Source organism: Streptomyces sp. NPDC002698 (assembly GCF_042888945.1).
Lineage (GTDB): Bacteria > Actinomycetota > Actinomycetes > Streptomycetales > Streptomycetaceae > Streptomyces.
The window spans coordinates 57,672-114,610 of the sequence record NZ_JBIAQM010000024.1 but is presented as its reverse complement, the minus strand read 5'-3'; the positions used below and the strand labels follow the sequence as shown (position 1 = coordinate 114,610).

The window sequence follows — 56,939 nt, the reverse complement described above, 5'->3', positions numbered from 1 at the left end:
GGCGCCCGGCGGTGGTGAACCGCCCGGGGCCTCGGTCCCCACGCGCTGCCGGTGTCAGCGCAGGTAGGGGTTGCCCGCCGCCTGGCCCGGCCAGGGGGCGTGGCCCGCGCCGGTCATGGCGTTCCGCGGAGTGAGTCTGTCGAACAGCGGGCCCACCAGCAGCCATACGGCCATGGCCAGGGAGGCGAGGACGATCAGGCCCAAGGCCGTCTCGCCCTTGCCCGCCGGGAGGCTCGCCAGCGACAGCGACCCCACCTCGTACAGCGCGAACGAGGCGAAGGCGCCCCAGTCGGATCCTCGCCCCCTGCGGATCGCCACGTACAGGAAAGGCACCCACACCAGCAGACCGAACGATCCGACCGCCAGAACCGACCACGCCAGCCGCTGGAACCAGCCGGCTTCCACGCGCTTGTCCATCACACCCCCGAACTACCCCGTGAACCCCCGAGAGGATTCCCGGGCCCCCGAGAAACCACTCGGGGGCGCCATGTTCCCATCCGCCGGGTCACGCGTGCTCGTGTTCGCCCTTCAGGGAGGTCACGATCCGGGCGGTCAGCTTCTTCGCCGTGGCCGCGCCGTTGTCGTGGCCGTCCGTGGACAGCACCGTGACGACGTCCGTTCCGGACTGCGCGGCGATCAGGGTCGATCCGTTCTCCCAGGCGCTGTTGGTCAGGGTGATCGTGTAGGCGGCGTCGCCGAGACCGGCGGTGTCGGCCCCGACGACCTTCACCTTGGTGTGCGTGTCCGCGTCGGGGTAGGTCGCGCAGGCGGCGACGGCCTTCTTCAGGTTCGCCATCACCTTCGTCGCGGTCGTGCCGCGGAAGGTGTCGATCTCCTGGGCGATGTCCTCGGACGTGTTCTTGTTGACGTAGTCGTTCTGGGCGAAGGAGACCCCCGAGTCGCCGGTGATCGCTATCCAGCTGGTGCCACCGAGCAGCGTGCAGTCGGGCTTCGCGGCGGGCGAGGAGCTCGGCGCGGTGTACGTGGTGCCGGAGTCCCGTGCGGCGCTCGGATCCACCGCGAAACCGTCGGCGAAGAAGGAGGCGGGTGCCAGTGCCTTCTTGAGCTGCGCGCCCGTCAGCAGACCGGCGTTGGGATCCTTGGACGGCTTCTTCGCCGTGGCGGACGAGGCCGAGGTGTCGGTCCCGGAGGAGCAGGCGGTCAGGGCGAGCGGGAGCAGGGCGGCGGCGATCAGCGCCTTGGCCGCGCGGGAGGGATGACGCATCGGGATCTGTCCTTCGAAGGTGAGGCCGGACCGGGCCGAGTGCCCGTGCCCGGGTGGGGCTTTCGGATGGCGGGGACTGGAAGAAGCGGGGACTGGAAGGAGACGGGCGGGGCGTACGGCCGCCGGTCAGTCGGGTGGGCGGGGCGTGCGGTGGCCGGTCTTCTTCCAGTCCCCGCAGCCGGACGTCTTGAAGTGGGTGTCCTTGGCGCTGATCGTGACGACGGCCGTGCCGGTGACGTCGCCTTCCGCGATGAGCGAGTCCAGGTCGTGACCGGCGTCCCCGGCGCGTTCCCAGTGACAGGACCCGGCGGTGTTGCCGGTGGTGCGATAGGTGCCGGGCTCGATGTCCGGGCCGACCCGGAAGTCGCCGTTCCCCGCGAACGAGGCCTTTCCCTTCTCGGGCGCATCGGCCGAGCCGGTGTGCTGCCGGGTACCGGGCTGGGGGGTCGTGGAGACCGAAGAGCCCCTGTCGGGACCGCCGGCCGCGCGGCCGTGGCCGCGGCTGTTGCCGTCGGCGTTCGCCGAGACGACACCGATGACGACGAGGCCCACAGTGGCGCTCAGCGCGGCCCTGCTTTTCATGCCCACGACTGCTCCCCTCCCTGCGGCGGACGCCTCGATGGCGGCCGTTCGTTCGCTGGGTCAATAAGACCAGAGCCTGTGAATCGAGTCAACACGGTTCACGCAACCTCTTGCGTTCACGGTGTGAACGGGTAGATCTTGCCTGCGTCGGTATGCTCGACGCCACACAGGGACGAGTCGGGACGAGAGGAGCGGAGCGAGTGCAGGACAACGCGACCGAGGTGACCGCTGCCGGAATCGCACGGCTGGCCGGCGTCGGCCGTGCGGCCGTGAGCAACTGGCGCCGTCGGCACGCCGACTTCCCCAAGCCCGTCGGCGGCACGGAGACCAGCCCGTCGTTCGCCCTCGCCGAGGTCGAGGCCTGGCTGCGTCAGCAGGGAAAACTCGCCGAGGTGCCCCTGCGGGAACGCGTCTGGCAGCACCTCGTCGGCCACCCCGAGGGCCCGGCCGTCGCGCTCACCCACGCCGGCCTCGCGCTGCTGCTCATCCATGACCGGCCGACGGTCTGGCTGGAGGCGGCCGTCGGCTCCGACGAACGCCTCGCAGCGCTGTTGCCGACCGCGCTGGAGCAGGCGGTCACCCCCCGGTTCGGCCGGGTGCGAGGTGAACGGGGTGTTCACGCCGGAGCGGACGAGGTGTCCCCGTCGACTGTGAACCGACCGGCGACCGTGAACACTCCGGAAGCCGATCCTGATCCAGGGGTATCAGCTGCCCCGCACGCCCCGGCCGCCCCGCACGCCCCCGTCGTCCCCCCGGTCTCAGCGATCCCGGCACCCCCAGCAGCCTTTGCCACCCCCGCCGCCTCTGCCACCCCTGCCACCCCCGCCGTGCACCTCCCCACCGGCCCCCAGCTGCTCCCCTCCGTCCCCCTCCTCCGCGGCGTGGCCGAGCTCGCCGCCGAGCTGGGCGCCCGTCAGACCTTCGAGTTCCTGCTCGGGCGGCACCTCGACGCCAACCCGCGCCAGTACACGCCCACCCCCGCCGAGCTCGCCCGCCTCATGGCCGACCTCGCGGGACCCGCCCGCACCGTCCTCGACCCGGCCTGCGGCACCGGCGCCCTGCTGCGCGCCCTCGACACCGGCCCCGGTCAAGAGCTCCACGCCCAGGACAGCGCCCCCGAACTCGCCGCGCTCACCGCGCTCCGGCTCGCCCTGCACGGCCGGGCCACCGTGCGCGCGGCCGTCGGCGACACCCTGCGCGCCGACGCGTTTCCGCGGCTGCGCGCCGACGCCGTCCTGTGTCATCCCCCGTTCAACGAACGCAACTGGGGTCATGACGAACTGGCCTACGACCCCCGCTGGGAGTACGGCTTCCCGGCCCGTGCCGAGTCCGAGCTGGCCTGGGTGCAGCACGCGCTGGCCCGGCTGCGGGACGGCGGCACCGCCGTCCTGCTCATGCCGCCCGCCACCGCCTCCCGCCGTTCCGGCCGCCGTATCCGCGCCGACCTGCTGCGCCGCGGCGCGCTGCGGGCCGTCGTAGCGCTGCCGGTCGGCGCGGCCGCCCCGTACAACATTCCCCTGCACCTGTGGGTGCTGCGCCGGCCCGAGAACGCGCCCGGCCGGCCCGAGGTGCTGCTCGCCGACGCCGGACAGTTCACCGGTGAGGGGCGTGGCGGTCCCGACTGGGGGGCCGTCAGGGACGTCGTGCTCGACGCCTGGCGGGCCCACGACCGGGACGGCACCCTCCAGGAGCGGCCCGGTCTGGCGCGTTCCGTGCCCGTCATCGAACTCCTCGACGACGACGTCGACCTCGCCCCGGCCCGCCACCTCCCGCCCCCGGCGGCGGCCGACGGCGCCGAACAGCTCGCGGCCGTGCGCGAGTGCCTCGACGAGACACTGCGGCTGGCCACCGGTCTCACCCCCTCGCCCGCCGTGACGGGTCAGCCCGCCCGCTGGCCGCTCACCACCGTCGGCGAACTCGCCCGCGGGAGCGCCCTGGTGATGCGTACGGGCGGGAACGGCGGCCCCACGCGGGTGCCCGTCCTCACCGACCACGACGTCCTCGCCGGCACCGGCCCCACGGGGACCCTGCCCGAGAGCGACGAGGAAGCCGTACTGACGGAGGCGGGCGACGTGGTCGTGCCGGTGCTCGGCGGCGGCTCGGTGGTCCGGGTGGTCGACTCCGCGACGGCGGGCGCCGTCCTGGGGCGCAACCTCGTGCTCCTGCACCCCGATCCCGCGGCGCTCGACCCGTGGTTCCTCGCCGGGTTCCTGCGGGGCACCGCCAACAACCGCCAGGCCAGCAGTTACGCGTCCACCGCCACCCGCCTCGACGTGCGCCGGCTGCAACTGCCCCGGCTCCCGCTGGACGAACAGCGGCGCTACGGCGCCCGGTTCCGCGCGCTCGACGAGTTCGAGCGGGCGCTCAGGCACGCGGGCCGGCTGGGGGACCAGCTCGTACGCGGCATGTACGACGGGCTGACGGACGGGACGGTGCCCCCGGGCTGAGGCCCCGCGTGCCCCGGGCGCCCCGGGCGGAGCGCCCCGCGTGCTCCGCCCGGGGTCCCGCCGCCGCGGGGCCGCCTCTCCCGACGTCACCTGCGGCGTCGTGCGAGGTGACCGGCGCGACAACGGTTCCGTACAACCCGGGACCGGTCGTCCGTGTCGGCCTATACGCTCGAACTCCGAAATCGAACCCAGGCCCGGGAGCAGTCATGTACGGCCACGACGGGGCGCCACCCACCCGCAGCGCGGGAACCGTCATCACGTTGCGCGTGCTGTTCGCCGCCGCCGGGCTCCTGTCGTGCGGTCTGCTCGCCTGTGTTCCGCTGTTCCGGGTGGCGATCCAGCGGGGGCGGTGGTTCGACTGGACGGCGGCCTGGGTGTCGCTGCCGGTGTCCATCGGCGCGCTCATGGTCGTCGGTACGGTGCCGGAGAGCGACAGCAGGGGGGATGTCGCGCTGGCCGTGGCACTGATCCTCGGCGCCGGCAGCGTCGCGTACTACCTGGCCAACGACATCCGCTTCCACAACGCGGGCCGGCGGCCCATCGGCTACGTGCCGCTCCACCCGCCGACCGCCCCCGGGCCGTACGGCCATCCGCAGCCCGCGCCGTCCGCCCCGCCGTACCCGGGCTTCCATGTGTCGCAGCCGCAGGCGCAGCCTCCCGTACCGCAGGCGTACCCGCCGAACACGCCGATGCCCCAGCCCCCGCCGCAGCGGGCCACGCCCGCGCGGATCGACCAGGTGCGCGCCGAGCTCGACGAACTCAGCGACTATCTGCGCAGGCACGGGGACCGGCGCGACGGCGACCACGAGGGCGGACGGTGACCGCGGAGGCCGGACGCGTCGTCGCCGGTCGCTACGAACTGGCCACGCTCATCGGGCAGGGAGGCATGGGCCAGGTCTGGACGGCCTACGACCAGCGGCTCGACCGGCGCGTCGCGGTGAAGCTGCTGCGTCCCGACAGGGTCGTCGGCCAGGAGGCCGACGAACTGCGCCGCCGTTTCGCGCGCGAGTGCCGGGTGACCGCCCAGGTCGACCACCCCGGCCTGGTCACCGTGCACGACGCGGGCAGCGAGGGTGAGGAGCTGTTCCTCGTCATGCAGTACGTCGACGGCGCCGACCTCTCCGATCACCTCGCCGAACACGACCCCTACCCGTGGCAGTGGGCGGTCGCGGTCGCCGCGCAACTGTGCGCCGTGCTGAGCGCCGTGCACTCCGTGCCGATCGTCCACCGCGACCTCAAGCCGCGCAACGTGATGGTGAAGCAGGACGGCACGGTGACCGTGCTCGACCTCGGCGTCGCCTCCGTCATGGACACCGACACGACCCGCCTCACGCACACCGGCTCCCCCATCGGCTCGCCCGCCTACATGGCACCCGAGCAGGCGATGGGCGGTGCGGTGGGCCCGTACACCGACCTGTACGCGCTCGGTGTGCTGGTACACGAACTCCTCAGCGGCGACGTGCCGTTCAAGGGCTCGACGGCCCTCGGCGTGCTGCACCGGCACCTGTACGAGCCTCCGCTGCCCGTGCGCCGGCTGCGCCCCGAGATCCCGGAGGCGCTGGAGAACCTGGTCCTGCGCCTGCTCGCGAAGGACCCGCAGCACCGGCCCGCCTCCGCACAGGAGGTGTACGAGCACCTGGTGCCGCTCCTGCCCGCGCGCGGAACCCCCACCGGGGCACCGCTCGACCCCACCCGCCCCTTCCTACGCCCGCACGCCCCCTGGCCGGACCGCGCGCGCACGCCCGCACCCCGGCCCGCCCCCGTGGCGCGGGCCGCCGGGACGACCGATGTCGCCGGCGCCGTCGACGAGGTGAAGCGCCTTCTGGGCGAGGGCCGCATCACGCAGGCCGTCGACGTCCTCGGCGCGATCCTGCCCACCGCCGCACAGCAGCACGGCGAGCACTCCCCGGTCGTACGCACCCTGCGCAAGCAGTACGCGGCCACGCTCATGGACGACGGCCAGTACCGGCGCGCGCTGCCCGAACTGCGCCGCCTCGCCGACGAACGCGCCGCCGAGGCCGGCCCGGCCGACCCCCAGTCCCTGCGCTACCGCTACGAATCCGCCCAGTGCCTGGAGCAGTCGGGCGACCCGGCGGCGGCGCTCGCCGAGTACCGCGCGCTGCTGCCGTACTACGAGAACCAGTACGCGGCCGACGACCCGGAACTCGCCTTCGACGTCCGCCGCCGCATCGGTCACCTGCTGCTGGCGCTCGGCGACCGCGCCGCCGCCCACGACACACTGGCCCGGCTGCTGCACGACGTGGAGCGGCTGCACGGCCCCGGACACCCGCTCGCGGCCGAGATCCGGCGGGCCCTGCAATGGCTGGGTCAGGTACGCGGCTAGGACCGGTCCTGTTTTTTGCCGTGCCCTGAGCGGATCTTGTGACTCCGTAGGGGCTTTCTTTCCCGAACGGGCACGCGCGGCCGCTAGGTTGCGCCTGTTTGGTGCCGTGCGCGCCTCACCGCGCGCCGTGCGCGCTGTCATCGCACAACCGGCCGGTACCACCGGCACAACCAGGGGTGGGTTCACATGTCCGACCATCGTCAGTCGAGGAAGCGCCGGTACATCACCTGGGGGGTGGCCGGGGTCGCCGTCGTCGCCGGCGCCGGCATCGCCGCGCAGACCTCCATGGCCGCCACGACCTGGCCCGCCCAGAAGACCTACACAGGCCGCGCCTTCGACACCTGCGCGGCGCCCTCGCTCACCGCGATGAAGGCCTGGCACACCGGCTTCTACGGAGCGGCCGCCGTGTACATCGGCGGCAAGAACCGCGGATGCAGCCAGCCCAACCTCACCGCGTCCTGGGTCAAGTCGGTCAGCACGCTGGGCTGGAAGCTCATCCCGCTGTACGTCGGCGCCCAGCCGTCCTGCCAGACCGGGAGCAGCCCCGAGAAGATCACCACCGCGACCGCGGCCTCGCTCGGCGCGGCCGACGGAGCGGACGCGGTCGCCAAGGCCTCCGCCCTGGGGATGAAGGCCGGCAGTCCGGTCTACCTCGACATGGAGTCGTACGACATCACGAACAAGGCGTGCAACGACGCCGTGCTGACGTACGTGCGCGCCTTCGACAAGGTCCTGCGCGCCAAGACGTACCGCTCCGGGTACTACGGCTTCACCAGTTCCAGCGCCAAGGCCATCGCGACCGCGACCGACAAGACGGACCTGCCGGGCAACCTCTGGTACGCGCTGTGGGACAAGAAGAACACCACGACCACCGACTGGCCGTGGGGTGCCACCCAGTTCACCGGCCACAGCCGCGCCCACCAGTACATGGTCAACAGCAAGGAGACCATCGGCGGCGTCACGATCACCGTGGACCGCGACGCCTGGGACGCGCCGGTCGCCATCACCGGCTGACGCGCGGACGGCCGCGGGAGGGGACGGACACGGCCCGGCCGGTCGGATCACCGGTCGGCCGTGGTCACTCGTACGGGCGGACCGTGGACGTTCCGCGGGGCGGGGAACCGTCGGCGGTGCCTGAAGTCGTCGTGAATCGTTGGTCGAATGGCTGGCCGGGAGGCGGGCCACTGCCTACCATCGATCACCGCAAGACTTTGTGCACCGTCGCACAATCTCCTCGGGAGGCTTCCTTGCACCGCCGCCGTCGCACCGCGCTCGTCCTCTCCGCCGCGATCATCGCCGCGGCCCCTCTGCTCACCGGGTGCGGCAGCGATGCCCATCCGGGCGCGGCGGCCGTCGTCGGAGACAGCCGGATCACCGTCGCGCAGCTGGAGGGCCGGGTCGACGAGGTGCGCTCGGCGCAGCGGGCCGCCAGCAAGGACGACGCCCAGTACGCGCAGGTCGTCGCGAGCACCGGCACCCTCACCCGCGACACCCTGCACAGCATGGTCCTGGACCGGGTGCTGGACCGGGCGGCCAGGAACGCCGGTGTGAAAGTCACCCGCAAGGACTCGCAGCAGATGCGGTCGGCGCTCGAACAGCAGGCGGGCGGCTCGAAGGCGCTGGAGACGGCCTGGCTGTCGAACTACGGCGTGGCGCCCAAGCGCCTCGACGACAGCCTGCGCACCGAGATCGAGGCCCGCAAGCTCGCCGCCGCACTCGGCGTCGACATGAACACCCCCGACGGCAAGGCCGCCTTCTGGAAGGCGTTGTCCGCCGCCTCGAAGCAGCTCCATGTCGACCTGAACCCGCGCTACGGCACCTGGGACGTCCAGAAGAGCAGCCGCGTCGACGCGAAGACACCGTGGGTGCGTGAGGTCTCCGCGGCGGCGCCCCAGCAGCCCGCGTAACCCGTCGCGGCGGATCGGCGGCGGGGCGGCGGGCCTGTGGACACCTGAGTCCCCGGGGTCTGTGGACAACTCCGGGGGTGCCGGCGGCGTGGGTTACGTTCGAGGGGTGAACGCAATCAGTGAACCGACGGGAGCCGCTCAGGGCGGCGAGCGGACCGCGGCCGATGTGACCGCCGACGGCACGAGCGCCGCCGACCCCGGCCGCATCGTCCTGCTCACCACCAGCCACCGCGTGGCGCCCGGCCTGCTGTCCTGGCCGGCCTGGCAGGTGCTGCACGGCGCGGACCGGGTGCTGTGCTCGGACGGCGCGCACCCGCAGGTGCCGTACCTGCGCGAGGCGGGCATCGGGGTCGACGAGGAGTCACCGACCGCGCGGGAGCTGGTCGACGCGTGCGCCGGCGGCCGCTCGGTGGTCGTCGTCGCCACCGGCGAGGGCGAACCCCGGCTCACCGACGGTCTGGCCCGCCTGGCGGGCTCCGGCCGCATACGGATGCCGGACCTGGAACTGCTGCCCGCCTCCTACGACCTGCCGGGCGCGCGTCTGCTCGACCTCGTCCAGGTGATGGACCGCATCCGCGCCGAGTGCCCCTGGTCGTCCCGGCAGACGCACGAGGGCCTGGCGAAGTACGGCCTGGAGGAGTCGTACGAGCTCGTCGAGGCCATCGAGGAGGGTGACCGGGACGAGCTGCGGGAGGAGCTCGGCGACGTCCTGCTCCAGGTCGTGTTCCACTCCCGGATCGCCGAGGACGACACGGAGGCTCCGTTCTCGATCGACGACGTGGCCGGCGGGATCGTCGCCAAGCTGATCCACCGGCACCCGCATGTCTTCGGCGACGAGACGGCCACGACGCCCGAGGAGGTCAAGGAGCACTGGCTGCGCACCAAGGCCGAGGAGAAGCGGCGCACCTCCGTCACCGAGGGTGTCCCGCTCGGCCAGCCGGGCCTGGCCCTGTCGGCCAAGCTGTCGTCCCGGGCGCGCACGGCGGGACTCGACGTTCCGCTGCCCGCGGGCGAGGGCGTGGGATACGAACTGCTGGCGATGGCCGTCCGTGCCGAGGCCGAGGGCGTCGACCCCGAGGCGGCGCTGCGGGCGGCGGCGCGGACGTACCGGGACGCGATCCGCGGGGCGGAGGAAAACGGCGGGGCGGGCTGACCGGGCCCGGTCGGTCCGGGTGAGGTCCGTGGTGAGGTCCGTCGTTCCGGCTCACGGTCCGAGGTCAGGTCCGGGTTGAGGCCCGTGATGAGGTCTGTCGTTCCGGGTCACGGTCCGAGGGCGCGGCCCGCCGGGTTGTGCCAGGCCGGCGGGGGGCGGTCGAGAAGCCACTGGGCCGCGCCCACCGGGCGGGGACGGCTCTCGCCTGTCGGCGGCAGCGGGTCGTGGAAGACCCGGTCGGCCGGTGTTCCGAGAGCGGAGAGCGCGTCGCCGGTCTCTTCGACGAGATCGGGCGGACCGGCGACATAGACGTCGTGCCGGGGCCAGCCGGCCCGGTTGCCCAGCGCGGTGAGCAGCCGTTCGGTCGCCTGGACCTTGGGGCGGCCGGGCGCGGGGGTGATGTAGGTGACGGCGAGCCGGGGGAGCGCGGCCCGCAGGCGTTCGACGGCCGGCCGGTCGTAGAGGTGCGCGATGTCGCGGGCCACGAGGAACAGACGGGCCTCGTGGGCGGGGTCGAGCTGTTCCAGCAGGGCTTTCACCGGGGCCCAGCCCGTGCCGGCCGCGATGAGGGTGAGGGGCCGGTCGGACGGCGTCCGCAGGGTGAGGCCGCCGCCGGGCGGGCCCAGCCGCAGTACGTCGCCCACCCGGGTCCGCCGGACGAGAGCGGTGGAGAGCGTGCCGCCCTCGACGCGGCTGACGTGCAGGTCGACGGTGCGGTCGGCGCGCGGCGCGTTGGCGAGGGAGTAGGGGCGCCAGACACGAGGCAGATGGGGCACGCAGACACTGACGTACTGACCGGGGGAGTAGGTGAGCCGTTGCCGTGGCCGCAGGGTGAGGACGGCGAGGCCGTCGCCGTGCCGGGTGCGGGAGACGACCTCGGCGTCCCACCAGAGCGGCTCGCCGTGGTGCCGGGCCTCCCCGGCGCCCTCCAGCATGCACCGGGCGATCACCCCGTACGCGGCGGTCCAGGCCTTCTCGGTCTCGGCGTTCCAGGCCGAGCCCGCGACGACCGCGAACGCGGCGATCAGACTCTCCCCCACGGCCGCGTAGTGCCCGGGCCGGGTCAGGTACTTGCGGTGGTCTCGGCCCAGACTCCGCAGGTACCGGGGCAGGTCCGGATCCTCCAGTCTGTCCATGACGAAGGTGAGCGCCGCGAAGAGCCGGTCCCGCTGCCGTTCCATGTCCCGGGCGAGGTCCGCCGGGAACAGCGCGCGGAGCTCCGGGTTGTGGCGGAAGAGGTGCGAGTAGAAGTACTTGACCGCGAACTCGGCCCGTCGTTCCACGACCGCGAAGCTGGATCTGAGTATTTCGGGGTCCACGGCAGGAAAGTAGGAAGGTGCCGGGCGTCGAGGTCAAACAGCCGGCCATGTCCGGACGGTCCGGGGCGAACCGGGCGGGAGAGGCCCCGTCCGCCGCCGCGCGCGACGGGTGTCCCCCGATCGCCGGGCGGCAGGGGGGCGCCGCCGCCTGCGGATACGGTCGAGGAGTGACCGAGTACGAAGCCTCCGCCAGCCCCGCCCCCGAACTCTTCACCTGGGAGTTCGCCACCGACCCCTACCCGGCGTACGCCTGGCTCAGGGAGAACGCGCCCGTGCACCGCACGCGGCTGCCCAGCGGGGTGGAGGCCTGGCTCGTCACGCGGTACGCCGACGCCAAGCAGACGCTCGCCGACCAGCGGCTGTCCAAGAATCCCGCGCACCACGACGAGCCCGCGCACGCGAGGGGCCGGACCGGGATCCCCGGGGAGCGCAAGGCCGAGCTCATGACGCATCTGCTGAACATCGACCCGCCGGACCACACCCGGCTGCGGCGGCTCGTCAGCAAGGCGTTCACGCCGCGGCGCGTGGCCGAATTCGCCCCACGGGTGCAGGAGCTGACGGACCAGCTCATCGCCGGGTTCGCGGCCAGGGGTTCCGCGGACCTCATCCACGAGTTCGCCTTCCCGCTCCCCATCTACGCCATCTGCGACCTGCTCGGCGTCCCGCGCGAGGACCAGGACGACTTCCGGGACTGGGCGGGCATGATGATCCGGCACGGCGGCGGGCCCAGAGGCGGGGTCGCCCGGTCCGTGAAGAAGATGCGCGGGTATCTCGCCGAGCTCATCCACCGCAAGCGCGAGGCGCTGACCGCGGAGCCCGCACCGGGCGAGGACCTCATCTCCGGGCTCATCCGCGCCTCCGACCACGGCGAGCACCTCACCGAGAACGAGGCCGCCGCCATGGCCTTCATCCTGCTCTTCGCCGGGTTCGAGACCACGGTCAACCTCATCGGGAACGGGATGCACGCCCTGCTCACCCACCCCGGGCAGCGGGCGCGTCTCCAGGCCTCCCTCGCGGCCGGGGAGAGCGGACTGCTCGAGACGGGTGTCGAGGAACTCCTGCGCTACGACGGGCCCGTGGAACTGGCCACCTGGCGGTTCGCGACCGAGGCCGTGCGGATCGGCGGGCAGGACATCGCGGCCGGCGACCCCGTGCTCGTGGTGCTCGCGGCCGCGGACCGCGACCCCGAACGTTTCGAACAGCCGGACACGCTCGATCTCGCGCGACGTGACCTTCAGCACTTGGGCTACGGCCACGGCATCCACTACTGCCTGGGCGCGCCGCTCGCCCGGCTGGAGGGGCAGACCGCGCTCGGTACGCTCCTCGGCCGCCTGCCCGACATCCAACTCGCCGGAGAATCGGCCGATTTGCGCTGGCGTGGAGGTCTCATTATGCGTGGATTGCGCACGCTTCCTGTGGAGTTCACCCCGGTCAAATAGGCCTGGACCAGCCCATCGGTGACCCTTCGGTATCCCCGCCGAAGGGGTTCTTCCGCATACCGGAAAGAGCGCCCTCGCGGCTAGCGGAACATGACGCTCCATCAAATCTGTGATCTTCGCGTGATCTGTACTGCATCGACTTGTAACCAGCGTTCGAGTGCGACTACCTTCACCCATCAACGCGGCGCCCACGCTTCTTGGTTCACGGGGGTCGCGGTGCACCCTGCTGTCACTCGAAAGGCTTTCGTATGCTCTCCGGGAACGGCCGTCACCGTCGCCCTCGTCAGGCCCCGGCACTCATGGTCGCCGCAGGGGTGACCGGATCGGCGATCGTCATCCCGCTGCTCGCCGCGGCGAGCGCGAGCGCGGCCGACGGGAACACCTGGGACCGGGTGGCGCAGTGCGAGAGCGGTGGCGCGTGGAGCGCCGACCAGAGCAACGGGTACTACGGCGGCCTTCAGCTCGACCAGGAGAACTGGGAGGCGCACGGCGGCCTCGAGTACGCCCCGAGGGCCGACCAGGCCAGCCGCTCGCAGCAGATAGCCGTCGCCGAGAAGGTGCTCGCCGACAAGGGCCTCGCGGCCTGGCCGACCTGCGGGCCGCTCTCGGGCCTCAGCAAGGACGCGGCGGGCGTCAGCGTCGACACGGGCGTGGCCGGCGATGCCTCGAACGACGAGGACGAGTCCGGTTCGTACGTTTCGTCCGGCCTGGCGACGTCGCCCAGTACGTCACCTTCGGATGGTTCTTCCGCTTCGTCCGGTTCGGATGACTCCTCGGACGCGGCCGGCAGCACCGCGGAGCCCAGCGCCTCGCAGAGCTCCGACGACTCGGGTGCGGCGACCGGCAAGGGTGACGAATCGGCCGAGTCCGGGAAGAAGGAGGCTTCTTCGAGCCCCTCCGACGCCCCGAGCACCGGCACCGGGCGGCACCGCGGCGGGGATGCCGCGGAGAGCGCGACCGGCGACGCCGACAGCACCGCCGGGCGGCATGCCGCGAGCGCCTCGAGCGACACCGCGTACGTCGCGGACGTCATCGACAACCTCTGGAAGGTTTCCGACGAGCTGGGCCTCGGAGGCGGATGGGCCGACCTGCCCACCGCGGACGCGGGCACGGCCGACAGTGGTCCCGGCCTCGTCGTACCTGGTCGGAGCATCGCGGACACTGCCGAAACGGTGCAAAACTAGCGGGAGTTCACGTCCTGGTTCGCTGTGGAATGTCCTATTTGGAGCAAGTGAGACATGGGTCTCAGAAGCCCTGATCGTCTTTGAATTTCCGCCGATCGACTGCTTACGGTCGTGACTGCTCGCCACAGCGGGCCCCGACGGTCGCAACGCCGAATCCTGCCAGCGGCCGTACGGGAACAGTCGTCGCGTCATGCGCCGTAGGCAGGAGCGGGGGACCCAAGGTAAGCGCCGGGACCGGGAGTTGAGAGACACCCGGGAACGGCTTGGGGTGAAGCCGCGCGCCGGACGTCCTGGAGACAGGACCGAAGACAGCGCGGCCGGGCAACTCAACCGGCCCGAACCCGACAGCTCACCTCGCAGGCGTCGGTGAGGGGATCTCTCCATGCTGTTCTCCAGCAAGGGCAAGCACCGCCGCCCGAACAAGGCCACCCGCGTCGCCACGCTCGCCGGTGTCACCGGTGTCGCCATCGCCGCCCCGCTCATGGCGGCCGGCAGCGCCTCCGCCGCCACCGCCTCCGAGTGGGACGCCGTCGCCCAGTGCGAGGCCGGCGGCAACTGGTCGATCAACACCGGCAACGGCTACTACGGCGGACTCCAGTTCTCGTCCTCCACCTGGGCCGCGTACGGCGGTACCGCCTACGCCTCCACCGCCGACCAGGCCTCGAAGTCGCAGCAGATCGCCATCGGCGAGAAGGTCCTCGCCGGTCAGGGCAAGGGTGCCTGGCCGACCTGTGGCGTGGGCCTGTCGAGCACCCCCTACGGCGGCGGCTCGGCCCCGGAGGCCCCGGCGGCCCCGTCCTCCTCGAGCGCCTCGCAGAGCGCCCCGGCCACCCGTACGACGGAGCAGCCCGCCTCCCGTTCCGCGGAGCGCCCCGCCGTCCAGAAGACCGTCACCACCCCGACCGGCAAGAAGGTCAAGAAGGGCGACGGCGAGTACAAGGTCGTCAAGGGCGACACCCTCAGCTCGATCGCCGAGAAGAAGCACGTCAAGGGCGGCTGGCAGAAGCTGTTCAAGCTGAACGAGGACATCGTCGCCGACGCCGACTTCATCTACCCGGGCCAGCAGCTGCACCTGCGCTGAGTACCGCGGCGCGCCGGTGCCGTGTGGTCGCCTTCGGCGGAGGGCGGCCACCTCTCGGCCGGCGCGCGGGTGCTTTCCGGGCCGGATTCCGGCCCGCGTCCGAGCCGGACGACAGCTCCCCTCCCGAACCGGGCCTTTTTGGGAAAGGCCCGGTGAGGGTCCCCGTCCCCACGGGCTCCCCGCTCCGGTGCGTGTTCCCCCGCACGCGCCGGAGCGGGGTTTTTCATTTCTTTTTTTGTTCCGTTCAGGAACAATATGTACGCTCAGTTCCGCTCAAGGGGTGGTCGATCGGCTGGCCGATCCCCGTGAGCCGGTTAGGCTCATCCCGCAGGGCTGCCAAGTCCTGCTTACCCGCGTCACATCCCATAAGGAGATGCTCGTGCCGTCCATCGACGTCGTCGTAGCCCGGGAAATCCTGGACTCCCGAGGCAACCCCACGGTCGAGGTCGAGGTCGGCCTCGACGACGGCAGCACGGGTCGTGCCGCCGTTCCCTCCGGCGCCTCCACCGGAGCCTTCGAGGCCATCGAGCTTCGCGACGGTGACCCCAACCGCTACCACGGCAAGGGTGTCGAGAAGGCCGTCCTCGCCGTCATCGAGCAGATCGGCCCGGAGCTCGTCGGCTACGACGCCACCGAGCAGCGCCTGATCGACCAGGCCATGTTCGACCTGGACGCCACCGACAACAAGGGCTCGCTCGGCGCCAACGCCATCCTCGGCGTCTCGCTCGCCGTCGCGCACGCCGCCTCCGAGGCGTCCGACCTGCCGCTCTTCCGCTACCTGGGCGGCCCGAACGCGCACCTGCTGCCCGTTCCGATGATGAACATCCTGAACGGCGGGTCGCACGCCGACTCCAACGTGGACATCCAGGAGTTCATGATCGCCCCGATCGGCGCGGAGTCCTTCTCCGAGGCCCTGCGCTGGGGCGCCGAGGTCTACCACACCCTCAAGAAGGTGCTGAAGACCAAGGGCCTGTCCACCGGCCTCGGCGACGAGGGCGGCTTCGCCCCGAACCTGGAGTCCAACCGCGCCGCCCTCGACCTCATCATCGAGGCCATCAAGGAGGCCGGCTACACCCCCGGCGAGCAGATCGCCCTCGCCCTCGACGTCGCCGCCTCCGAGTTCTACAAGGACGGCGTCTACACCTTCGAGGGCAAGGAGCGCTCCGCCGCCGAGATGACCGAGTACTACGCCGAGCTCGTCGCGGCGTACCCGCTCGTCTCCATCGAGGACCCGCTGTTCGAGGACGACTGGGCCGGCTGGAAGATCATCACCGACCAGCTGGGCGACAAGGTCCAGATCGTCGGCGACGACCTCTTCGTCACCAACCCGGAGCGCCTGGCCCGCGGCATCGAGGAGGGCTCCGCGAACGCCCTGCTCGTCAAGGTGAACCAGATCGGCTCGCTGACCGAGACCCTGGACGCCGTCGAGCTGGCCCAGCGCAACGGCTTCAAGTGCATGATGTCCCACCGCTCCGGCGAGACCGAGGACGTCACCATCGCCGACCTCGCGGTCGCCGTGAACTGCGGTCAGATCAAGACCGGCGCCCCGGCCCGCTCGGACCGCGTCGCCAAGTACAACCAGCTCCTGCGCATCGAGGAGATCCTCGACGACGCCGCGGTCTACGCCGGCCGCAGCGCCTTCCCGCGCTTCAAGGGCTGAGCCCTCGCACGGCTCAGGCAGCGTCCTCCGTACGTCCCCGTACCCGGTCCCGTACCGTGTGCGGGGACGTACGCACGTGACGGGCCCGCACGGCGGGCCGGAACCGGGGAGGCGGGACTCATGGCCGTGAAGGACCGGGACCGGTTCTCCACCTCGACCAGGCTGAAGCTGCTCGGCGAGCAGACGGCGGCCAGGGTCTACCGCTCCCAGACCAAGCGGCAGGCGCGCCGCTCCCGGCTGACCGGCCGGGCCGCGCTGCTCGCCATGGTCCTGTGCTCCCTGATCGTCGCCCTCGCCTACCCGATGCGGCAGTACGTCTCCCAGCGCGCCCAGATCGGCGACGTGGAGCGGCAGCGGGAGCAGGCCCGGCAGCGGGTCGAGCAGCTGCGCGACCTCAAGGCGCGCTGGCAGGACGACGCGTACGCCGAGCAGCAGATCCGGCAGCGGCTGCACTATGTGATGCCGGGCGAGACCGGGTACGTCGTGATCGACCCGGACGCCGCGAAGCAGTCCCGTGCCGAGCGGGGTGCCTCCGACCGCCCCTGGTACACCGATATGTGGGACGGCGTGGACAGATCCGACGCCGCCGACCGCTGACGCCCCATGAACTGACCAGAAAGACACGTGACTCACGGCATGGAAACGCCACCGCCCACCACCCCGCGCACCGAGCCCACCGACGCCGACGTCGAGGCCTTCAAGCAGCAGCTCGGCCGGCCGCCGCGCGGGCTGCGCGCGATCGTGCACCGCTGCCCCTGCGGCCAGCCGGACGTGGTGGAGACGGCGCCCCGCCTTCCCGACGGGACGCCGTTCCCGACCACGTACTACCTGACGTGCCCGCGGGCCGCGTCCGCGATCGGGACGCTGGAGGCCAACGGGGTCATGAAGGAGATGACCGAACGGCTGGCCACCGACCCCGAACTGGCCGCGGCCTACCGCGCCGCCCACGAGGACTACATCGCGCGCCGTGACGCCATCGAGGTCCTGGAGGGCTTCCCGAGCGCGGGCGGCATGCCCGACCGGGTGAAGTGCCTGCACGTCCTGGTGGGGCACTCGCTGGCCGCGGGGCCCGGCGTCAACCCGCTGGGCGACGAGGCCATCGCGATGCTGCCCGAGTGGTGGCGCAAGGGGGCCTGCGTCACCCTGGCCGGGCCGCAGGCCGGTGAGGGAGCGAAGGCGGAGGGTTCCGCCGGGACCGCCGGGACCGCCGGGACCGCCGGTTCGGCGGAGACCGCCGGGACCGCCGAGTCTGCGGAGTCCTCCGGGGCTGCCGGTCCCGAGTCCGCCGAGTCCGGCGAATCCGCCGAGGACGGCCGGTGACCCGCGTCGCCGCCGTCGACTGCGGTACGAACTCCATCCGGCTCCTGGTGGCCGACGCGGACCCGCGGACGGGCGAACTCACCGACCTGGACCGGCGCATGACCATCGTCCGGCTGGGCCAGGGCGTCGACCGTACCGGCCAGCTCGCCCCCGAGGCGCTGGAGCGGACCTTCGCCGCCTGCCGCGCGTACGCGGAGGCCATCAAGGAGCACGGCGCCGAGCGGCTGCGCTTCGTCGCCACCTCGGCCTCCCGGGACGCCGAGAACCGGGACGAGTTCGTGCGCGGGGTGCTGGACATCCTCGGCGTCGAGCCGGAGGTCGTCACCGGGGACCAGGAGGCCGAGTTCTCCTTCACCGGCGCGACCAAGGAGCTGGCCGGGCGCGACGACCTCGCCACGCCCTATTTGGTCGTGGACATCGGCGGCGGCTCGACCGAGTTCGTCGTCGGCGCGGACCGGGTGCGCGCGGCACGCTCCGTGGACATCGGCTGCGTACGGATGACGGAACGTCACCTCGTGCGCGACGGCGCCGTGACCGACCCGCCCACGGCGGACCAGGTCGCGGCCATGCGCGCCGACATCGAGGCCGCCCTCGACCTCGCCGAGGAGACGGTCCCGCTGCGCGAGGCCCGCACCCTGGTGGGGCTGGCCGGCTCGGTCACCACGATCGCGGCGATCGCGCTGGACCTCGCCGAGTACGACTCCGAGCGGATCCACCACTCCCGGGTCTCCCTCGACCGCGTCCGCGAGATCACCGAGTGGCTGCTGCGCTCCACGCACGCCGAGCGCGCCGCCGTTCCCTCGATGCACCCGGGCCGGGTGGACGTGATCGGGGCCGGGGCCCTCGTCCTGCTCTCGATCATGGAGCGGACCGGGGCGGAGGAGGTCGTGGTCAGCGAGCACGACATCCTCGACGGCATCGCCTTCAAGGTGGCCGAGGACGCCGAAGCCGGCAGGCAGGGCGACTGACGCGCGGTGACGCGCCGAGAACGGGCGTGAGACGGCCCCGGCCCCTTTCCGGGGGGCCGGGGCCGTCGTGTCCTCCAGCGGCGGCACAGGGCTTCCGGACACCTTGCCCGGCGGTGCCGCGCGGGTCGCCCGGCAGTGCCGCGCGGGTTGTCCGGAACCGCCGCGGGGGCGTGGCACCGGTCTCCTTTGCTACTGATCGGTAGCCTCGGCTGAGCGGCTCGGATAACGTATGAGCGTGCCCTCGGGGGTCCTGGAACCCCTCCGGCGAGTCCTCGCCGAGAAAGTTCGTGAAGTTCTTCACAAGGAAAAAGGCACTGCTGGGCGACAAGAGGGCCACTTGGGCCCTTCCGCGGGGCCGGACCGGTCCGGCAGCCTGGTCGGTGAAGCGTTGCGACAGCGTTTCCGGGCGGTGAAACGCAGGTGTGGTCTGCTGGGCCGAACGGGTTGGGCCGCAGCTCACGCGGTGTTGACAACGGTACGAACCGTACGGCGGTCCACCCCTGCCGCCATGACCTCGATCACGGGGGCGGCGGAGTGTAGCAGAGCCCCTGCCCAAGCTTGTGAAGGGGCGCACGAGCGACCCCCCGGAAGCAGGTGGATACTCGATGGCATGAGCACCACGGAGCGTCCCAGGATCCTCGTAGTAGGCGGTGGGTACGTAGGCCTGTACGCAGCTCGGCGCATCCTCAAGCAGATGCGCTACGGAGAGGCGACCGTCACGGTCGTCGACCCCCGGTCGTACATGACCTACCAGCCCTTCCTCCCCGAAGCAGCCGCCGGCAGCATCTCGCCGCGGCACGTCGTCGTCCCGCTGCGGCGTGTACTTCCCAAGGCGGAGGTCCTCACCGGCCGGGTCACCACCATCGACCAGGACCGCAAGGTCGCCACGGTCGCCCCGCTCGTGGGCGAGGCGTACGAGCTGCCTTTCGACTACCTCGTCATCGCGATGGGCGCGGTCTCCCGCACCTTCCCGATCCCCGGCCTCGCCGAGCAGGGCATCGGCATGAAGGGCATCGAGGAGGCCATCGGCCTGCGCAACCACGTCCTCGAGCAGCTCGACAAGGCCGACTCCACCACGGACGAGGACGTCCGCCGCAAGGCGTTGACCTTCGTCTTCGTGGGTGGCGGCTTCGCCGGCGCCGAGACCATCGGTGAAGTCGAGGACATGGCCCGCGACGCGGCCAAGTACTACAGCAGCGTGTCCCGCGAGGACATGCGCTTCATCCTCGTCGACGCCGCGGACAAGATCCTTCCCGAGGTCGGCCCCAAGCTCGGCCAGTACGGCAAGGAGCACCTGGAGAGCCGCGGTGTGGAGATCTACCTCTCCACCTCGATGGACTCCTGCGTCGACGGCCACGTCGTGCTGAAGAACGGCCTCGAGGTCGACTCCAACACGATCGTCTGGACGGCCGGCGTCAAGCCGAACCCTGTTCTCTCCCGCTTCGGTCTGCCGCTCGGCCCGCGTGGCCACGTGGACACCCAGACCACCCTCCAGGTGCAGGGCACGGACTACATCTGGGCCGCGGGCGACAACGCCCAGGTGCCGGACGTCGCCGCCCGCAAGGCCGGTGTCGAGAACGCCTGGTGCCCGCCGAACGCGCAGCACGCGCTGCGTCAGGCCAAGATCCTCGGCGACAACGTGATCTCCGGTATGCGGGGCTTCCCGCAGAAGGAGTACTCGCACGCCAACAAGGGCGCCGTGGCCGGTCTCGGTCTGCACAAGGGCGTCGCGATGATCGTCATGGGCAAGATGAAGATCAAGCTCAAGGGCCGTCTCGCCTGGTACATGCACCGCGGCTACCACGGTCTCGCCATGCCGACCTGGAACCGCAAGATCCGCGTCTTCGCGGACTGGACGCTCGCGATGTTCCTCAAGCGCGAGGTCGTCTCCCTGGGCGCCATGGAGACTCCGCGCGAGGAGTTCTACGAGGCCGCCAAGCCGGCTCCGGCCGCGCCGGCGCCCGCCGTCAAGACCGAGGAGAAGGCCAAGGCCTCCTGACCCTCCGGTCACCGAACGCCCCGAAGGGGCCGCCCGCCATCCGTGGTGCGGGCGGCCCCTTCGGCGTTCCCCGGCCCCGCGGCGCGTTCCCCGGCCCCGCGGCGCGTTCTCCAGCCCCTACGGCGTTCAAAGTGTGGCGCGTACACACATTTTGCGAATCTGTGTCGTGGAAGCGGGACTGCCCGCTGACGGGGTAGATGTTTACGTGGTGTCGGAGCGTTCGGGAGCGTTGTCTCGGAGGTGTACGTCATGCAGGACGCCGCGCCGCGTCTCAAAAGCCTTGTCGAACAGTTGCTGGGAGCCCCGCTCCCGTTGCGCGTGCGCGCCTGGGACGGTTCGGAAGCGGGTCCGCCCGCGGCTCCGGCGCTCGTCGTCCGCAACCGGCGGGCCCTGCGCCGACTGCTGTGGAAGCCCGGCGAGTTGGGACTCGCCCGTGCCTGGGTCTCGGGTGACCTCGGCGTCGAGGGGGACCTGTACACCGCCCTGGACCTGATCTCCGGGCTCGTGTGGGAGCGCCCCGAGGACGCGCGCGGGCTCGGGGCGGCGCTGCGCGACCCCGAGGTGCGCGCCGCGGCCCGCGGGCTGGTGAGGATGGCGGGGCTGCCGCTGCCGCCCGCCCCGCCACCCGAGGAGGTGCGCAGGCGCCGCCACCTGCACACCAGGCGCACCGACCGGAGCGCGATCAGCCACCACTACGACGTCGGCAACGACTTCTACGAGATCGTCCTCGGCTCGTCCATGGTCTACTCGTGCGCCTACTGGGAGGAGGGCGGCACCCTGGAGGAGGCGCAGCGCGACAAGCTCGAACTCGTCGCCCGGAAGCTGGCCCTGAAGCCCGGTCAGCGGCTCCTCGACGTCGGCTGCGGCTGGGGCTCGATGGCCGTGCACGCCGCCCGCGACCACGGCGTGCGGGTGGTCGGGGTGACGCTGTCGCAGGAACAGGCCGCGTACGCCCGTAAACGGGTCGCGGAAGAGGGCCTGACCGACCGGGTGGAGATCCGGGTCCAGGACTACCGGGACGTCACCGACGGGCCCTACGACGCGATCTCCTCCATCGGCATGGCCGAACACGTCGGCGCCGAACGCTACCTGGAGTACGCCGAGGTGCTCGGCGGCCTCCTCGTCCCCGGCGGACGGCTGCTCAACCACCAGATCGCCCGGCGCCCGCAGCGCGACGAGTCGTCGTACGCCGTCGACCCGTTCATCGACGCGTACGTGTTCCCCGACGGCGAACTCGCGCCCGTCGGGACGACCGTGACCCAGCTCGAACGGGCCGGGTTCGAGGTGCGTGACGTCGAGGCCCTGCGCGAGCACTACGCGCTCACCCTGCGCCACTGGGTCGCCAATCTGGAGGCCGGGTGGTCCCGTGCCGTCCGGCTGACCGGTGTCGGCCGGGCCCGTGTCTGGCGCCTGTACATGGCGGCCAGCGCGGTCGCCTTCGAACGCAACCAGATCGGCGTCAACCAGGTCCTGGCGGTGAAGACCCGGGGCGGGGCGGGCCCGTCCGGGACGCCGCTGCGGGCGAGGACCTGGAACTGACGCGCCCGAAGCGCCGGCCCGCACGAGGAGAGGGTCCCGTTCCGGACGGAACGGGACCCTCTCACCTGTCTTCCCGGGCTCACGTGTCTTCCCGGGCCACCGCCGCGGCCCGGTCGCCGTGTCCGGTCACTCGGACTTGATCGCCCCCAGCATGTTCAGGCGGGCCGCCCGGCGGGCCGGCCAGAGCGCGGCCAGGACGCCGACCGTCGCCGCGAGCAGCAGGAAGAGCGCCATCCGGCCCCAGGGCAGGACCAGTTCGTACGTCGACATCCTGCTGCCCAGCAACTCGCCGGCCGCCCAGCCGAAGAAGACGCCGAGGCCGATGCCGAGGACGCCGCCGAAGAGCGAGATGACCAGGGACTCCAGCCGGACCATCCGCTTGATGCCCTTGCGGTCCAGGCCGATCGCGCGGAGCATCCCGATCTCCTGCGAGCGCTCGAAGACCGACATCGCGAGGGTGTTGATGACGCCGAGGACGGCGACGATCACCGCCATCGCCAGCAGGCCGTAGAGCATGTTCAGCATCAGTGTGAACATCTGCGCGATGTCGTCGGAGATGTCCTTCTTGTCCTGGACCTTGACGGCGGGGTTGTCGCCGAGGGCCTTCTCCAGCCGGTCCTTGACCGCGGCCGAGGCACCGCCCGCCGTCTTCACCATGACCTGCATGTCGGAGGCGCCGCGCTGGTGCGGGGAGAGCGTGGCGTTGTCGAGGATGATGCCCCGGATCATCTCGTTGGCCTCGTACACCCCGGCGACGGTCAGGCTCTCCTTCGCGCCGTCCTCGTAGGAGACCTGGAAGCGGGAACCGGCCTTCCAGCCGTGGGACCCCGCCGTGTCCGAGTCGACCACGACCCCGGTGCCGCCGACCTCGAAGGAGCCGTCGGTGACGTCGAGATCGGTGAGCTCGCCGATGGCCGCGCCCTTGACGCCGGTCAGGAACTCCGTTTGCCGGTCGATGCGGGAGGGCGCGTTGCGCAGCGGGCTGATGTCGGTGACCCCGTCGACCGCGGCGAGCTTCTTCTCGATGTCCGGGGAGAGGGAGTTGCCGTTCGCCATCGAGACGACGTAGTCCGCCCTGATCGCCGAACTGGCCATCTTGTCGATCGACTTCTGCAGGCTGCCCGCCATCACCGTCATGCCGGTGATCAGGGTGAGACCGATCATCAGGGCCGAGGCGGTGGCGGCGGTGCGGCGCGGGTTGCGCACCGAGTTCTGCCGGGCCAGCTTGCCGGAGATCCCGAAGACCCGCAGGACCGGGGCCGCCGCGGCGATCAGCGGGCGGGACAGCAGAGGGGTGAGGACGAAGACGCCGACGATGAGCAGCACGGCGCCGAGACCCATCGGGGCCTGGCCGTCGGAGCCGTCCATCGTCGTGGCGTAGAGGACCACGGCGACACCCGCGGCCGCGAGCAGGGCGCCGATCGTGTTCCGCAGGACCAGGGACTTCGTCGTCGCCTTCGCGTGGATGCTGCTCATCGCGGCGACCGGCGGGATCTTCGCGGCGCGGCGGCCCGGCAGCCAGGCGGCCAGCATCGTGATGAGGACGCCGACGAGCAGCGCCGTGGCGACGGTGCCGGGCGAGATCACCAGCGGACCGTCCGGGACCGTGGCACCGAGGGTGCCCATCAGGGAGCGCATCGCGGCGCCGATGCCGATGCCCGCGGCGAGCCCGCCGACGGCCGCCACCGCGCCGACCACGAAGGCCTCGATCAGCACCGACCGGGTGACCTGGCGGCGGGAGGCGCCGACGGCGCGCAGCAGCGCCAGTTCCTTGGTGCGCTGGGCGACCAGCATGGTGAAGGTGTTGGCGATGATGAACGTGCCGACGAACAGCGCGATCCCGGCGAAGACCAGCAGGCCCGTCTTCATGCCGCTCATCGCCGCGGAGATCTGCTCGGCCTGGTCGTCGGCGAGCTGCCGGCCGGTGACGGTGGAGGCGGTGTCCTTCGGCACGACGGCGTCCAGCGCCTCGCGCAGCGCGTTCTGGCTGGTGCCCGGCGTGGCCTTCACGTCGATCTCGTCGTAGGCGCCGGCCGAGTGGAACAGCCGCTGCGCGGTCGCCGTGTCGAACAGGGCGAGGCTGCCGCCGGCGGCCACGTTGCCGTCGTCCGTGCGGAAGACGCCGGCCACGACGGGCTCGAGGACGGGGCCGTCGACCGAGAGCCGTACGGTGTCGCCGACCTTGTACCCGGCCCGCCTCGCGGTCTCGGTGTCGATCGCGATCTCACCGGCGCCGTGCGGCGCGTGCCCGGCCGTCAGGGGATAGCGGGGGTCCTTGTCGCCCCAGTAGTTGCCGCCCTGCGACTGGAAGCCGCCGCCGATGAGTTTGCCGTCCTTGCCGGCTATGGCGGTGAAGCCGTTGACGACACCGATCGCGGAGGCCGCTCCGGGTACTCCTGCCGCCTTGTCGAGCAGGGGCCGCGTCAGTTCGCGCTTCTTGCCGAAGCCGTCGCCGTCCGCCGCGCGCTCGGGGCGGATGGCGACGTCGACCTGGCCGAAGCCCTTGGCGGAGCTCTTCTGGTAGGCGTCGGAGATGGTGTTGGTGAAGACCAGGGTCCCCGAGACGAAGGCGACGCCGAGGAGGACGGCGAGCACGGTCATCAGGAGTCTGGCCTTGTGCGCGAACACGTTGCGCAAGGCGGTACGGAACATGGTGTGTCTCAGTCCAGGTGTACGAGGAGTGGGGGAGCGTCGGGAGGGCTCGGCCCGCGTCAGCTCGTGCGGTTCTTGCCGTCGAACTGCTTCATCCGGTCCAGGACCGAGTCCGCGGTCGGCTCGTACACCTCGTCGACGATCCGTCCGTCGGCGAGGAAGACGACGCGGTCCGCGTAGGCGGCGGCCACCGGGTCGTGCGTCACCATCACGACGGTCTGGCCGAGTTCACGTACGGAGTTGCGCAGGAAGCCGAGGACCTCCGCGCCCGAGCGCGAGTCGAGGTTTCCGGTCGGCTCGTCGCCGAAGATGATCTCGGGGCGGGAGGCGAGGGCGCGGGCGACGGCGACGCGCTGCTGCTGGCCGCCGGAGAGCTGGGAGGGGCGGTGGCCCAGGCGGTCGGCGAGGCCGATCATCTTGATGACGCTGTCCAGCCACTCCTTGTCGGGCCTGCGGCCCGCGATGTCCATCGGGAGGGTGATGTTCTCCAGGGCCGTCAGCGTCGGCAGCAGGTTGAACGCCTGGAAGATGAAGCCGATCTTGTCCCGGCGCAGCTTGGTGAGCTGCTTGTCCTTCAGGGAGCCGAGTTCGGTGTCGCCGATGCGCACCGAGCCGGAGGAGAAGGTGTCGAGGCCCGCCACGCAGTGCATCAGCGTGGACTTGCCCGAACCCGAGGGACCCATGATCGCGGTGAACTCGGCCTGCCGGAAGTCGACGGTGACCCGGTCGAGCGCGACCACCTGGGTCTCGCCCTGCCCGTAGACCTTCGACAGTTCCGTGGCGCGGGCTGCGACCGCGGTGCTTGTGCCGGCGAGGGGAGTGGTGGTCACGGAAGGGTGCTCCTGTCGGTACGACGACGTCGATGACGTTGCTGGGACGTGTTCCATCGTCCGTGCCGATCCACGGGATGTAGTCACCCTCTGTTCCGGTTCCGGAGGCAGCCTGGGGTCGGACCGGGAGCGGTCGCGTCATACCTGGGGATGACGGAGCTCCCTGAGGGCGGTCCGGGTCGGACCCGGGGAGCGCCCGGTGCACGGTCGCGCGCCCGGCGGCCGGCCCGGGACCTCGTCCGGGGGTTCGTCGTGATCGCGTTCGGACGGTGAAATTCCGTCAATCCGCGTACGGGCGCTCAGCGCGTCCTGGAGGCTGTTGGCAAGTGCTGACGGCCTGTGCGGTGTGCTGATGCACCCTCAGGCATCAATAAAATAAGACAACGTCGGTACGCACGCCCGCTGTTCGGGTGATGCGCCCCGATAGGCTCGGAACCTCGATGCGGAGCCCATGATCTGCCCGGATGGTGGAATGCAGACACGGCGAGCTTAAACCTCGCTGCCCCTCGCGGGCGTACCGGTTCAAGTCCGGTTCCGGGCACGCGGCCTCACCCGGTGACCCTTCGGGTGAGGCTTTCCCGCAGGTATCCGGTGGTGCCTCGCGACCCTTCGGGTCGCGGCCCCTCCTCTCCTCGTCCCCTCTCCCTTCATCCCCGCGCCGATCACGTCCCGTTGCCGGCGTGGTTCCTCGATGCCGGGCGGCGGTGGTGGAACGTGCGCGGTCGGGACGGTCCGGGCAGGTTCGCTGCTCGCTCGCGGAGGGTGGGGGCGCCTTCGCCGCTGAAGGGGGTGTGACGTCATCACCGGACATCACGATCTCGGGGACGTGTTACGCGCTCACCGGCGAGCGGCGCGTCTGACGCTGGAGCAGTTGGCCGAGGCGTCGAAGGTGAGCGCCCGGACCCTGTCGGACATGGAACGCGGACGCGGCAGGGGACCGCAGCACCGGACCGTGGCCGCACTGGCGGAAGCGCTCGCGCTGGACGGGGGCGCCCGTAAGAGGCTGATCGAGCTGGCGCGCGAGGGCCGTCTACGTGTCCCGGCCGGCCGTCGTGGCCGCCGTCATCGCCCAGGCGGCCCAGGGACTCAACGGTCAGGCCTGGGGTCCGTCACCGCTGTGCCGGCAGGCCCGGCGCCCGTTGACACCGGTTCCGCTTCCGAGGTGGCGGAGACTCGTGGTTAGGTGAAGGAAAGTTCACTTCGCGAACACCGAGAGAAGGTACGGGTGTGAGGACCGCGTCCGGCGGGCCCGCCTGGAGCGGATCGCGAGCTCACGCGCGGCCGCGGCGGACCTCGCGGAGGGGTACACGGGCTTTCCTCCCGGCGAACAGCGGGAATAGCGGGTGATCAAGTCGGCTTGAGAGGGCATGTGCCCCGTGAAGCCGTTTCCCCGGAAGCCGGTGTCACGGCTTCGTACCAGTACGGGCGTGCCAGGGAACACACGCGTACGGTGGCACAACGAGGGAAAGATCCTCCCCAAGCACTAGGGTCATTCCTTTGCCTACCTATTACTCTTGAGCCAAGGCCACAAGGGTGGCCATGGAGGAGTGAAATGAGGAGCAGTAACCCGGTCTTCTCGCGACGGGGGTTCAGCCGCGACAACGGCTACGCGGGCTTCAACGCGGCGCCGCAGGCCGGGGGACCCGCTGTCGGCACGCAGGGGAACCCGTACGCCCAGCAGGGCGGCAACCCCTACGCGCAGAACCCCTACGCGCAGCAGGGCCTCCAGCAGGGAGCCCCGCCACAGGCCCCGGTCACCACCGGCCGTATGACGATGGACGACGTCGTCATGCGTTCGGCCATGACGCTCGGCACCGTCGTCGTCGGCGCCGTCCTGGCCTGGGCGCTGCTGCCGGTCTCCAGCACGAGCTACGGCCTGGCCATCGGCTCCGGCCTGGTCGCCTTCGTGCTCGCGATGGTGCAGTCCTTCAAGCGCACCGCCACGCCCGCGCTGATCATCGGGTACGCCGCCTTCGAGGGCGTCTTCCTCGGTGTCATCAGCGAGATGTACAACGCGCAGTGGAACGGCGCGCCCTTCCAGGCCGTGCTCGGCACCATGGCGGTCACCGGCGCCACCCTGCTCGTCTACAAGGCGGGCTGGATCCGGGTCACCGCCCGGTACGCGCGCATCGGCCTGACCATCGCCATCGCCTTCGTCGCCGTCATGGCGGTGAACCTGCTGCTGGTCGTCTTCGGTGTCGCCCCGGACGGCGGACTGCGCAGCAGCGGCCCGCTGGGCGCGATCGTCGGCATCCTCGCGATCCTGATCGGCGCGTTCTTCCTGACCCTCGACTTCAAGCAGATCGAGGACGGCATCACCTACGGTGCGCCGAAGGAAGAGGCGTGGCTGGCCGCGTTCGGCCTGACCATGACCCTCGTGTGGATCTACGTCGAGATGCTGCGGCTGGTCGCCATCTTCAGCGGCAGAGACTAGTGACCCCGGCGGCCGGACAGGCCGTCAGGTGACCTGAAGGGCCCGCGAACCACCAGTTCGCGGGCCCTTCGTCATCGGGTGCCGGATCGTCGTCGGATACCGGTCGTCTCGGTGGTGCGCGCTCACAGCAGTTTGCGCGCGGCCCTCCTCAGGTCGTACTCGTGAATGATCGCCTTGGCGTGGCCGTACGCGAGGTCGTGCTCGGCGCGGAGCCAGCTGACCTTCTCCTCGAAACGGAAGAGGGCGGGGCCTTCCTCGACGGTGCGAAGCCAGTCGGAGATCTCACGACCGGTGCAATGGGGGATGCGGGCGAGCAGGTTGCGATGGGTCTCCGCGGAGAAGACTTGGGACATCGGCGCCTCCGAACGCAAAGGGGATGTAAGCCGGTCCTTCACGCCACCGTGCCTGAGGGTTGGGTTGTTGGCAACAGTCCCGCCGCTGCGCGTAGTCTCGCGGCGTGCTGGATACGACGCCGTTGACCCGAGCCGTGGACCACTTCGCCGACCGGTTGCGGGCCGCCCCGCAGAGCCGCCTGCAACGCAGTGCCGCGGCGGAGGCGCTGGGGCTGGCCAGGGAGTTCGCGCTGCGCGCCCAGCGGGCCGAGGACCCGTCGGGGGAGCCCCGGGAGATGCCCGACGCCGGGATGTTCGCCGTCGCCGACCAAATCACGGTCGCCGTGCACGACTTGGCCCTCGTACTGAAGAACGAGGAGGAACTGGCGGAAGCGGTCACGCTCGTGGCCGAGGCGCAGAAACGCGCCGGGGTCTGATCCTCTCGGCCGGCTCCGGCGCGCGGGATGCCGTGCGGTCCCCCTCGGGGCGGACGCTACAGCGACGCTATGACGCGGTCCGCCAGGATGTAGACGCTCTCCTCGCCGAAGGAGAAGGTCAGGGCGTACGCGCCCGAGACGCCGGAGCCGCCGAGCAGGACCGGGGCCTCTCCCGCCGTCAGGGCGGCGGCGAGCCGCTGCGCGGTCTCACGGTGGCCGGGGGTCATGCACAGGGTCGTGCCGTCGGCGAAGACGTAGACGTCGAGGGTGCCGAGCGGGCCGGGGCGGACGTCCGCCAGTTCCGTACGGGACTCGGCGAGCTCCTCCAGGCGGGCCACCGTGCGTTCGTGGTCGGTGACCACCGGCGACTGGGCCGGGACGAAGTCCGGGTGGGAGGGGTGACGGCGGCGGGCCGCGGCGAGTTCCGGGGAGTCGCCGGCGGTACCGGTCTGGAGGAACTCCTCGAGGTCCGTACCGGTCTCGGCGACCGGCTCCAGGTGGTCCAGGCCCACGAAGTCCGAGTGGCGCGGCAGGAACAGCTCGTTGTCCGGCAGTCCGAGCAGCGACGGCGCGTCGGAGGCGTCACGCGCCTCCTGGGCGGCCCAGAAGGCCCGCGCCTCGGCGAGCTCCCGTTCCCGCTCCTCGGCCAGCGCGTCGGCCACGGCCGTACGTATCTCGTCCGCGTCGGCGGATCCGCGCGCCGCTGGCACGAGGCCCCGCGCCGCACCGGCGCGGCTCGCGACGAGTTCGCTGTGCAGGGCTGCGACCTGCCGACGCAGACCCCGCAGGGTGTGCAGAACGGCGACGCCCACGGCCGCTGTGGCGGCTGTGGCGAGCAGCAGAGCAATCGGCATGGCGCTCACTGACGTACTCCCGGTTCAAAGTCGGCCCCCGACTTCCTACATCAGCTTGAAGGGCGAACCGCCAAACTGTCAGTGCGTAACGTCACGAAAAGGACAGGACTTTGGTCCTCAGGTTTAACCGTGCACGCACCTGACCTGCGGGAATGTCCATCCGAGGGGACATAGGTCACATCTTGGAAGGGATTGGATCACAAATCGGCCCAGAGGCCCGGTGGTTCCGGGCTTCTGGGCCGATTCGTTCACTCTGGGTTCAAATCCCGTCACGGGAACGGGTCATGACTGTCAGCTGAGACGCTCGATGACCATCGCCATGCCCTGGCCGCCGCCGACGCACATGGTCTCCAGGCCGAACTGCTTGTCGTGGAACTGGAGGCTGTTGATGAGGGTGCCGGTGATGCGGGCGCCGGTCATGCCGAAGGGGTGGCCGACGGCGATGGCGCCGCCGTTCACGTTCAGCTTGTCCAGCGGGATGCCCAGGTCGCGGGCGCTCGGGATCACCTGGGCGGCGAAGGCCTCGTTGATCTCGAACAGGTCGATGTCGTCGACGGTGAGGCCGGCGCGGCTGAGCGCCTGCTTGCTGGCCTCCACCGGGCCGAGGCCCATGATCTCGGGGGAGAGGCCGGTGACGCCGGTCGAGACGATGCGGGCGAGCGGGGTCAGGCCGAGCTCGCGGGCCTTCGTGTCGGACATGATCACGAGGGCGGCGGCGCCGTCGTTCAGCGGGCAGCAGTTGGCCGCGGTGACCAGGCCGTCGGGGCGGAAGACCGGCTTGAGGCCCTGGACGCCCTCCAGGGTCACGCCCGCGCGGGGGCCGTCGTCCGTGCTGACGACCGTGCCGTCCGGGGTCGTGACCGGGGTGATCTCGCGCGCCCAGAAGCCGTTCTTGACGGCTTCCTCGGCGAGGTTCTGCGAGCGCACGCCGAACTCGTCCATGTCCTGGCGGGTGACGCCCTTGAGGCGGGCCAGGTTCTCGGCGGTCTGGCCCATCGCGATGTACGCGTCCGGGATCAGGCCGTCCTCGCGCGGGTCGTGCCAGGTCGAACCCTCCGACTGCGCGACCTCGAGGGTGCGGGCCTCGGCGTCGGCGAAGAGGGGGTTGTGGGTGTCGGGCATCCCGTCGGAGGTGCCCTTGATCGACCGCGACACCATCTCGACACCCGCCGAGATGAAGACGTCGCCCTCGCCGGCCTTGATGGCGTGCAGGGCCATGCGGGAGGTCTGGAGGGACGAGGAACAGTAACGGGTGATCGTGCAGCCCGGGAGGTGGTCCATGCCCATCTGCACGGCCACGATGCGGCCGAGGTTGTGGCCCTGCTCGCCGCCGGGGAGGCCGCAGCCGAGCATCAGGTCGTCGATGAGCCTCGGGTCGAGCTCGGGGACCTTGGCGAGGGCGGCCTGGATGATCGTGGAGGTCAGGTCGTCGGGGCGCACATCCTTCAGGGAGCCCTTGAAGGCGCGGCCGATCGGGGAGCGGGCGGCTGAGACGATCACGGCTTCGGGCATCACGGCTCCATTGGCGTACGGGAAGTGTGCAGGGCTGTCTGGGAAGTTACCCGTACGTACCGTCGAGGTCACCGGTGTGGGGGTGTGACACCGGCCGCACTTTTCTAAGCGCTTGCTTTTTGCTGGCGGGGGCGCCTTGAGGGGTGAGCTGCGCGGGGCCGGTCTGAAGAGGTGGCCCCCCGTCCGGGTGACCGCCTCGGAGCTCCGCCCCGGACCCCGCTCCTCAATCGCTGGAGGGGCTGAAAATTCGTGCCCCGCCTTTCAGGCACAGGGCAGGGCGACGGGCCCAGGGGCGCGGGGAACTGCGCGGCCGGCCCCCACGGAGCCGCACCCGGCTACGGGCCTGCCCGGATCGGGGCTGGATGTTCGGTGCCGGGCTGGGTGACAGAGCCAGGGGCGCGGGGAACTGCGCGACCAGCCCCCGCGCACCCGCAGCCGGGTATGGGCCGAAGCGCCCGGGCGGACCCCGTCGGGGTCAGTTGAGCGGGGTCGGGGCCGGGTCCGTCGCCGGGAGGCGTTGGCGGCGGCGGCGTTTGAGGAGGGCCCAGGGGCCGCGGGGCCCGGTGGGCATCGCGGCGGTGACCTCGGTGCCGGGCTCCGACGCGGCCTCCGCCGCGGCGCGGGCGACCGGAAGGAAGCCCTCGTGGCGCGAGACGTCCGGACGCTCCTCCTCCGCCGGCCAGAGGCTGAGCGCCGCGCAGACCGTGGGCAGCAGGGCCATGGCGGCCGTCGCGTACCCCTCCGCCGAGGGGTGGTAGTGGTCGGGACCGAACAGCTCGCGCGGGTTCGCCGCGAACTCCGGGCCCAGCAGGTCGCCCAGCGACACCGTACGGCCGCCCTGCTCGACCGTGCCGATCGTCTGGGCGGCGGCGAGCTGGCGGGACGCGCGCCGCGCCAGCCACCGCAGCGGCTGCTGGACCTGTTCGACCGTGCCCAGGTCGGGACAGGTGCCGACGACCACCTCCGCACCGGCCGTGCGCAGCCGGCGTACCGCCGCGGACAGATGGCGCACCGAGCGTGTCGGCGGCATCCGGTGCGTCACGTCGTTCGCGCCGATCATGATCACGCAGACGTCGGGCAGCCGGGAGGTGTCGGCGAGGGCGAGCGCGACCTGGCGGTCCAGGTCGTCCGACTGGGCGCCGGGCAGCGCCACGTTGCACAGCTCCACCGGCCGCTCGGCCACCGCCGCCAGTCCCGAGGACAGCAGCGCGCCCGGCGTCTGCCGGGCCCTGCGCACTCCCTGGCCGGCGGCCGTCGAGTCGCCGAGCATCGTCAGCCGCAGCGGGGCTTCGTCAGGGGAGGCGCCGGCGTAGTCGTACCCGTACAGACCGTCGGCGCGCGGGGCGTAGGGAGCGTGCCCGTTGTTCACATGCCGCTTCACGAACTGCACCTCGGCCAGCACCAGACCGACGGCCGCCGCACCCACCAGCCCGACGCCGCCCCCGCCGTACGCCGCGCCCGCGGCGATCCGCCGGGCCACCCTCGCCCTCGACATGCTCGACATCCGTCGCCGCCACCTCCTGTAGCCGTACAACCACTGCTTGCCCCGAAGAGCGGGTGGGCCAATCGCAACTGCGGGTGAACGCCTGCTCAGGGCCGTAGGCTGACGAGACCATTCCTGTAAAAAACGCAGCTCCGGAGACAACGGTGCAATTCCACGACTCGATGATCAGTCTCGTCGGCAACACCCCGCTGTTGAGGCTCAACAACGTGACCGCGGGCATCCAGGCGACCGTCCTGGCGAAGGTCGAGTACTTCAACCCCGGCGGGTCCGTGAAGGACCGCATCGCCCTGCGCATGATCGAGGCCGCGGAGGAGAGCGGCGCGCTCAAGCCCGGCGGCACGATCGTCGAGCCGACCAGTGGCAACACCGGTGTCGGCCTCGCGATCGTGGCGCAGCAGAAGGGGTACAAGTGCATCTTCGTGTGCCCCGACAAGGTCTCCACCGACAAGATCAACGTGATGCGCGCGTACGGGGCCGAGGTCGTGGTCTGCCCCACCGCCGTCGACCCGGAGCACCCGGACTCGTACTACAACGTCTCCGACCGGCTGGTGCGGGAGACCCCGGGAGCCTGGAAGCCCGACCAGTACTCCAACCCGAACAACCCCCTGTCGCACTATCACTCGACCGGCCCCGAGCTGTGGGAGCAGACGGAGGGGAAGATCACCCACTTCGTCGCGGGTGTGGGCACCGGCGGCACGATCTCCGGCACCGGCCGGTATCTGAAGGACGCCAGTGACGGCAAGGTGCAGGTCGTCGGCGCCGACCCCGAGGGGTCCGTGTACTCCGGCGGTTCCGGCCGCCCCTACCTCGTCGAGGGCGTCGGCGAGGACTTCTGGCCGACCGCGTACGACCGTACGGTCGCGGACGAGATCGTCGCCGTGTCCGACAAGGACTCCTTCCAGATGACGCGCCGGCTGGCCAAGGAGGAGGGGCTCCTCGTCGGCGGCTCCTGCGGCATGGCCGTGGTCGCCGCGCTGCGCGTCGCCGAGCGCCTCGGCCCGGACGACGTCGTCGTGGTGCTGCTCCCCGACAGCGGGCGCGGCTACCTCAGCAAGATCTTCAACGACGAGTGGATGGCCGACTACGGCTTCCTGGAGGACACCGGCCCGAGCGCCCGTGTCGCCGACGTGCTGAACGACAAGGCGGGCGGCTCCATCCCGTCGCTCGTCCACATGCACCCGGAGGAGACCGTCGGCGAGGCCATCGAGGTGCTGCGCGAGTACGGCGTCTCGCAGATGCCGATCGTCAAGCCCGGCGCCGGTCACCCGGACGTGATGGCCGCCGAGGTCATCGGGTCGGTCGTGGAGCGCGAGCTCCTGGACGCGCTGTTCACCAAGCGGGCCTCCCTGGAGGACCCGCTGGAGAAGCACATGTCGTCGCCGCTGCCGCAGGTCGGTTCCGGCGAGCCGGTCGCCGACCTGATGTCCGTGCTCGGTCGCGCCGACGCCGCGATCGTGCTCGTCGAGGGCAAGCCCACCGGCGTCGTCAGCCGGCAGGACCTGCTGTCCTTCCTCGCCAAGGGCGGCGCCAGGGCCTGACCCCGTCCGGGGCCTGAGCAGGATTTTCGATCGAAGTGTCGGATCCGTGTGGATCTTCCGGCTCCGGCCGGGGTGAACTTCGCGGAAGTGGTACGAGCGCGTCACGTCCGCGCAGCACCCGCTTAACACGGGTCCGGCACATTAGTGGGTGTCGGCAGGGCGGGAGCGGCTCCCCGCCAGGCCGGCGCCGAACGGCGCCAAGGACCTCCGGAGCGGCTCCCGGACCTCCATGGACGCCTAGGACGCGCAAGCCCGGTCCTGACCCGGCCCGCGTCCCTCGCGGGGACCGCCGTCGTCCCGCCCCCCTTCACCGGGGGTGCGGCGGTCCCCGCGCAATACGTCGAAGGGCCCGGCACTCGTCCCGAGTGCCGGGCCCTTTCGTATGCCCTTGCGGTGCCTACTCTTCCCAGTCCGACTCCGGCCGGTTCCTGCGGCGGCCGAAGAGGCCGGGGGAGAGGCGCGCCGCCTGGACCACGTTCACTCCGACGATCCCGCCCCAGGCGACGAGCAGTCCGGGCAGGTGCGCGACTCCGCCGCCGATCGCGGACAGCGGGACCGCGAGGACGAGCGAGACGATCCCGAAGCCGAAACGCTCGCCCCAGGAGTCGGACGACTGGGGTGAACGCGCGCCGCGCGCCACCACCATCTGCTGTTCCGCGAGCCGGCGCCGCACCCGGCGGTCGACGGCACCGTCGAGGCGCTGCTCGACCTTCTCCAGGAAGGAGTCGACCAGCGCGGATTCGTACTCTTCGCCGAGCTCCTTGCGCGCGTGCAGGGTGGCGTCGAGTTCCTTCTTCAGCTCCGCGTCGTCATGGCGGGCGTTCATACCGGTCATGTCCATCACGTTAGGCAGCGGAGGTGCGCGTGGCACTGGGGTTAGCCCCCCTGTTGCGGCGGGGCCGAGCCCCCGGAAGACGCCCCTTGCCCGGTCTGCATATCGTCATGCAGAGTTCTCGGTACCTGAATAGAAGGGTGTGCGCGTGATGTCGTCCCGGATCGTGGACACGTCGTGTGCGGTGACGCCTCCGGCGGCCGTCGCACTCGTGGTCCTGGACGGCCGCGGCACCGGAGTCGACGACGTCGTACGGCTCGCCGACGGGACCGCGCGGCCGGTTCCCGGCACCGAGGCGATGAAGCGGGCCGAGGAGTCCTGGTGCGCCGCCCGGCGGATCGCCGCCACCGGCCGCGTCTACGGACGCTCCACCGGCGTCGGCGCCAACCGCGACGAGGACGTGCCGACCGAGGCGGCCGCCGGCCACGGACTGCGCCTGCTGCGCAGCCACGCCGGTGCCATCGGCGAGGAGCTGCCCGCCCGCCAGGTCCGGGCGATGCTCGCCGTCCGGGCGAACCAGCTTCTCGCGGGCGGCGCCGGACTGCGGCCCACCGTCGTCACGGCGCTGTGCGAGGCGCTGGAGCGCGGCGCGTACCCGGTCGTCAACGAGTTCGGCTCGGTCGGGACCGGGGACATCGCCGCCCTGGCCCAGGTGGGCCTGGCCCTCGCGGGGGAGCACCCGTGGAGAGGCCCGGACGGCTCGACGGTGCCGGGGCGCGAGGGGCCGGGTACGCGATCGGGCGAGGGGTCGGGCACGCGGTCCGGCGAGGGGCCGGCTCCCGGGTCCCCGGCGCTCGACAACGCCGCTCCCGGGCCCCTGGCGCTCGACAACAACGACGCGCTCGCGCTCATCAGCAGCAACGCCCTCACCGTCGGACAGTCCGCCCTCGCGCTGCACGAACTGCGCGGACTGATCGGCGCCACCCAGGTCGTCGCGGCCCTGTCACTGCTGGCGGTCGACGGGTCCCACGAGGCCTACGCGGCACCCGTGCACGCCGCCCGGCCGCACCGCGGGTCCATCGAGGCGGCGCGCCGGATGCGGGAGCTGATCGGAGCCGCGGACCGGCCCACACCGCCGCTCGGACGGATCCAGGACCCCTACGGCTTCCGCTGCCTGCCGCAGATCCACGGCCCCGCGCACGACGCGGCGGACGCGCTGGAGGAGGTCCTCTCGGTGGAGATCAACGCCGCCGCGGAGAACCCGCTCATCTCCCCCGAGGACATGACCGCCTACCACCACGGCGGCTTCTACCAGGCACAACTCGCCCTCGCCCTGGACCACTTCAGGCTCGCCGTCACCCAGGTGGCACGCCTGTCCACCTCCCGCCTGTCCACCCTCAACGAACCCGCCTACACCCGGCTGCGCCCCTTCCTCGCCGACCAGGAACCCGCGTCCTCGGGCGTGATGATCCTGGAGTACGCCGCCGGTGCCGCGCTCGGTGACCTGCGGGCCTTCTCCGCGCCCGCCTCGCTCGGCCACGCTGTACTCTCCCGGGGCGTCGAGGAACAGGCGAGCTTCGCCTCGCTCGCCGCACGCCAGACCCTGCGCGCGTGCGGCGCGTTCCGTCTCGTCGTCGGCTGTGAACTGGTCGCCGCGGTACGGGCGCTGCGCCAGCGCGACCTGCGGCCCGACCCGGGGCTGCCGGCCGGGCGGGCACTGGAGCTGGCCGAGGCGGTGCTCGAAGCCGAGCAGGCCGACCGGCCGCTCACGGACGATGTGGCGGCGGCCGCCGCACTGCTCGACCGGTTCACGGACATCTGGAGGGGGAGCACGTCATGAGCACGGTCAGCGACAGGGCCGCGGGCGGGGACAAGGACGGGGACGGCAAGGCGATGGGGGGCGGCGAGGTCATGGGGGACGGCACGGCGACGGGGTTCGGCGAGACGGCCGGGGACGGCGGCGGCGTGGAGGGCGGCACCGGTGTGGGCGACAGCCCCGCCGGACGGCTCCAGAGCCTCTTCGAGGGGCGCCGGCTCACCCCGACCCAGCGGCGCATCGCCCACAGCATGGTGCGCAGCGCCGCCGACGTGCCGTTCCTTTCCAGTGTCGAACTCGCCGAACTCGCCGGAGTCAGCCAGCCCTCCGTCACCCGCTTCGCGGTCGCGCTCGGCTTCGACGGCTACCCGGCGCTGCGCAAGCACCTGCGCGAGGTCGCGCCCGCCGAACCGGCCGCCGACACCGCCTCGTACAACGAGTACCAGCAGGCCGTCGAGGCCGAGATCGAGAATCTGCGTCACCTCGCCGCCGTGCTCGCGGACCCGCGTCCGGTCGCGAGGGCGGGGCGCCTGCTGGCCGCGTCGCGCCCGCTGCCCGTCCTCGGGCTGCGCGCCGCCGCCTCCCAGGCCTACGGCTTCGCCTACTTCGCCGCCAAGGTGCACCCCGACGTCCGGCTGCTGCACGAGGGCGGCACGATGCTCCAGGACCGGATCGACGCGAGCGTACGGGCCGGGGCCACGGCCCTGCTGTGCTTCGCGCTGCCCCGCCACCCGCGCGAGGTCGTCGACGCCCTCGGCTACGCGAAGGAGGCCGGGCTGACCGTCGTCACGGTCGCGGACTCGGCGTTCGCGCCGGTCGCGAAGGTGTCCGACCTGCTGCTCCCCGCCGCCGTCGGCACCGGCCTCGCGTTCGACACGGCGTGCGCGCCGATGCTGCTGGGCCGCGTCCTGCTGGAGGCCATGTGCGACGACCTGCCGGACGCACAGGCGCGGCTGGAGCAGTTCGACGCGCGCGCCGCCGTACGGGGACTGTTCGTGGAGTAGGCGCCGGAGCGGCGATTCGGACGTTTCTCAGACGCGTCTCACCTTCCGTGGCTAATCTGCCCGCCCAAAGACATGCGGGCGCGACGGCGGTCGACGGCGTGCCCGCGCAGGCGCTGAGTCGGGAGGCGGATCGTGGCGCGCGGAGGACAGGGACTGGCCCGGGTGGCCGTCGTGGTGCGGGCGGGAGCCGCACCGCTGTGGTGGTGCGGGGTGCTGGCTGCCGGAGTCGGAGTACTGCTCCCCGGGCTGACCGGGCGCAGGATCGGCGTCATGGCCGGGGCCGCGCTGTTTCTCGTCACGGCGGCCGTGGTGGCGTACTGGCGCAGGAAGCGCTACGACGCCCTGGTCCGCTCGGCCGCCCGCGCCGGTAAGCACGATGTGCTCCAGGACCGTGCCGTGACCCTGCGCAACTGGCGCCGGGGCCACCGCTGGTGGCTGCTGCTCGCCTTCGCCACCGCTCTGGGCAGCTCGTTCGCCGTGCCCGCCGCGGGCGGCATGCTGCTCGCCGGCGCGGGCGTCGGACTGTGGCTGAAGGCCGCCCGGCTCGGGCGTCTGGAGCGTGCCGGGCAGGCGCTGATCTGGGTGCGCGTCGACTGGCTCGGCCCGCGCGCCGGTGCCCCCGTGGGCAAGCCGGTCCGCGCCGTCCGTGCCACCGGAGTGGTGGCGGGTGACGCCGCGCCCGGTGGGGCGCGGCGTCACTGACCGGAACGGAACCGGACCCGGTGCGTGGGACTAGATCTCCAGATCGGCCTCGATCCGCTTCAACTGGTGCCGGGCCATCGCCAGGTTGGCGCGCTTCTGGTCGAGCACCAGGTACAGGAAGAGGCCGTTTCCGCCGCGCCCCTTCATCAGCCGGATCAGGTGGTACTGGTCGGACAGCGTGATCAGGATGTCCTCGATGTCGCCCTTCAGGCCCAGGTGTTCCATCGTGCGCAGTTTGGCGCGGACGACGTCGGTGTTGCCGGCGGCCGCGACCGTGAGGTCGAAGCTCTTGCTGCCGCCGATGGTGCCCAGCGCCATACCGCTCGTGTAGTCGACGAGGGCGGCTCCGGTCGCGCCCTCGATGGACGCCAGAGCCTCTTTGAGGGCGGTCTCGGTGTTCGTCATGATGTGGTGCTCCTTCAGCTCTCTGATGTTCTCGGGTGGTTGGTGGCAGGAGTGGATGTGGACCGCGGGGTGGTGCCGCGGGGGGTGCGCGTGCGCAGCGGGGTCTTGGCCGAAGGCTTGGCGGAGGGCTTGGCCGGTTCGGCGGCCGGCTCCCCGCGAGCCGTGGCGGCGTCGACGAGTTCGCCGATCCGGGTGCCGGAGCGCCGCCCCTCCAGGTGCAGCCGGCCGACGTTGACCCGGTCCTGGGCGAGCAGGGTCAGCACGGCGGAGCCGCCCGCCGCGTACGTCGCGACATAGCCGTGCACGCCGCGCACCAGCAGCTCACGCAGGTCGCCGTGGCCGGTGGACTCGGTCATGCGGATGGCGACCCCCAGGGCGGCCGCGGTGAGCGCGGCCAGGCCGTCCGGCTCCACGCCGGGTGTGTCGTGGGCGAGGACGAGACCGTCGGCGCTGGCCGCGAGCGCTCCGGTCAGCTGGGGCACGCGGGCCCGGAGCCGATGGAGTTCGTCCAGGACTTCGGCCTCCGCCGCCATCAGCAGTCTCCTTTCGGCACGCTGTCGTAGCGCGCGGATCACAAGGCCTCCCGCGGGGTTGGGACTCACAAGGCCTCCAGCGCGACTCTGAGCCGTCGCAGCAACGCGACGTCGGGATCGGTGGAGGTCTGGGTGAGCACGCTGGGCGGGGGAAGCGGCTGCGGTTCGGGCGCGGCCGTCACGAGGCCGGCGGCGGCGAGCCGGCGCAGGTCGACGAGCGTGTGGAAGGCGGGCCGCCCCAGCGCGAGGGACACGTCCGCCGCCGTGCGGACGCCGTCCACCCGGTCGAGGACGGCCTCCTGGCGGAGCGGCACCGTCGGCCCCGCGGCGAGCAGGGCGCGCCGCAGCGGCGCGGTGTCGGTCGCCGGGTCGGGCCAGATCCGGTGCAGGAGTTCACGCCGGCGCACCGTCTCGCGCTCCAGCGCGGCGACCGGGACGGGGCGGAGCGGGCCGAACCAGTGCGCGGCGCCGTACCGGAAGCGGCTCGGGGTGCTGCTCGGCCCGAGCACGAAGTACGCGGCGTCGTACAGGGAGCCGAGGTGGCACAGCTCCAGCGCGCCCTCCGCGATCCGCCCGCTGTCGATCAGGAACCGGCCGACCCGGCGGCGCGCCCCGGCCGCGGCGACCGCCTCCCGCCACACCTCGGGGGCCAGGACGCCGTGGACGGAGAACAGGACGTCGAGTCCGGGTGTGGCCGGGCTCTCGGCGTGCACCACCTCGCCGTCGGCGAGGTAGAGGGTGCCGCGCTCGCGGATGAGGACGCCGGTGGCCCGTTCGTCGGCGAGCCTGCTGAGCATCGGTGAGGCGCCGCCGGCGGCGCCCGGTGCGGGGTCCCGTATCGGGAGCCGGGGCGGGGGAGGTGTCCTGACCGTGGTCATACGAGCACCAGCCGTCCGGCCATCTCGCCCAGCCGGATGCGGGCCAGGGCGAGGTTGCCGTCCGAGCGGGCCAGCCACAGATGCAGGAACACACTGCTGTCGAAGGCGGTCCGGACGAATCGCAGGACGTGGTAGCTGTCGCGGTTGCTGATGATCAGGTCTTCGATCGGGGTCTCCTGGTCGGACCACTCGGACCAGTCGGAGCCGCCCTTGGGGGCGAACGAGCGGTTCTCCGCGGCGAGCCGGGCCAGCTCGGCGGCCTCCGCCGCGGTCGTCTCGTGGTCGTCGCCCGGAGCGTCACCGACCGTGCCCAGAGCCAGGCCGCTGGTCCAGTCGACCACCGAGGCGCCTCGCGCGCCGGGCAGTGTCATGGCCTCCAGCAGGCACTCGTCGATACCGGGCACCGTGTCTCCCTCCCGCCAAAGGGTTCGGCCGAGTGACGCCGAAGTTACGCACTGTGTGCACGGGAAGGGAGTGATCCGGCATTTTCCTGTGGAAAATGCCCGCGCTGACTAAGGTGGGTCAACTGACCACATTCTCAGGCGCGCTCAAACCACCTGTGGTCCGTTTGTGCTGCCCTGGAGCGGTGGGGCGGGGGCGCACATGGGTGCGAGCAGGCGTCCGCCGTTTTCCGTGCGCTCCCGGTGTCGCCGACACCCGCCGGTCGGTGCGGTGCCGTCGGCCGGCGCCGGTCGGCTGGTGCCGCCCTTCTCGGATTCGCCCCTCCGCCCCTTCCCGTCCCGGGGCTCCGCCCCGGACCCCGCTCCTCAAACGCCGGAGGGGCTGGATCTGCCGGCCGGCCGGAGGGGGCGGATCTGCCGGTCGGCCAAAGGGGCTGGATTTCTACAGCGCGGTGAGTGACCGGGTGTGGGGGCCGCCTGATTCCGAGACGATCTCGGCGAGGGTCTGGGGCTCCCGTACGACTGCGAAACGCACGCCTCCCGCGTCGCCCCCGGCCGGCGCGAAGCCGTAGATGCCGGGGCGGGCCAGGGAGTTGTACGCATAGTGGTGGGCGAAGTAGTACGCGCCCGTGTCCAGCGCGGCCACGTGGTCGCCCTGTTCGAGCAGCGGCAGCGGGCGGCCCTCGGCGAGCAGGTCGCCCGCGAAGCAGGCCGGACCGGCGACGTCCTGGACGACGTCCGGACCCGTCTTGGGGCGGCCCTTCGCGTCGTACGCGGCGATCCGCAGCGGCCACGACCCCGGCGCGTACACCGTGCGGGTCGCCACCTGCACCCCGGCGTGGGTGACCGCGATCGCCCGGCCCCCGGCGGACTTCGTGTACTCGACCCGGGCCAGCACCGTCCCGTGCTTGGCCAGCAGCGACCGCCCGAACTCGGTGACCAGCCCGTACCGCCCGTCGAACAGCCCCGGTGTCACCTCCGCGAGCAGTCGCGCGTACTGCTCGTACGTCGGTGCCATGGCGTCGGAGCCGAAGTCCACCGGCAGCCCGCCGCCGATGTCGACCGTGTCGACCTGCCGTCGCCCGACGTGCCGGTTGATCTCCTCGGCCAGCGCGTACGTCTCCGCCACGCCCCGCGCCATCAGCGGGAGCGGCATGCCCTGCGAGCCCGAGTGCGCGTGCAGCCGGGTCAGCCAGGGCCGGTCGGCGTACGCCCGCAGGATCCACGCGCGTGCCCCCTCGTCCCGCAGCGCGACCCCGAACTTGGAGGTCGCCGTCGCCGTGGACAGTGCCTCGATCGAACCCCCGCCCACCTGCGGGTTCACCCGGATTCCGAGGGGGGAGCGGGTGGTCGCCGAGCGGACGGCGGCGTCGATGCGGTCCAGCTCCTGGGGGCTGTCCGCGTTGACCGCGACGCCCAGCGCCAGCGCCTCGCGCAGTTCGGCGGGCGTCTTGGCCGGCGAGTCGAGCACGGTCCGCCCGGGCGGGATCCCGGCCGCCGTGGCGAGCGCGAGCTCCCCGGGGCTCGCCACCTCCGCGCCGACGCCCTGCTCGCGCAGCAGCCGCAGTACGGGTACGAGGGGCGTCGCCTTCACCGCGAAGGTGTGCAGCACGGGGGTGCCGGGAGCGGTCACGGCGTCGAAGGCGGCGTGCAGCGCGGCGGCCGAGGCCCGGATGCCGGGGACGTCGAGGAGCGCGACGATGGGACGGTCGGGACCGAGGAGTCCCTGCTCCACGGCGGCCCGCACGGCGTCGTCCCGCCGCGAGACCCGCACCGCGTCCGAAGTCCCCGTCGAAGACACCGCAGCCCCACCCGCCCCGTGGCCGTCGTCCGCCCGATCCCCTGCCCTGTCCATGTCTGCGCCCATGCGTCCCAGCCAAACACCCGAGAGGGGGGCGTGCGGGGCCACACACCTATTGACTAGCTCTATTCAAAAGGCCAGGATGTGAATATCTACAGCAACAGTCCACTGGGAGGCAGACCATGTCAGGACCCCGCCCCGTCCGAGCACCGCGCGGTACGGAACTGAGCGCCCTGGGATGGCAGCAGGAAGCCGCCCTGCGGATGCTGCAGAACAACCTCGACCCCGAGGTCGCCGAGCACCCCGACAAGCTCGTCGTCTACGGCGGCACCGGCAAGGCCGCCCGCGACTGGCGCTCCTACGACGCCATGGTCCGCACGCTGCGCACGCTCAAGCAGGACGAGACGATGCTCGTCCAGTCCGGCCGCCCCGTCGGCGTCATGCAGACCCACGAGTGGGCCCCGCGCGTCCTCATCGCCAATTCCAACCTGGTCGGCGACTGGGCCAACTGGGAGGAGTTCCGGCGCCTGGAGCAGCTCGGCCTCACCATGTACGGCCAGATGACCGCCGGCTCCTGGATCTACATCGGCACCCAGGGCATCCTCCAGGGCACCTACGAGACCTTCTCCGCCGTCGCCGCGAAGAAGTTCGGCGGCACCCTCGCCGGGACCATCACGCTGACCGCCGGTCTCGGCGGCATGGGCGGCGCCCAGCCGCTCGCCGTGACGATGAACGACGGCGTCGCCATCTGCATCGACGTGGACCCGCGCGCCATCGAGCGCCGCATCGAGCACCGCTACCTGGACGTGCGGGCCGACTCCCTGGAGCACGCCCTCCAGCTCGCCGTCGAGGCCCGCGACCAGCGCAAGCCGCTCTCCATCGGCCTGCTCGGCAACGCGGCGGAGCTGTTGCCCCGCATGCTGGCCGAGGGCACGCCCATCGACATCGTGACCGACCAGACCTCGGCCCACGACCCGCTCGCCTACCTCCCCGTCGGCGTCGACTTCGACGACATGGCCGACGCGGCCGCCAAGGACCCGGCGGGCTTCACCACCCGCGCCCGCGAGTCCATGGCCAAGCACGTCGAGGCCATGGTCGGCTTCATGGACGCCGGCGCCGAGGTCTTCGACTACGGCAACTCCATCCGCGGCGAGGCCCAGCTCGCCGGGTACGACCGCGCCTTCGCCTTCCCCGGCTTCGTCCCCGCCTACATCCGCCCGCTCTTCTCCGAGGGCAAGGGCCCCTTCCGCTGGGCCGCCCTGTCCGGCGAGGCCTCCGACATCCACAAGACGGACAAGGCGATCCTCGACCTCTTCCCGGAGAACGAGTCGCTGCACCGCTGGATCAAGCTGGCCGGCGAGCGCGTCCACTTCCAGGGCCTGCCCGCCCGCATCTGCTGGCTCGGCTACGGCGAGCGCGACAAGGCCGGCGAGCGCTTCAACGACATGGTGGCCTCCGGCGAACTCGCCGCCCCCCTCGCCATCGGCCGCGACCACCTCGACTGCGGCTCCGTCGCCTCCCCGTACCGAGAGACCGAGGCCATGCTCGACGGCTCCGACGCGATCGCCGACTGGCCGCTGCTGAACGCCATGGTGAACGTCGCCTCCGGCGCCTCCTGGGTCTCCATCCACCACGGCGGCGGCGTCGGCATGGGCCGCTCCATCCACGCGGGCCAGGTCTCCGTCGCCGACGGCACCAAGCTCGCCGGCGAGAAGATCCGCCGCGTCCTGACGAACGACCCCGGCATGGGCGTCATCCGCCACGTCGACGCCGGTTACGACATCGCCGAGTCCGTCGCGGACGAGCGCGGGGTGCGCATCCCGATGCGCGAGGGCGACGAGGGCGGCGACGCGTGACGTTCCACAGCATGTGGGCGGAGCTGCTGCCGATCGGCCGCAGCTCCGCCTCCGGCGGCTACCGCCGGTTCGCCTGGACCGGGGCCGACACCGACTGCCGCGCCTGGTTCCGGCAGCAGGCCGAGTCCCGCGGGCTCACCTACGAGCTCGACCGCAACGGCAACCAGTGGGCCTGGCTCGGCGACCCCGCCGAAGGGGACGCCGTGGTCACCGGCTCGCACCTGGACTCCGTGCCCGACGGCGGCGCCTTCGACGGACCCCTCGGCGTCGTCTCCTCCTTCGCCGCGCTCGACGAACTCCGCGCCCGCGGTGTCCGGTTCACCAAGCCCCTCGCCATCGTCAACTTCGGCGACGAGGAAGGCGCCCGCTTCGGGCTCGCCTGCGTCGGCTCCCGGCTGGCCGCCGGACAGCTCACCGTCGAGCAGGCGCACCGGCTCACCGACGCCGACGGCATCACCCTGCCGCAGGCCATGGAACGCGCCGGGTACGACCCCGACGGCATCGGACCCGACCCCGAGCGGCTCGGCCGGATCGGCGCCTTCGTCGAACTGCACGTCGAGCAGGGCCGCGCCCTCGACATCGGCGGCGACCAGGTCGGCATCGCCAGCGCCATCTGGCCGCACGGCCGCTGGCGCTTCGACTTCCGGGGCGAGGCCAACCACGCCGGCACCACCCGGCTCGTGGACCGCCACGACCCGATGCTGCCGTACGCCGAGACCGTCCTCGCCGCCCGCCGCGAGGCCCGGCTCGCGGGCGCCGTCGCCACCTTCGGCAAGATCGCGGTCGAGCCCAACGGCGTGAACGCCATCCCCTCCCTCGTGCGCGGCTGGCTCGACTCCCGCGCCGCCGACCAGGCGACCCTCGACACGGTCGTCGGCGGGGTCGAGAAGGCGGCCCGCGAGTACGCCGACGCGCAGGGCGTCGAACTCGACGTGGTCCGCGAGTCGTTCACCCCCGTCGTCGAGTTCGAGCACGCGCTGCGCGACGAACTCGCCCGCATCCTGGGCAAGGAGCGGGACGCCGTCCTGGACGTCCCCGTTCTCGGGACCGGTGCCGGACACGACGCCGGAATCCTCTCCGGCACCGTCCCGACCGCCATGCTGTTCGTACGCAACCCCACGGGCGTCTCGCACTCCCCGGCCGAGTTCGCCGCCGAGGACGACTGCGTGGCCGGGGTGACCGCACTCGCCGACGTACTCGAAGGGCTGGCCTGCAGGTGACGCAGACGTACTGGCTGGAACACGCCTGGCTCGGCACGAACGTCGAGCCGGGCGTCGCCGTGACCGTGTCGGGCGGCGGCTCCGAGGCCGGTGCCGACGGCCGTGTCACCGACGTCCGCACCGGCGTCGACACCCCGCCGCCGGGAGCCGAGATCCTGCGCGGACTCACCCTCCCCGGCCTCGCCAACGCCCACTCGCACGCCTTCCACCGCGCCCTGCGCGGCACCGTCCAGGTCGGCTCCGGCACCTTCTGGACCTGGCGCGAGATCATGTACTCCTTCGCGGACCGGCTGACCCCGGAGACCTACCACGCGCTGGCCCGCGCGGTGTACGCGGAGATGGCGCTCGCCGGAGTCACCTCCGTCGGCGAGTTCCACTACGTGCACCACGCCCACGACGGCACCCCCTACGCCGACCCCAACGCCATGGGCGAGGCGCTCATCGCCGCCGCCGCCGACGCCGGGATCCGCATCACCCTGCTCGACACGGCCTACCTCTCCTCCGGCTTCGGCCAGCCGCCCAACCCGCACCAGCGGCGCTTCTCCGACGGCACCGCCGACGCCTGGGCGGAACGCTCTTCACTTCTCAAGGACCGGGATCACGCACGGATCGGCGCGGCGATCCACTCCGTACGGGCCGTGCCCGCCGGACAGCTCGCCACCGTCGCGCGCTGGGCCGAGGAGCGGCGCGCCCCGCTCCATGTGCACCTGTCCGAGCAGACGGCGGAGAACGAGGCCTGCCTCGCCGCCCACGGCCGCACGCCCACCCGTCTGCTCGCCGACCACGGTGTCCTCGGACCGCGCACCACCGGCGTCCACAACACGCACCTCACCGACGAGGACATCGCCCTGCTCGGCGGCTCCGGCACCGGCACCTGCATGTGCCCGACCACCGAACGCGACCTCGCCGACGGCATCGGCCCCGCCGTCGCCCTCCAGCGCGCGGGCTCGGCCCTGTCGCTCGGCTCCGACAGCCACGCCGTCATCGACCTCCTCGAAGAGGCCCGCGCGATGGAGCTGAACGAGCGGCTGCGCACCCGGACCCGCGGTCACTGGACGGCCGCCGCCCTGCTGCGCGCCGCCTCCGCCGACGGCCACGCGGCCCTCGGCTGGGACGACGCGGGCACCATCGAGACGGGCGCGCTCGCCGACTTCACGACGATCGCCCTCGACTCGGTCAGAACAGCGGGACCGGTGCCACGCCTGGGCGCGGAGACCGCCGTATTCGCGGCCACGGCCGCCGATGTCCGGCACACGGTCGTGGCGGGCCGGCACGTCGTGCGCGACGGCGCGCACGCGCTCGTCCCCGATGTGCCGGCAGCGCTCGCGGACGCCGTCCAGGCGCTGCGCTCCTGACTCCCGGGAGGGCGGGAGACCCCGTCCTCCCGACGCCCCCCCCACCAGCAGTCCCGCCACCCCTGAGGACGCCATGAGCAGCACGACCGTCATCACCAACATCGCCGGCCTGGTCACCAACGATCCCTCCCTCGGCGACGGTTCCCCTCTCGGTCTGATCCAGGACGCGGCCGTCGTCATCGACGGCGACCGTGTCGCGTGGACCGGTGAATCAAGCAAAGCACCCGCCACCGACAACCGGGTCGACGCCGGCGGCCGCGCGGTGATCCCGGGCTTCGTCGACTCCCACTCGCACCTGGTCTTCGCCGGCGACCGCACCCAGGAGTTCAACGCCCGTATGTCCGGCCGCGCGTACAGCGCGGGCGGCATCCGCACCACCGTCGCCGCCACCCGCGCCGCCTCCGACGAGGAACTGGAGCGCAACCTCACCCGGTACCTGCGCGAGGCCCTCCGCCAGGGCACCACGACCTTCGAGACCAAGTCGGGCTACGGGCTGACGGTCGAGGACGAGGCCCGCGCGCTGCGCATCGCCGCCTCGCACACCGACGAGGTCACCTACCTCGGCGCGCACATCGTCTCGCCGGACTACGCCGACGACCCGGCCGGCTACGTCGCCCTGGTGACCGGCGAGATGCTCGACGCCTGTGCCCCGTACGCCCGCTGGGTGGACGTCTTCTGCGAGAAGGGCGCCTTCGACGGCGACCAGGCGCGGGAGATCCTCACGGCCGGCAAGGCCAGGGGCCTGCACCCGCGCGTGCACGCCAACCAGCTCTCCTACGGCCCCGGTGTCCAGCTCGCCGTCGAGCTGGACGCGGCGAGCGCCGACCACTGCACCCACCTGACCGACGCGGACGTCGACGCCCTCGCGAGCGGCGACACCGTGGCGACCCTGCTCCCCGGCGCCGAGTTCTCCACCCGCGCCGAGTGGCCCAACGCCCGCAGGCTGATCGACGCCGGTGTCACGGTGGCCCTGTCCACCGACTGCAACCCCGGCTCGTCGTTCACCTCGTCCGTGCCCTTCTGCGTCGCGCTCGCGGTACGGGACATGCGGATGACCCCGGACGAGGCCGTGTGGTCGGCGACCGCGGGAGGCGCGAAGGCCCTGCGCCGGGACGACGTGGGCCGGATCGTGCCGGGCGCCTACGCGGACCTCACCCTGCTGGACGCCCCCAGCCACGTCCACCTCGCCTACCGTCCGGGTGTCCCCCTGGTCACCGGCGTCTGGCGGCGCGGCGTCCGCGAGGTCTGAGCCCGCCGACGGGGGCGGGCCGGGGCCGGCCCGCGTACGCGGACCGGGACGGGGGCGGGCCCGCGGGTGCCTCAGGCGCTGCCCGCGCGCCAGCGCTGGCCCGTGCCCCCGTTCAGCGGCACCAGGGTCAGCCCGCCGTCGCCGTCCGGTGTCATCGCCGTCTCGATGGCCACGGCCGGGCGGATCACACCGTCCCCGTCGACGGTGAAGCGGAGGTTGTCGCCGTGGTCGCCGTCGAGCGAGGAGCACTCCCAGATGCCCACGCCCTTGTCGACCGAGCCGCGGCTGTCCAGGCAGAAGTCGTCGTCGGCGGCCGACCGGAGGGAACCGCTGCCGGTGTCGACGCGCCAGCGCTGGGTGGAGGAGGAGGTGCAGGGCGCGGTGACGACGTCCGTGCGCTTCTCCAGGTCGCCGTCGCGGATGTCCAGGCACAGCCCGGAGGCGACGTTCACCACCTGGGCGTAGGAGCCGCCCGGCGGGTGGAAGACGGCGGTGGGGGTCGGCTTCGGGCTCGGTGACCTCGGCGGTGCCGAACTGCGGGACGGCGAGGGTGATGCGGAGGTCGCCGAGGGAGAAGGCGAGGCCGAGGCCGTGGGGGCCGACGGGGTGACCGGGACCGTCGCCGTGATGGTCACCGCAGGCGGGCCCGAGGGCGTGGCGACCGAGCCCGCCGCGTCCGCGGACGGTGTGCCGCCCGAGGACAGCAGCAGGAAAAGGACCGGCGCCAGGGCCACGCCGAGCGCCGCCGCCGAGGTCAGGACGACCCGGCGGGACGGCGGCCAGGGCAGCGCCGACGTCCGCGGGGCGGCGGGAGGCCCGGGCGTGGCGGCCCCCACCGCCCCGCGGACGTCGTCCGTGACGTACGCCGTACCCGCCCACGGCAGCAGGCCCTCGGCCAGGGCGGAGCGCGGATGGTCGCGCAGGGCGGTCAGTTCCTCGTACGCGGCCGAGCAGTGCGCGCAGCGCGCCATGTGGGTGTGCAGGTCGGTGCTGGAGCGCGGGTTGTCGGGCCGCACCGACTCCTCGATCAGCCGGCGGAAGTCTCCGCAGCGCGGATCGTCCGAGGAGGCCAGCCGGTACTTCAGACAGGCCTGCCCCAGGGACTGGAGTGCCTGGGCGGTGCCGTACGTGACGTCCTCGGCCGTGAGGCCGAGCATGACCGCCGTCCGCTCCGCCGGTTCGCGCTCCACGGCCGCGTACCAGATGAGCCCCTGGGCGCGGGACGGGAGGGACTGGAAGGCCGGGAGCAGCGACGGGACGGGGCCGCCGGGGCCCGCTGTGCTGAGGACCAGGAGCAGGCCGGGGTCGAGGCCCGCGGCCCGCTGGTCCCGGGCCCACGAGGCCGCCGCCACCTGCCCGGTGAGCAGCAGGAGCCGGTGCCGCCAGGGGACGTTCGGGTCGATGCCGCGTGCCGTCTCGCGGGCCGCGAGGGTGAAGGTCTGCGCGGCGAGCTGGCCGGCCCCGGAGTCGCCGGTGGTGCACAGCCGGGCGTAGGCGAGGACCGAGGCGCGGTGGCGTGCGCGGAGTTCCTGGAGGGCCGCGTACGCGGTCGAGGTCCCGGCGCGCAGCAGCTCGGTCAGCCGTGCGTCGGACGCGTCCGCGGGCAGTCCGTCGCTCCCGGCCGCGGTGCCTTTGCCGGGCGGGTCGCCCTGCGCCATGTTCGTCCGCCTCCCCGCACCTGGTGCGTGCTCGTCCCGTCCTGACGTACCGGCCAGTTTGGGATGCCCATAGTGACGGGATCGGCTCTCTGGGAAAAGAGTTGTTGAACAACGATTCCATGGGAGCGCTCTCAACCTCCCCGCGCGACAGGCAAGTTGTCTGTGCTGCGCAGAAATTCCCCCCGGTTCCGGGGCGAGCGGCCCTGACGGAGACCGGGCCGGAGCGCCGCGGGGAGGCCGGGCGGACGGCGGGGCGGGCTGCCGGAAAGACGGAGCGGGGGGGGGGGGGGGGGGGGGGGGGGGGGGGGGGGGGGCGCGGCCGGGGGGGGGGGGGGGGGGCGGCCGCCGGCGCCCCCCCCGGCCCGCCCCCCCCCCCCCCCCCCCCCCCCCCCCCCCCCCCCCCCCCCCCCCCGCTCCGATGCGCGGCCGCCGTGGGCCGCGAAGTCCTGTCACTCCTCGACGGTCAGGCCCTTGCGGAGTCGCACGAGGGTGCGTGACAGCAGCCGGGAGACGTGCATCTGGGAGATGCCGAGTTCGTCGCCGATCTCGGACTGGGTCATGTTCGCCACGAACCGCAGGGAGAGGATCTGCCGGTCGCGCTGCGGGAGTTCCGCGATCAGCGGCTTGAGGGACTCCACGTACTCGATGCCCTCGAGTCCGTTGTCCTCGTAGCCGATGCGGTCCGCGAGCGCGCCCTCGGAGTCGTCCTCCTCGGGCTGGGCGTCCAGCGAACTGGCCGTGTAGGCGTTCGACGCGGCCATGCCCTCGACGACCTCGTCGCGGCTGATGCCGAGCCGTTCCGCGAGCTCGTTCACGGTCGGCGCGCGGTCGAGGCGCTGGGCCAGTTCGTCGCCGGCCTTGGCCAGGTCGAGCCGGAGTTCCTGGAGCCTGCGGGGTACCCGCACCGACCAGGAGGTGTCGCGGAAGAAGCGCTTGATCTCGCCGATGATCGTCGGCATGGCGAAGGTGGGGAACTCGACGCCGCGGCTCAGCTCGAACCGGTCGATCGCCTTGATGAGGCCGATGGTGCCGACCTGGATGATGTCCTCCATCGGCTCGCTGCGGGAGCGGAAGCGGGAGGCGGCGAACTTCACCAGCGCGAGGTTGAGTTCGACGAGTGTGTTGCGGACGTACGCGTAGTCGTGCGTGCCCTCCTCGAGGGACTCCAGCCGCGCGAAGAGCGTCTTGGACAGAGCCCGCGCGTCCACCGGCCCCACCTCGTCGTACGGGGGGATCTCCGGGAGTCCGGTGAGTCCGGTGAGTGCGTCGACTCCGTCGGTTCCGGTTCCGTCGACGTGCTCCGGGGAATCCGGAGAAGGTGTCGACGTCGCCGTCAGGTTCTGCGATGCGTCGAGCCGGGGTGACATGTGTCCTCCATCGTTCTCGGCATATGGCCGCCGATGCCGATACGTGCACTGCGGTGTGCGGCGCCTCCAGAGCCGTCCGGGTCGGATAGGTGTCTCTACTAGCCCTACCCGGTTTGCCGAACTCATCGCAAGTGTCGTATGCGGCGAAATGTCCATTTTCATGGGGTTGTTCGGGTGTCGGGTGACGTAGAGAAGGCGTAGTGTTCGAGTGCGTACGTCAGTAGTCGCGACACTCGGGAGAGAGACGGCATGGACCGTGGGACGGTCGGCAGCGCTCAGTCTGGCCGGCTTCTTGTCGAGGTGCGGGAAGAGGGCACGAGTGCCGTCGTGACTCCCGCGGGTGAGCTCGATCACCACACGGCCGATCTGTTGCGTGAGCCACTCGAAGGGTGCCTCGAAAAGGGGTACGCGCGATTGGTCATCGACTGTTCCCGGCTGGAGTTCTGTGATTCCACCGGGCTCAACGTGCTGCTCGGCGCCCGGCTGAAGGCCGAGGCCGCGGGCGGCGGGGTCCATCTGGCCGCGATGCAGCCGGTGGTGGCGCGGGTCTTCGAGATCACGGGGGCGGAGGCCGTCTTCACCGTCCACGACACGCTCGAAGCGGCGCTGTCCGGCTGAGCCGCGAGGTCTTCTGCCATGTGCCGCCTTCGTCCCGGATGTCCCTGCGTGACCGGCGCGTTACTCGCGTCACAGGTTCCGTGCCGAATAAGTGGGTGTTCGGACGGTTCCGTCGGGCAGGAGACATCCTGGATGCGTCGGCGGTCCAGGGGCCGGCGGCCGGTGCGGCGCAATTTGTTGATCCACAAGCGGCGAAAGCCGTTGATCCATCCGTACTGAGTACTGCGTACTGAGTCTTGAATCGTGAACCGGTGAATCGGTGAGGTGAAGCGCTGATGAGCACCACCCGGCCCTGCTCGCCGGGCGACCGCGGCCCGGAGTCGGGCGACGGCGGCGCTTCCGCCGTGTCCGCGCGGAGCGCGGCGCCCGTGGACGGCGCGACGTCCGTCGACGGCGCGGCTCCGGCCGGCGCGGCCCCCGCGCCCGTCGGGCGCCAGGCCCGCAGGCTGAGCCTCGACGGCGAGAGCGGTGTCGTGCCGCTCGCCCGCGACTTCGCCCGGCAGGCGCTGTACGCGTGGGGCTGGCTGCCCGCGCCGAGCGCCGACCGGCGAGCGGCTGCCGAGGATGTCCTGCTGGTCGTCTCCGAGCTGGTCACGAACGCCTGCCTGCACGCCGAGGGCCCGGACGAACTCCGGATCTCCTGCGACAACAAGGTGCTGCGCATCGAGGTCTCCGACCGCGGTGCGGGCCAGCCCGCACCGCGCACCCCGCACCGCGCCGGGCGCCCCGGCGGCCACGGCATGTTCATCGTGCAGCGGCTCTGCCTGGACTGGGGGGTCGTGCGGACGCCCGGAGTCGCGGGCAAGACGGTATGGGCGGAACTGGGCGCCCCCGCGTAGCCCGTCCGTCCGGCCGCCCGCGTCCGGTGGCGGCCTGGTCCATCGGCCCGGCCGCCCGCGTCCGGTGGCCTCGTTCACCCACCCGGCCGCCCGTGTCCGCCGGCCCGGTACACCGGTCCGGCGCCCGTCGTCGGCCCGGTCCGGCCCGGCCGTGAACCGCCCGCCGGTTTCCCGTTCTTGGTCACCCGCGGTTCGAACCCCTCTTCGTACGGCACCCGATGCGCGCCGGATCCCCACGGATCCGGCGCGCACTTTGTCTTCCCTCCACAAGTCCCCGGGCGTACCTTGACGGCCGATCTGATGTTCCGTCAGGAATGAGGGGCAGCCCGTGTCGTACCGGACGTACCAGAAACGAACCGCCGCGCTCGCGTTCGCCGCGGCCCTGGCCGGCTCGGCGGTGCTGACGGCCGCCCCCGCAGCCCGGGCCGCCGTGGTGGACGTCAACTACCAGTGCAAGACGCCGATCGGTGACAAGAGCGCCGTCTCGCCCATCGACATCAAGAGCGTCAAGAGCGGCGGCGCCTACAAGCTCACCATGTCCTGGCAGAAGGGCGTCTCCTCCAGCCCGGTCGAACTCGGCAAGGGCGCGATGACGCCGAGCGCCGTCATCAAGGTGGGCGGCGCGGACAGCGGCACGGTGGCGGTCAGCGGCGCGGCCAACGCGGCCGCCATCCCCGCCAACACCCCCATCAAGATCAATGACTTGAGCGGAACCTACACGCCGAAGAAGTCCGGCAAGGTCACCTTCACCGCGGGCGTCCTCACCATCAAGGCCCTCGGCACCACGACCACCTGCACGCCCTCGAACAACCCGGGGCCCTCGCTGACCCTCGACGTCACGGCGGCCGGCGGTTCGGGCTCGTCGTCCTCGGGCTCCTCCGGCTCCGGTTCCGGCGGGTCCCAGAGCGGCTCCGGCTCCGGCGACGCCCTCCCGCAGACCGGCCCCGAGGACTCCGTGATCGCTCTCGGCACCCTCGGCGGAACGGTCCTGCTCGCCGGCGCGGCAGGCGTGCTGTGGCTGACGCGCAGGCATCAGGCGGTACGCCGCTGACCGCCCCGCACCACGACCTGGAGCCGCCGCATGCCGTACGCACTCCCCGCCGCCCACGTGCTGGGCCTGACCCTGGTGCTGCTGGGCGCGGCACCGACGGCCCTGGCCGCCGAGGGCTGGTCCGTCGTGCCGGCCGCGGGCGGCACGGCCGGCGGACGGCCCTCGGTCTACGCGGAGGGCGCGCCCGGCACGGTCCTTCAGGACGCGGTGTCCGTGCTCAACCCGGGTGCGCGGCCCCTCACCGTCCGGCTGCGCGGCGCCGACGCGGACGACACCGCCGACGGAGGCTTCACGGTCCGCGAACGGCCGGCGGGCGCGGGCGCGTGGATCGCCTTCGCCGGACACGCGGACGGCCGCAGGACCGCGGTGCGGGAGCTGTCCGTACGGGTGCCGGCGCGCACCCGTGCCGACGTGCCGTTCACCATCGGCGTCCCGGCCGGGGCGGCTCCCGGTGACCGTCCCGGGGCGATCGTCGCGAGCGGCGGCGGCCGCACCTCGGCGGTCCGGGTCCAGCTCCGGGTGGCGGGACCGGCGTTGCCGGCGCTGACCGTCGAGCACGTCAGGGTGGGCGGCGGACGGATCTCGTACGAACTGGTCAACCGCGGCACCACGGTCCTCGCCCCGCGGCTCGCCGTGCACGCCGACGGGGTCTTCGGCACCCTGCTCGACCGGGGCCCGCGCGCCCTGCCCGTCGAGCTCCCGCCCGGTCGCCGCGTCACGCTCCACGAGCCGTGGACCGGCCCGCCCTCGCTCGACGCGGCGGACGTGCGGCTGACGGTGACGGCGGCGGGCGGTGTGCGCTCGACGGCGACCGCCTCGGTCCGGTTCGTGCCGTGGGGGCCGGTGGCCGGGGCGGGAGCCGCCCTGGGGGCGCTGCTGGGTGCCCTGGCCGCCGTACGGCACCGCAGGCGGGCCGGGGTGCGCGGGCGCCTCGGACGCCGGGCGCGGGACGGCGCGGTCGGTGAACAGAGCGGCACGGAGGTCGAGTCGACGGGGGCGGTGTCGTGAGGGTCCTGGACGGCAGGATACGGACGGCGGTCCTGGGGGCGGTGCTGGCGCTCGTCCTGGTCCCGTCGGCGGTGGCGGCCTCGGCGCTGCCGGCGTCCGCCGCCGGGAAGCCGAGGGTCACGCTGTCCGGGTCCGAGGCGGGAACCGGTGGTTCGATCACCGTCACCGGCAGCGGATGGCGGCCCGGGACGCTGCTGATGATGCTGATCTGCGGGCAGTCCGTGCCCGCGCGCGGGGTGATCGGCGGCACCAACTCCTGCGCCAACGCCGACGGACGGGCCGTCACCACCGACGCCAAGGGCGGCTTCAGCAAGAGGCTGCCGGTCGCCGAACCGCCCAAGCCCTGCCCCTGCGTGGTGCATGTCGCCACCGTCACCGGGGAGAAGGCCGAGGCCGACGCCGTCCTCATGGTGGCCGGCCACGCGGTCGAGCCGCTGCCGAAGGAGGAGGGCGGCGGCCGGATCGCGGTGCTGACCGACCCCCGGCTCGACGGTTCGAGCGGTCTGCTGACCTGGTTCGGCTCACCTCCCTCGCGCACCCTCGTCCTCACCGTCGGCAACGTCGGCACCGGCCCCGTGAAGAACCCGGTCTTCCAGGTCGGCACCTCCCACGGGGTGTTCGCCCCGGGGTGGGAGGAACAGCAGTGGCGCGGCACCATCGCGCCCGGCCGCAAGGCGCAGATCAGGCTCCCGGTCGAACTGCCGGCCGGGGCGCACGGCGACTACACGGTCTCGCTGAGGTACGGCGGGAAGGTGCTCGCCGAGCAGCCCTGGGGCGTGGGCCGACCCTGGGGAGTCACCGTCTTCTGGATCCTGCTCTGCGTGGTCGTCCCGGCCGCGGTGTTCCGTGCCGGCATGGCCGTGGTGGACCGGGTGCGCCCCCGCAGGTCGGCCGGGCGGGCGGGCCGGCACCGGGGGCTGAGGCCGGCCGAGCTCACCCTGCGCATGCCCTGGGTGAACGCCGCCCCCCGGACACCGGCGGACGACTCCGCCTCCCCGGTTCCCGCCCTGCCCTGGTTCACCCCGGAGACCGATCCGGGGACCGGGACGAACGGTCAGCTCTCCGCACCGCACGAGAACGGTCCGACGACGCAGACGAGAAAGGGGCATACGTGAGCACGCAACGGAGAGTGGTACGGGCCGGAGGCCGCAGAGCGGGCGCGGCCGGGGTCGCGCTGATGCTCGGCGGTGCGGGCATTCTGCTGGGAGTGGCCGCCGGCCCCGCGCAGGCCGCCGAGGTGTCGTACAGCACGGAGTGCATTCCGCCCGCGATCTCCGGGCTGCCCGCCGTCCAGGGCACCACGAAGGTGGAGATCACCGCGCCCGCCGAGGCGAAGGTGGGCGACGAGGTCACCATCACCTGGAAGTTCACCCAGGCCGCCTCGAAGAACCCCGACGTCCTCGACCTCGACGCGAACACCGTCAAGCCCACCGGGACGCTGAAGGCGGGCGGCGCGCAGACGGCGGCCATCGCGATGGAGGGACCGCGCGAGAACCCCGCCATCCCCAAGAACAGCGCCATGAAGCTGTCCGACATGACGGGCAGGTTGAAGCTGACGACGGCGGGCGATGTCACGCTCACCCCGGACGCGTACAACATCAACGTCAGCAAGCCGATCTCCACCGACACCAAGTGCACGCCCAAGGAGGCGGTGACCCCCTCGGCGACCATCAAGGTGACGAGCGGTGGCGGTTCGGGCGGCACCCCGACTCCGACGCCAACCCCGACTCCCACCCCCACTCCGACTCCGACCTCGACGTCGCCGAGCGGTTCGGCCACCCCGTCGCCGAGCGGCAGTGGGACCGACGGGGGCGCCGACACCGGCGGGTCCGGCGGGCAGACCGACTTCACGGGCAAGGAGGTCTCCGTCCCCTACGCCTGCAAGACGCCCATCGGAGACAAGAACGCCACCTCGGCCGTCCAGATCAACGCCAAGAAGAACGGCGGGAGCTTCGCTCTCACGGTGCGGTTCAAGGCGTCGGTGATGGACAGCCCGGCGGACATCCCCGCGGACTCCGTGAAGCCGTCGATGGAGGTGGTCCTGGGCGGCGCCGACAAGGGCACGGTGCATGTGGAGGGGCCGACGAACTCCGCGCCCGTCAAGTCCGGCGACCCGATCGAGATCCCCGATCTGACGGGCACCTAC

Annotated in this window: 50 protein-coding genes, 1 tRNA gene and 1 riboswitch (1 of these 52 only partly in view); of the genes, 33 read left to right on the top strand and 18 right to left on the bottom strand. The window is 72.2% G+C overall.

Going from position 1 to position 56,939, the window contains the following annotated elements; translation table 11 throughout:
• Nucleotides 1-54 precede the first annotated feature (54 nt).
• The 3 genes from ACFYW9_RS28670 to ACFYW9_RS28660 form a co-directional block, all read right to left on the bottom strand.
• Nucleotides 55-417, bottom strand: coding sequence for a hypothetical protein (locus tag ACFYW9_RS28670; RefSeq protein WP_389156044.1), 363 nt, complete (start codon nt 415-417; stop codon nt 55-57).
• 88 nt (nt 418-505) lie between these two features.
• Nucleotides 506-1,225 (bottom strand): hypothetical protein, encoded by a 720-nt coding sequence (locus ACFYW9_RS28665; RefSeq protein ID WP_389156041.1) that lies wholly within the window; start codon nt 1,223-1,225, stop codon nt 506-508.
• A gap of 126 nt (nt 1,226-1,351) precedes the next feature.
• Complete coding sequence (locus ACFYW9_RS28660; RefSeq protein WP_389156038.1) at nt 1,352-1,807, bottom strand: hypothetical protein; 456 nt, start codon at nt 1,805-1,807, stop codon at nt 1,352-1,354.
• Between the two features lie 200 nt (nt 1,808-2,007).
• Between ACFYW9_RS28660 and ACFYW9_RS28655 the strand changes: the two genes are divergently transcribed.
• From ACFYW9_RS28655 to ACFYW9_RS28630, 6 genes are all read left to right on the top strand, one after another.
• Nucleotides 2,008-4,254 carry an N-6 DNA methylase gene (locus ACFYW9_RS28655; RefSeq protein ID WP_389156035.1) on the top strand — a complete coding sequence of 749 codons (2,247 nt, stop codon included), beginning with the start codon at nt 2,008-2,010 and terminating at the stop codon, nt 4,252-4,254.
• A 206-nt stretch (nt 4,255-4,460) separates the two neighbouring features.
• The gene (locus ACFYW9_RS28650; protein WP_389156032.1) at nt 4,461-5,075 is read left to right on the top strand and encodes a hypothetical protein; all 615 of its coding nucleotides are present in this window, start codon (nt 4,461-4,463) and stop codon (nt 5,073-5,075) included.
• Nucleotides 5,076-5,113: 38 nt separating this feature from the next.
• Nucleotides 5,114-6,598 carry a protein kinase gene (locus tag ACFYW9_RS28645; protein WP_389156077.1) on the top strand — a complete coding sequence of 495 codons (1,485 nt, stop codon included), beginning with the start codon at nt 5,114-5,116 and terminating at the stop codon, nt 6,596-6,598.
• Between the two features lie 186 nt (nt 6,599-6,784).
• Nucleotides 6,785-7,612 (top strand): glycoside hydrolase domain-containing protein, encoded by an 828-nt coding sequence (locus ACFYW9_RS28640; protein ID WP_326787321.1) that lies wholly within the window; start codon nt 6,785-6,787, stop codon nt 7,610-7,612.
• 233 nt (nt 7,613-7,845) lie between these two features.
• Nucleotides 7,846-8,505, top strand: coding sequence for a SurA N-terminal domain-containing protein (locus ACFYW9_RS28635; RefSeq protein WP_351873403.1), 660 nt, complete (start codon nt 7,846-7,848; stop codon nt 8,503-8,505).
• A gap of 166 nt (nt 8,506-8,671) precedes the next feature.
• A complete protein-coding gene (locus ACFYW9_RS28630; RefSeq protein WP_389156074.1) occupies nt 8,672-9,658 on the top strand; it encodes a nucleoside triphosphate pyrophosphohydrolase in 987 nt (328 codons plus the stop codon).
• 107 nt (nt 9,659-9,765) lie between these two features.
• Here the strand turns inward: ACFYW9_RS28630 and ACFYW9_RS28625 are convergent, their stop codons facing one another.
• Nucleotides 9,766-10,977 carry a globin domain-containing protein gene (locus tag ACFYW9_RS28625; protein ID WP_389156027.1) on the bottom strand — a complete coding sequence of 404 codons (1,212 nt, stop codon included), beginning with the start codon at nt 10,975-10,977 and terminating at the stop codon, nt 9,766-9,768.
• Nucleotides 10,978-11,144: 167 nt separating this feature from the next.
• On the opposite strand from ACFYW9_RS28625, the gene ACFYW9_RS28620 reads away from it, so the two are divergent.
• From ACFYW9_RS28620 to ACFYW9_RS28580, 9 genes are all read left to right on the top strand, one after another.
• Entirely contained in the window at nt 11,145-12,416 is a 1,272-nt protein-coding gene (locus tag ACFYW9_RS28620; RefSeq protein ID WP_389156023.1) for a cytochrome P450, read from the top strand.
• Nucleotides 12,417-12,715: 299 nt separating this feature from the next.
• Nucleotides 12,716-13,600, top strand: a complete 885-nt coding sequence (locus ACFYW9_RS28615; protein ID WP_389156019.1) for a transglycosylase family protein — start codon at nt 12,716-12,718, stop codon at nt 13,598-13,600.
• Between the two features lie 183 nt (nt 13,601-13,783).
• Nucleotides 13,784-13,978: riboswitch (cyclic di-AMP (ydaO/yuaA leader) on the top strand.
• Between the two features lie 4 nt (nt 13,979-13,982).
• Nucleotides 13,983-14,681 (top strand): transglycosylase family protein, encoded by a 699-nt coding sequence (locus ACFYW9_RS28610; RefSeq protein WP_351873415.1) that lies wholly within the window; start codon nt 13,983-13,985, stop codon nt 14,679-14,681.
• A gap of 373 nt (nt 14,682-15,054) precedes the next feature.
• Nucleotides 15,055-16,341: a phosphopyruvate hydratase gene (eno, locus tag ACFYW9_RS28605; RefSeq protein WP_351873418.1), complete on the top strand. Its 1,287-nt coding sequence runs from the start codon at nt 15,055-15,057 to the stop codon at nt 16,339-16,341.
• A 120-nt stretch (nt 16,342-16,461) separates the two neighbouring features.
• Nucleotides 16,462-16,938, top strand: coding sequence for a septum formation initiator family protein (locus tag ACFYW9_RS28600; RefSeq protein WP_351873421.1), 477 nt, complete (start codon nt 16,462-16,464; stop codon nt 16,936-16,938).
• A 39-nt stretch (nt 16,939-16,977) separates the two neighbouring features.
• Nucleotides 16,978-17,661, top strand: coding sequence for a DUF501 domain-containing protein (locus ACFYW9_RS28595; protein ID WP_389156014.1), 684 nt, complete (start codon nt 16,978-16,980; stop codon nt 17,659-17,661).
• Complete coding sequence (locus ACFYW9_RS28590; RefSeq protein WP_389156011.1) at nt 17,658-18,629, top strand: exopolyphosphatase; 972 nt, start codon at nt 17,658-17,660, stop codon at nt 18,627-18,629. Before ACFYW9_RS28595 ends, ACFYW9_RS28590 begins: the two co-directional genes overlap by 4 nt.
• A 610-nt stretch (nt 18,630-19,239) precedes the next feature.
• The gene (locus ACFYW9_RS28585; RefSeq protein WP_328451679.1) at nt 19,240-20,628 is read left to right on the top strand and encodes an NAD(P)/FAD-dependent oxidoreductase; all 1,389 of its coding nucleotides are present in this window, start codon (nt 19,240-19,242) and stop codon (nt 20,626-20,628) included.
• A gap of 249 nt (nt 20,629-20,877) precedes the next feature.
• Nucleotides 20,878-22,167 carry a class I SAM-dependent methyltransferase gene (locus ACFYW9_RS28580; protein WP_389156007.1) on the top strand — a complete coding sequence of 430 codons (1,290 nt, stop codon included), beginning with the start codon at nt 20,878-20,880 and terminating at the stop codon, nt 22,165-22,167.
• Between the two features lie 126 nt (nt 22,168-22,293).
• Here the strand turns inward: ACFYW9_RS28580 and ACFYW9_RS28575 are convergent, their stop codons facing one another.
• Together ACFYW9_RS28575 and ACFYW9_RS28570 are read right to left on the bottom strand one after the other, a co-directional pair.
• The gene (locus ACFYW9_RS28575; protein ID WP_389156004.1) at nt 22,294-24,819 is read right to left on the bottom strand and encodes an ABC transporter permease; all 2,526 of its coding nucleotides are present in this window, start codon (nt 24,817-24,819) and stop codon (nt 22,294-22,296) included.
• A gap of 59 nt (nt 24,820-24,878) precedes the next feature.
• Complete coding sequence (locus ACFYW9_RS28570; protein ID WP_351873435.1) at nt 24,879-25,649, bottom strand: ABC transporter ATP-binding protein; 771 nt, start codon at nt 25,647-25,649, stop codon at nt 24,879-24,881.
• Nucleotides 25,650-26,107: 458 nt separating this feature from the next.
• Between ACFYW9_RS28570 and ACFYW9_RS28565 the strand changes: the two genes are divergently transcribed.
• From ACFYW9_RS28565 to ACFYW9_RS28555, 3 genes are all read left to right on the top strand, one after another.
• A tRNA-Leu gene (locus ACFYW9_RS28565) sits at nt 26,108-26,190 on the top strand.
• A 285-nt stretch (nt 26,191-26,475) separates the two neighbouring features.
• Nucleotides 26,476-26,832 (top strand): helix-turn-helix domain-containing protein, encoded by a 357-nt coding sequence (locus ACFYW9_RS28560; protein WP_389155999.1) that lies wholly within the window; start codon nt 26,476-26,478, stop codon nt 26,830-26,832.
• 369 nt (nt 26,833-27,201) lie between these two features.
• On the top strand, nt 27,202-28,083 hold the full coding sequence (locus ACFYW9_RS28555) for a Bax inhibitor-1/YccA family protein (protein ID WP_389155996.1): 882 nt from the start codon (nt 27,202-27,204) through the stop codon (nt 28,081-28,083).
• Between the two features lie 122 nt (nt 28,084-28,205).
• On the opposite strand, the gene ACFYW9_RS28550 is transcribed toward ACFYW9_RS28555, so the two are convergent.
• On the bottom strand, nt 28,206-28,436 hold the full coding sequence (locus tag ACFYW9_RS28550; protein ID WP_326787336.1) for a DUF4287 domain-containing protein: 231 nt from the start codon (nt 28,434-28,436) through the stop codon (nt 28,206-28,208).
• 104 nt (nt 28,437-28,540) lie between these two features.
• Between ACFYW9_RS28550 and ACFYW9_RS28545 the strand changes: the two genes are divergently transcribed.
• Entirely contained in the window at nt 28,541-28,852 is a 312-nt protein-coding gene (locus ACFYW9_RS28545) for a hypothetical protein (protein ID WP_389155992.1), read from the top strand.
• 56 nt (nt 28,853-28,908) lie between these two features.
• On the opposite strand, the gene ACFYW9_RS28540 is transcribed toward ACFYW9_RS28545, so the two are convergent.
• The 3 genes from ACFYW9_RS28540 to ACFYW9_RS28530 form a co-directional block, all read right to left on the bottom strand.
• Nucleotides 28,909-29,715: a hypothetical protein gene (locus ACFYW9_RS28540; protein ID WP_351873447.1), complete on the bottom strand. Its 807-nt coding sequence runs from the start codon at nt 29,713-29,715 to the stop codon at nt 28,909-28,911.
• A gap of 282 nt (nt 29,716-29,997) precedes the next feature.
• A complete protein-coding gene (locus tag ACFYW9_RS28535) occupies nt 29,998-31,218 on the bottom strand; it encodes an acetyl-CoA C-acetyltransferase (RefSeq protein ID WP_351873449.1) in 1,221 nt (406 codons plus the stop codon).
• 475 nt (nt 31,219-31,693) lie between these two features.
• Nucleotides 31,694-32,722, bottom strand: a complete 1,029-nt coding sequence (locus ACFYW9_RS28530; RefSeq protein ID WP_389155988.1) for an SGNH/GDSL hydrolase family protein — start codon at nt 32,720-32,722, stop codon at nt 31,694-31,696.
• Between the two features lie 143 nt (nt 32,723-32,865).
• On the opposite strand from ACFYW9_RS28530, the gene ACFYW9_RS28525 reads away from it, so the two are divergent.
• Nucleotides 32,866-34,260 (top strand): cystathionine beta-synthase, encoded by a 1,395-nt coding sequence (locus ACFYW9_RS28525; protein ID WP_351873454.1) that lies wholly within the window; start codon nt 32,866-32,868, stop codon nt 34,258-34,260.
• Between the two features lie 397 nt (nt 34,261-34,657).
• Here ACFYW9_RS28525 and ACFYW9_RS28520 read toward each other — a convergent pair whose 3' ends face one another.
• A complete protein-coding gene (locus tag ACFYW9_RS28520; protein WP_351873456.1) occupies nt 34,658-35,095 on the bottom strand; it encodes a hypothetical protein in 438 nt (145 codons plus the stop codon).
• Between the two features lie 148 nt (nt 35,096-35,243).
• Between ACFYW9_RS28520 and ACFYW9_RS28515 the strand changes: the two genes are divergently transcribed.
• From ACFYW9_RS28515 to ACFYW9_RS28505, 3 genes are all read left to right on the top strand, one after another.
• Nucleotides 35,244-36,872: an aromatic amino acid ammonia-lyase gene (locus tag ACFYW9_RS28515; protein WP_389155982.1), complete on the top strand. Its 1,629-nt coding sequence runs from the start codon at nt 35,244-35,246 to the stop codon at nt 36,870-36,872.
• A 71-nt stretch (nt 36,873-36,943) separates the two neighbouring features.
• A complete protein-coding gene (locus tag ACFYW9_RS28510; protein ID WP_389156071.1) occupies nt 36,944-37,852 on the top strand; it encodes a MurR/RpiR family transcriptional regulator in 909 nt (302 codons plus the stop codon).
• A gap of 132 nt (nt 37,853-37,984) precedes the next feature.
• Nucleotides 37,985-38,554, top strand: coding sequence for a hypothetical protein (locus ACFYW9_RS28505; RefSeq protein ID WP_389155979.1), 570 nt, complete (start codon nt 37,985-37,987; stop codon nt 38,552-38,554).
• 30 nt (nt 38,555-38,584) lie between these two features.
• On the opposite strand, the gene ACFYW9_RS28500 is transcribed toward ACFYW9_RS28505, so the two are convergent.
• From ACFYW9_RS28500 to ACFYW9_RS28480, 5 genes are all read right to left on the bottom strand, one after another.
• A complete protein-coding gene (locus ACFYW9_RS28500) occupies nt 38,585-38,959 on the bottom strand; it encodes a hypothetical protein (protein WP_355763800.1) in 375 nt (124 codons plus the stop codon).
• 14 nt (nt 38,960-38,973) lie between these two features.
• Nucleotides 38,974-39,492 carry a roadblock/LC7 domain-containing protein gene (locus ACFYW9_RS28495; RefSeq protein WP_351873464.1) on the bottom strand — a complete coding sequence of 173 codons (519 nt, stop codon included), beginning with the start codon at nt 39,490-39,492 and terminating at the stop codon, nt 38,974-38,976.
• 65 nt (nt 39,493-39,557) lie between these two features.
• A complete protein-coding gene (locus ACFYW9_RS28490; protein ID WP_389155974.1) occupies nt 39,558-40,370 on the bottom strand; it encodes a transcriptional regulator in 813 nt (270 codons plus the stop codon).
• A complete protein-coding gene (locus ACFYW9_RS28485; protein ID WP_037628227.1) occupies nt 40,367-40,774 on the bottom strand; it encodes a hypothetical protein in 408 nt (135 codons plus the stop codon). The genes ACFYW9_RS28490 and ACFYW9_RS28485 overlap by 4 nt, the downstream gene beginning before the upstream one ends.
• A 439-nt stretch (nt 40,775-41,213) precedes the next feature.
• Entirely contained in the window at nt 41,214-42,638 is a 1,425-nt protein-coding gene (locus ACFYW9_RS28480; RefSeq protein WP_389155971.1) for a diaminopimelate decarboxylase, read from the bottom strand.
• A gap of 116 nt (nt 42,639-42,754) precedes the next feature.
• Here ACFYW9_RS28480 and hutU point away from each other — a divergent pair, with 116 nt between their 5' ends.
• The 4 genes from hutU (at nt 42,755) to hutI (ending at nt 48,252) form a co-directional block, all read left to right on the top strand.
• Nucleotides 42,755-44,428: a urocanate hydratase gene (hutU, locus tag ACFYW9_RS28475; protein ID WP_389155968.1), complete on the top strand. Its 1,674-nt coding sequence runs from the start codon at nt 42,755-42,757 to the stop codon at nt 44,426-44,428.
• Complete coding sequence (locus ACFYW9_RS28470; protein WP_389155965.1) at nt 44,425-45,648, top strand: allantoate amidohydrolase; 1,224 nt, start codon at nt 44,425-44,427, stop codon at nt 45,646-45,648. The genes hutU and ACFYW9_RS28470 overlap by 4 nt, the downstream gene beginning before the upstream one ends.
• Nucleotides 45,645-47,003, top strand: a complete 1,359-nt coding sequence (locus ACFYW9_RS28465; protein ID WP_389155962.1) for a formimidoylglutamate deiminase — start codon at nt 45,645-45,647, stop codon at nt 47,001-47,003. The genes ACFYW9_RS28470 and ACFYW9_RS28465 overlap by 4 nt, the downstream gene beginning before the upstream one ends.
• Before the next feature lie 73 nt (nt 47,004-47,076).
• The gene (gene hutI / locus ACFYW9_RS28460) at nt 47,077-48,252 is read left to right on the top strand and encodes an imidazolonepropionase (protein ID WP_389155959.1); all 1,176 of its coding nucleotides are present in this window, start codon (nt 47,077-47,079) and stop codon (nt 48,250-48,252) included.
• Between the two features lie 71 nt (nt 48,253-48,323).
• Here hutI and ACFYW9_RS28455 read toward each other — a convergent pair whose 3' ends face one another.
• Together ACFYW9_RS28455 and ACFYW9_RS28450 are read right to left on the bottom strand one after the other, a co-directional pair.
• The gene (locus ACFYW9_RS28455; protein ID WP_389155955.1) at nt 48,324-49,910 is read right to left on the bottom strand and encodes a ricin-type beta-trefoil lectin domain protein; all 1,587 of its coding nucleotides are present in this window, start codon (nt 49,908-49,910) and stop codon (nt 48,324-48,326) included.
• Between the two features lie 449 nt (nt 49,911-50,359).
• A complete protein-coding gene (locus tag ACFYW9_RS28450) occupies nt 50,360-51,277 on the bottom strand; it encodes an RNA polymerase sigma factor SigF (protein WP_389155952.1) in 918 nt (305 codons plus the stop codon).
• Between the two features lie 249 nt (nt 51,278-51,526).
• Here ACFYW9_RS28450 and ACFYW9_RS28445 point away from each other — a divergent pair, with 249 nt between their 5' ends.
• The 6 genes from ACFYW9_RS28445 to ACFYW9_RS28420 form a co-directional block, all read left to right on the top strand.
• The gene (locus ACFYW9_RS28445) at nt 51,527-51,895 is read left to right on the top strand and encodes an STAS domain-containing protein (RefSeq protein ID WP_326787354.1); all 369 of its coding nucleotides are present in this window, start codon (nt 51,527-51,529) and stop codon (nt 51,893-51,895) included.
• A 275-nt stretch (nt 51,896-52,170) separates the two neighbouring features.
• Nucleotides 52,171-52,734 (top strand): ATP-binding protein, encoded by a 564-nt coding sequence (locus ACFYW9_RS28440; RefSeq protein WP_389155948.1) that lies wholly within the window; start codon nt 52,171-52,173, stop codon nt 52,732-52,734.
• A 328-nt stretch (nt 52,735-53,062) separates the two neighbouring features.
• A complete protein-coding gene (locus ACFYW9_RS28435) occupies nt 53,063-53,785 on the top strand; it encodes an LPXTG cell wall anchor domain-containing protein (protein ID WP_389155944.1) in 723 nt (240 codons plus the stop codon).
• A gap of 30 nt (nt 53,786-53,815) precedes the next feature.
• Entirely contained in the window at nt 53,816-54,793 is a 978-nt protein-coding gene (locus tag ACFYW9_RS28430; protein ID WP_389155941.1) for a hypothetical protein, read from the top strand.
• A gap of 5 nt (nt 54,794-54,798) precedes the next feature.
• Nucleotides 54,799-55,908: a hypothetical protein gene (locus tag ACFYW9_RS28425; protein WP_389156068.1), complete on the top strand. Its 1,110-nt coding sequence runs from the start codon at nt 54,799-54,801 to the stop codon at nt 55,906-55,908.
• 62 nt (nt 55,909-55,970) lie between these two features.
• On the top strand, nt 55,971-56,939 hold the 5' portion of the coding sequence (locus ACFYW9_RS28420) for a hypothetical protein (protein WP_389156065.1). It continues 318 nt past the right edge of the window; 969 of the gene's 1,287 nt are visible here — the first part of the coding sequence; its start codon is at nt 55,971-55,973; its stop codon lies beyond the right edge, outside the window.

Coding starts and splice junctions, on each gene's coding strand:
- ACFYW9_RS28670 (WP_389156044.1), bottom strand. CDS start 417: ATGGACAAGCGCGTGGAAGCCGGCTGGTTCCAGCGGCTGGCGTGGTCG.
- ACFYW9_RS28665 (WP_389156041.1), bottom strand. CDS start 1,225: ATGCGTCATCCCTCCCGCGCGGCCAAGGCGCTGATCGCCGCCGCCCTG.
- ACFYW9_RS28660 (WP_389156038.1), bottom strand. CDS start 1,807: ATGAAAAGCAGGGCCGCGCTGAGCGCCACTGTGGGCCTCGTCGTCATC.
- ACFYW9_RS28650 (WP_389156032.1), top strand. CDS start 4,461: ATGTACGGCCACGACGGGGCGCCACCCACCCGCAGCGCGGGAACCGTC.
- ACFYW9_RS28640 (WP_326787321.1), top strand. CDS start 6,785: ATGTCCGACCATCGTCAGTCGAGGAAGCGCCGGTACATCACCTGGGGG.
- ACFYW9_RS28615 (WP_389156019.1), top strand. CDS start 12,716: ATGGTCGCCGCAGGGGTGACCGGATCGGCGATCGTCATCCCGCTGCTC.
- ACFYW9_RS28610 (WP_351873415.1), top strand. CDS start 13,983: ATGCTGTTCTCCAGCAAGGGCAAGCACCGCCGCCCGAACAAGGCCACC.
- eno (WP_351873418.1), top strand. CDS start 15,055: ATGCTCGTGCCGTCCATCGACGTCGTCGTAGCCCGGGAAATCCTGGAC.
- ACFYW9_RS28600 (WP_351873421.1), top strand. CDS start 16,462: ATGGCCGTGAAGGACCGGGACCGGTTCTCCACCTCGACCAGGCTGAAG.
- ACFYW9_RS28595 (WP_389156014.1), top strand. CDS start 16,978: ATGGAAACGCCACCGCCCACCACCCCGCGCACCGAGCCCACCGACGCC.
- ACFYW9_RS28585 (WP_328451679.1), top strand. CDS start 19,240: ATGAGCACCACGGAGCGTCCCAGGATCCTCGTAGTAGGCGGTGGGTAC.
- ACFYW9_RS28580 (WP_389156007.1), top strand. CDS start 20,878: ATGCAGGACGCCGCGCCGCGTCTCAAAAGCCTTGTCGAACAGTTGCTG.
- ACFYW9_RS28575 (WP_389156004.1), bottom strand. CDS start 24,819: ATGTTCCGTACCGCCTTGCGCAACGTGTTCGCGCACAAGGCCAGACTC.
- ACFYW9_RS28555 (WP_389155996.1), top strand. CDS start 27,202: ATGAGGAGCAGTAACCCGGTCTTCTCGCGACGGGGGTTCAGCCGCGAC.
- ACFYW9_RS28550 (WP_326787336.1), bottom strand. CDS start 28,436: ATGTCCCAAGTCTTCTCCGCGGAGACCCATCGCAACCTGCTCGCCCGC.
- ACFYW9_RS28535 (WP_351873449.1), bottom strand. CDS start 31,218: ATGCCCGAAGCCGTGATCGTCTCAGCCGCCCGCTCCCCGATCGGCCGC.
- ACFYW9_RS28530 (WP_389155988.1), bottom strand. CDS start 32,722: ATGTCGAGCATGTCGAGGGCGAGGGTGGCCCGGCGGATCGCCGCGGGC.
- ACFYW9_RS28520 (WP_351873456.1), bottom strand. CDS start 35,095: ATGACCGGTATGAACGCCCGCCATGACGACGCGGAGCTGAAGAAGGAA.
- ACFYW9_RS28515 (WP_389155982.1), top strand. CDS start 35,244: ATGTCGTCCCGGATCGTGGACACGTCGTGTGCGGTGACGCCTCCGGCG.
- ACFYW9_RS28510 (WP_389156071.1), top strand. CDS start 36,944: ATGGGGGACGGCACGGCGACGGGGTTCGGCGAGACGGCCGGGGACGGC.
- ACFYW9_RS28500 (WP_355763800.1), bottom strand. CDS start 38,959: ATGACGAACACCGAGACCGCCCTCAAAGAGGCTCTGGCGTCCATCGAG.
- ACFYW9_RS28495 (WP_351873464.1), bottom strand. CDS start 39,492: ATGGCGGCGGAGGCCGAAGTCCTGGACGAACTCCATCGGCTCCGGGCC.
- ACFYW9_RS28490 (WP_389155974.1), bottom strand. CDS start 40,370: ATGACCACGGTCAGGACACCTCCCCCGCCCCGGCTCCCGATACGGGAC.
- ACFYW9_RS28480 (WP_389155971.1), bottom strand. CDS start 42,638: ATGGGCGCAGACATGGACAGGGCAGGGGATCGGGCGGACGACGGCCAC.
- hutU (WP_389155968.1), top strand. CDS start 42,755: ATGTCAGGACCCCGCCCCGTCCGAGCACCGCGCGGTACGGAACTGAGC.
- hutI (WP_389155959.1), top strand. CDS start 47,077: ATGAGCAGCACGACCGTCATCACCAACATCGCCGGCCTGGTCACCAAC.
- ACFYW9_RS28455 (WP_389155955.1), bottom strand. CDS start 49,910: ATGGCGCAGGGCGACCCGCCCGGCAAAGGCACCGCGGCCGGGAGCGAC.
- ACFYW9_RS28450 (WP_389155952.1), bottom strand. CDS start 51,277: ATGTCACCCCGGCTCGACGCATCGCAGAACCTGACGGCGACGTCGACA.
- ACFYW9_RS28445 (WP_326787354.1), top strand. CDS start 51,527: ATGGACCGTGGGACGGTCGGCAGCGCTCAGTCTGGCCGGCTTCTTGTC.
- ACFYW9_RS28440 (WP_389155948.1), top strand. CDS start 52,171: ATGAGCACCACCCGGCCCTGCTCGCCGGGCGACCGCGGCCCGGAGTCG.
- ACFYW9_RS28430 (WP_389155941.1), top strand. CDS start 53,816: ATGCCGTACGCACTCCCCGCCGCCCACGTGCTGGGCCTGACCCTGGTG.